We start from the raw sequence: 57,671 nt of genomic DNA, 5'->3' as shown, positions 1-57,671 counted from the left end.
GGCGCTGATTATGGAATATTCTTTCGGGAATATCTACGTTGCCTTTTCGTGGTCGGATTATTTTACAAGTTTCCTGCACCGTTTAGGAATGCATATTCCTGATTATCTTACGTGCAGTTATACCGAAGCTAAAAAAGCTTTTATGAGCGGTTCTGAAAACAAAGAACTTATTAATGCATGGACGAATGCTCCGTTAATCGGAGGTTTAAAATTCATCGTTGATGTTCCGGCTTTGGTCATCAACGGATTGATTACATGGCTTTGTTATGTAGGAGTTAAGGAAAGTAAAAACTTCAATAACGCTTTGGTAATCCTGAAATTAGCGGTGATTGTTTTAGTGATTTTAGTAGGATTTGCTTACATCAATACAGATAACTGGACGCCTTTAAATCCGGAAACTCAGGTTACTTCTTTCATGCCGAATGGTTTTGCAGGCGTAATGAGTGCGGTTTCGGGGGTTTTCTTCGCTTATATCGGGTTTGATGCCTTAAGTGTGCTTTCGGAAGAAACAAAAGATCCTCAGAAAACACTTCCGAAGGGAATGATCATTTCTCTGGTATTGTGTACATTTATTTATATTGCTTTAACGCTGGTTCTTACCGGAATGGTGGATTACAGAAAATTTGACGGTGTTGGAGATCCGCTTTCCTTTATTTTTGAAAAAGGAAACGCCAATGTTGCATGGATGGAACTTGTCGTTTCGTTTGTAGCCATTGTAGCGATTACAACTGTTCTTTTGGTGTTCCAGATGGGACAGCCGAGAATCTGGTACGCCATGAGCCGTGACGGACTGATGCCGCAGAAATTTCAGGAAGTACATCCAAAATATAAAACGCCTTCGTTTGCGACTTTGGTTACGGGAATTGTTGTCGGAATTCCGATTTTATTTACCGATAAATCTTTCATTCTCGATTTCACAAGTATCGGAACCATTTTCGCGTTTGTTTTGGTTTGTGCGGGAGTTTTAATGCTTCCGGCTAAACAAAAGATCAAAGGAAGATTTCATTTGCCTTACGTCAACGGGAAGCTTATCTTTCCTCTTATTTTCATCGGCGGATTAGTGGTTTTCTATTTCTGGCAGCCTGATTTTTTCCATAATTTAATGGACTGGAAAGATCCTAAAGAAGGTGAATTCAGAGCTTCTATTTTCTTCTTTATTCTGGTTAATTTACTGCTTTGTGTATTGGCATTTGTTAAAAATCTTTCACTGATTCCGTTAATCGGTTTAAGCTCTTGTTTATATCTTCTTACAGGAATGAGCCATGACAACTGGTTCTGGTTTGGACTGTGGTTTGCTATAGGTTTGGTAATTTATTTCTGCTACGGATACCGAAACAGCAAATTGGGTAAAGCTTAATTGTATGATGAAATATCTGCTTGTTTTTTCGCTTCTGATATTGGGAGGCTGTAAAAAGACATCTGATCATGAAGGCAACTCCCAAACAAACCGTGCAGAAGTAAAACGGAGTTATAAGGAATGTTTAACAGCAATTCATCAAAAAACAGAAGCAGAGAAAAAGCAGTATTTTTTTAAATTTATCAATAATGATGTTCCTCAATTCTGGGCAAAAACGCCATGGTCTTTTGCAGGAACTTCCAGAGAGCCGAAGAAGGGAAGTATTGCCTGCGGATATTTTGTAACGAATACTTTATCGGATTACGGTTTTGATATCAACAGAACGTATCTTGCGCAGCAGGCTTCTTCTGTAATGATTAAAAAGCTTTGTACAGAGATAAAATATTTCAGCAAAAGACAGGATCTGGAGCATTATATTTTAGGTAAAAATAAAAATCAGGTTTATATTGTTGGACTGGATTTTCATACAGGTTACATTACCCGCGAAAACAAAGATACTTATTTTATTCATTCCAATTACATTAAGAATGAAGGTGTAATAAAGGAACTGACTAAAAATTCACGTGCATTGAATGCTTCTGAAACTTTTATGATTGGAACTTTAAAGTACAAATAATCATGTCTGAAAGAATTAAAACCTTCAAAGAGTTCTATGAGTTTTATCTTACGGAACACAGTAAAACAGGAACCAGAATCTTTCATTTTCTGGGCACATTGCTTGTCTTTTTCGTCATAGGATATGTTATCAGCTCCGGAAAAGAACGGTTTCTCTGGTACGTCCCGATCTTTGGGTACGGATTTGCATGGTTCAGTCATGCAGTGATTGAAAAAAATAGACCTGCAACCTTCAAATATCCGCTTTGGTCGCTGATCTCAGATTTCAGACTTTTTTTCGAACTGCTGATCGGGAAACAGAAGTTTTGGGGAGTTTCAGATAAAAAAACTGCTGAAAAGTAAATTTTAAGATCATTTCACGGCACAGTAATTGCAACCCTGTCCTAAAATTTTATTTATGAAAAATTTCACAACATTTTTAAAAGTAACGTTTTCGGCAATTTTTGTTATGATTCTTACACAATGTACAACTTCTTCCAACGTTGCTGCTGCGAACGAAAAAACATTTATTGTAGGTCCTGAAACCGCAGACTGCACCGGAGTTGCACCCATGAAATGTCTTCAGGTAAAAGAAAACGCTTCAGATTCGTGGACGAATTTTTATACCAATATCGAAGGCTTCACTTATGAACCGGGTTATGAATATGTTTTAAAAGTAAAAACAGAAAAAATAGAAAATCCTCCGGCAGACGGATCTTCCATAAAATATACTTTGGTAAAGCAAATATCTAAAACTAAAAAATAAACAATAAAACCTCCGGAATTTCCGGAGGTTTTGCTTTATCTGTTGCTGTTTGTATTGTGATCGTGATCATTCGGCGGTTTGGGATAATTTCCTTTGGTCATTTCTCCTACGGTATTGGCAGTGGTCATGGCGGCCACAAGATCATTCAGCATTCCGCTTGCTGCGGTGGGAGAATTGGGCAGTAAAACAAGATTGCTTCTGTTGCTTGCTCCTACGGAATGAAGCGTGTCATAATGCTGCGTTACAACAATAAGAGCAGAGGCTTCGTGAGAGTTGATATTAACGTTGTTCAGCATTCTTACAGATTCTTCCAGACCTTTTGCAATTTCTCTTCTCTGGTCTGCAATACCTTGTCCCTGCAGTTTTTTAGATTCTGCTTCGGCTTTTGCCACGGCTACAATTCTTATTCTCTGGGCTTCAGATTCGTATTCTGCGGCTGTTTTTTCTCTTTCGGCAGCGTTGATTCTGTTCATGGCGTGTTTTACCTGCTCATCCGGATCGATATCTGTAACCAGAGCTTTGATGATATCATATCCGTAACTCTGCATGGCTTCCTGAAGTTCTGCTTTTACGGCGATGGCAATATCATCTTTTTTTAAGAAAACATCATCCAGTTTTAATTTCGGAACTTCGGCTCTTACGACATCAAAAACATATGATGTAATCTGGTCGTGCGGACTTTCCAGCCTGTAAAAAGCATCGGCAACTTGAGTTCTGATGACCTGAAACTGTACGGAGATCTTCATTTTCACAAAAACATTATCCAGAGTCTTCGTATCAATCATTACATCCAGTTGCTGGATTCTGAGGTTCATCCTTTTTGCGATCCTGTCCAGATAAGGGATTTTAAGCTGCAAACCTGCATGACGGACGGAGTGAAATTTTCCGAGTCGCTCTACAATGGCCGCAGTTTCCTGTTTCACCGTGAAAAAAGAAGCAAATAAGGTTACCAATCCGATAAAAACAATAATTCCTAAATATGTCATAATTTGATTTTTTTATGGGGTGTAAATTTTTATTTAACTGAAAAACATTTGTCTGTGTTTGTTTAAATATATAAAAAATAATTTAAACGTTACAGCTATAACAATCAGCAGTTGTTATCAACAGGGAAAAAAAATACGCTAAGTTTAAGACGAAAAAAAACTTCAACAATTTTAAATTGAAGAAGTTCCTGATTTTTTAAATCCTGATAGTCGTTTTTGTTTATCTAAAAAGCAATTACACCGTCATTCCGATGTCGATTCCTTTAATTTTACGGTAAAGATCGGTTGCATAATTGTCGGTCATTCCTGAAACAAAATCTATTACTCCCAAAACTTTCTGGTAATCTGTTCCATCGTCGTATACAAACTGTTTAGGTAATAGTTTTAACGCTTTTTTGTCGTAAGATTTTCTTTCATCGTGCGATTTAAGAATAGACGGAATAAAATGATCCAGCAATTCGTACATTACATTATAACCTGCATTTTCAATTTCCACAACGGCTTTATGGTTGTAGATTTTTTCTATCGAGAAAGATTCAATATCCTGTAAAGCATTATTTTCAGATTTATAAATATCCAGAAGACCTTTTTCTAAATTTCCTTCCAGAATGGTATTAAAGTTATTTTTATAAAGCTCAATTGATTTATTGATTAATGCATTGATTACTTTAGCTCTTAAATAAGAAATCTGTTCGTTTTCATTTCCAATGGAATCCAGTTTGTCTTTTACTCGTTTTATGTCGTCTGTTTCAGATTTTACCAATTCAAAAAACAGGTTTTTGCAGTCCGCGGTAGAAACGATTCCCAATCGGTGCGCATCTTCCATGTCGATAATATTGTAACAGATATCATCTGCAGCTTCAACCAGCCAGACAAAAGGATGTCTTTTAAAAATATAAGGTTCTTCGCTTTCTGAAATTAAATTTGTGCCTTTTGCAATTTCAAGGAAAATATCTTTTTCATTCTGAAAGAATCCGAATTTTTTACGGTGAATGATTCCTTTCTTTTTAGCAATCGCTTCACACGGATATTTGGCGATACTTGCCAAAGTGGAAAACGTAAGCTGAATTCCTCCCGCATCTTTTCCCTGCTGTTGCTGCGCAAGAACCCTTATTGCATTGGCGTTTCCTTCAAAATTCACCAGATCCGCCCATTCTTTTTCATTGAATTTCGGTTTTAAATCAGATTCATTTCTTTCAAAATAACTCGCAATCGCATCTTCTCCGGAATGTCCGAAAGCGGGATTTCCGACATCGTGACACAGACACGCTGCTGCAATAACATTTCCTAAATTATGAAGGTAAAAGTTTTTGGAATCTTCAGTAAGATCATTTTTAAATTCGTCATGAATAAACTCACCCATTACACTTCCCAGACTTCTTCCAACGGACGAAACTTCCAGTGAATGCGTTAAACGGTTGTGTACAAAAACACTTCCCGGAAGCGGAAAAACCTGCGTTTTATTCTGCAGTCTGCGAAAAGCCGAAGAGAAAATAATTCTGTCAAAATCCCTCTGAAAATCCGTTCTTGAAGCCTTTGTCTGTGGATTGTTTCCGGTACGCTGATTCGTGAAAATCTGGTTTAAGTTCATCATTTTTCAAAATTACTTCAAATTTTATTTTTTACGAACTAATCGGAAGGATTTTTCTGAAAAATATCGTGTTTCCCGCTTTTGTTTTTCCGTAAAATACCTGTGACATTTTGCAGATTTTCATCGTAATTTTAGGATCATTAACTCCAAAAAACTGAAATCATGTCCGAATTTTTTAAACAAATCCTTGGAAGCACGATTATTACCGGATTTTTCACCGCAGTAATCGCATATTTTTTTCACAAAAGAACAGAAAAATACAATTCCGTTTTGAAAAGGGAATTTGAAGCGTTATCCAAAAAAGATACCGCTTATTTTGAATGGCGAAAAAATACCGTAGAATTGTTAGGACAGGTTTACATTCATCTGAACCGTTTAAAGCTTGCTTTTCAGAACAAATATTCTAAAGTACAGGAATATGACAGATTTTATGAAGATGAAATTATTTTAAAATCCAATCAGCACATCAGAGATCTGCTCATCAATAACGGTCATGCTTTGCCTCCTGAATTACTGGACGAAGCCACAAAACTGATCGAACATTTCGATGTGTGGTTAACGAAATACAATCAAATAAGAATTTTGGATAAAGATTTTAATTCAAAACAAATTTACGTAGGACCGGATGGTTTCCGCTTTCCTGAAAATGCCGAAAGACTGTTCAAAGAAAAATATGTTGAAATGTTTAATGAATTGCATCGGGCTTAATTTTTTTTCATGGCAAAATAATTGTTGTGTACATTTTCAAATTCATATTCTATGCCCGAAGGTCCACCGATTGTTCTGATGAAAGAAGATCTGCAGAAATTTGCAGGCGAAAAAGTAATGGAAGTAAAAGGAAATTCGATTACTGAAACTGCAGAAATTAAAGATCATTTTTTACGCGAAATAAAAACCTTCGGAAAGCAGACGTTTTTAATTTTTGATAAAGCCAATATCCGGATTCATTTGCTGATGTTTGGTTCTTACAGCTTATTTGAAAGAAAAGATCAGGCGCAGAATCTTCGTCTGGGCTTAACCTTTAAGAACGGCGGAATGTATTTTTATACCTGCAATGTAAAAACGGTAAAAGACAAATTCTTAAAAGATATTGATTGGGAAGCCGATATAATGAGTGATCTGTGGAATCCCGAAAAGGCAGAAGAAAGGCTGAAAGCTAATCCTGAAATGATGGTTTGTGATGTTTTGATGGATCAGGATATTTTCGCGGGAGTGGGGAATATTATTAAAAATGAGGCTTTGTTCAGAATTGGAGTTCATCCTGAAACTTTTATTAGAAATTTACCTTCAAAAAAATTAAAGGAACTGATTGCAGAAGCCAGAAATTACAGTTTCGATTTCAAGAAATGGAAAAAAGCGAATGTCCTGAGAAAACATTTTGAAGTGTATCATCAGGAAAAATGCCCAAAATGCGGTCTGGAAATTGTGAAAAAAGAAACCGGAAAAGGGAAAAGAACGAGTTTTTTCTGTGAAAAAGATCAGAAATTGTATTAGATAACTGAAAAATTCCGGTACAGAATTCTTTATAGAAACAGTACCGGAAAAGGGTTTATTTTCTATTAATCGTAACAAACGACAATCTGCCCGGATTTAAAGCAGCAATTGGGGAATGAACAATAGATATAGCCTGAAGGGCAGCCTCCATTACTGGGTGGAATTGCGTAAGGATATTGTCTGGTACACTGGTCTACAGGAGGTAAAACTTTATCTCCTCCCAAGATTTCATTCAATTCTTTTCTTTTTAATTTTTTCAAATTTTTCATGATGGATTTGGTTTGAATTTTCGACTGTAAGTTTCTCTTAGCAGCATTTAATTAAAACCTAAAATTAAAAAATAATTCTTAATAATATGAATTATTTTAAATCATATACTTGTAAAATATAATTGTTGTCGATGTACTTAAATTTTTCCAGTTAAAAATCTGAATTTCTTATTATACTCCATGAATTTCTAAACAATATATATTTTCTCTTGAAAAATGACAATGAATTCTTACTAAATTGTTAAAAAACAGCATTGATTTTTCATTCCAAAAAAACATCTTTTTGTTCTGCTCTAAAAATTTTTATTCAAAAAAAATACTCGAAAATATGCCTTGTAGAGTTTTTATGCTAACATTTATTAATATTCCGGAGGTTAGATATCAAAAATAAGTGAGATATTATTGTCCCCGAAAATGTTATTATGTATTGCATTTTTTCTTTTTTGGATTATCAACTTTTAAATACAAGCTGTGAAATAATTAACAGATCAATAATTTTTTACATATAAATCAAAAAAAGCCTTATTATTTTTTCATTTTTATATTAATTATTTGTAAACTATTTTTATCTAAATCTTAAACAAAAACCATTTAAAACACTGATATACATCATGATTATTTATTTTGGAACATTGTTTGAAAGTCGTAATATTGCAAATGTAAAATTGATAATAAATAGTCAAATAATTAAAAATTAAACAAAATGATCACTTACATCGGAATTGCAACATGTTTAGTAGTATTCGCCTCTTATTTTGCAGCAGCAAGAAGAGAAAGAAACTAATTTAGAAAGTTCTGATCTGGAGAAATTCAGTTCCTGAACAAAAAGACGAAATTATATTGTTATATGTTTTCAATCTGCAAAGATTGACTGCTCTTTTACTCAGTGTGAGTAAAAGGGCACAAAAAACATAGCACAAGATTTTACACTAAGGAAGACAAATTTTAATTTTTATAATAGCCGATAGAAAGTCGAACATTCATTTGTTCGGCTTTTTTGTTGGATAACCTTTATCTTTGCATATAATTTTCGCAAAATGAATCTGTACAATCTTATTATTCAAGACAAAGAAGAAGTTAGCCTTAATGATGTTTTCCTTGATCCCCAAAATAAAGAACAGCTTGTACAGCTTATTAAAGAAAATACATTTTCCAAAGAACTTCTGGAATTTGGACTTCCGGTAAACAACAAAATTCTTCTTCAGGGAAGTTCTGGCTGCGGAAAAACAATGACCGCAAAAGCCGTTGCCAATGCTTTGGGAAAAAGCATCATCATCCTGAATTTAAGCAATATCGTTTCCTCCAGAATCGGGGAAACTTCCCAGAATATTAAAATGATCTTTGATAAAGCGGCAAGAGAAAGATCCGTCCTGTTCCTTGATGAGCTCGACCAGATCGGAAAAGCAAGAGGGAGCGACGATAAAGATGTGGGCGAAATGAGACGTCTCGTAAATACTCTTATTCAGTTGATTGATTATTTTCCGGAAAATGCCCTGCTTTTGTGTGCGACAAACCATCCTGAAATCATTGACACGGCTTTATTAAGACGTTTTCAGCTTAAAGTAGATTATGCACTCCCTTCAAAACAATTTTTAGATGATTTTTATGACGATTTGCTGGTGAAGTTTCCTGAAGATTTGAGACATATTGAGAGGAAATATGATGTTTCTTTTGCTGAGGCCAAAGATCATGCTTTTACGGTGGTGAAAGGGAATTTGATTAAATCATTGGAAGCTAAAACGGAAAAGATATAGTTTGCTAAATGAAATCAGGATTTTTTTCAGTTTTTCTGATGTTTTTGCTTTCGTGCTCTGAAAAATATAGTGGAGAAATTACTTTTAAAAACTGTAAAGTCAACTATCCTTTACATGATGAGGAAAAAGAAAGAAAAATTAATGATGAAGCTGTTACAAATCAATGGGAGTATGAGTCTGCTTTGCGCGAATTAGCACTTTGTTTGTGTGATGAATACGATCGGAAACCTACCAAGGAAATTAAAGATAAGATTATTGAAATCTACAAGTATAGATTCGAATATTATAACAGAAATGATTCTTTTGAGAAAATAAATTTTGATTCTATTTTAATGAATAGGAAAAGAATTTTTGATCCGGCAATGATCATTGATTAATAAGATATTGTTTTATATTTGGAAATTATAAATTTAAATTTCAAATAAAACTTTAACCTTATGAAAACCAAAAGCCTGTTTGTCGCTTTATCTCTATTTACGTTCAGCTCTGTATTTTCTCAAAAAATCTTTAATGCTATTGAAAGTCAGGACATCGAAAAGGTAACAAAATTATTGGAGAAAGGAGAAAATATAAACCAAAAATCAAAAGAAGATGGTTTAACGCCTTTATATTCTGCAGTAGGAACAGGAAACGTAAAACTGGTTGAACTTTTAATAAAAAAAGGCGCCGATGTTAATACGCCTTTAGAAAGCACCGCAACTCCGCTGAATTTTGCTTCTCAGGAAGGATTTGTAAAGATTGTAGAATTACTTCTCAGCAATAAAGCAAATCCAAATTTCCAGGATGTTAACGGGTGGACTGCATTACGTTTTGCCACAAGAAATAACAGATTTGAGGTGGTAAAACTTCTAGTCGAAAATAAAGCTATGGTAGACTCCAGAGCAAAAGATCTTGCAACACCTTTCGCAAGCGCAATCAGTAAAGGCTATTTAAATATCGCGGAATATCTTATAAAAAACGGCGCTGATATTAATAATATCGATGCTGATCATGAAACCCCGATTATGTACTGTGCTCAGGGTGGAAATTTGGAAACGGTAAAATTTCTGCTTCAATATAAGCCTGATTTAACAATTAAAAATAAGGACGGCAAAACAGCTTTGGATATGGCAAAAGAGAAAAATAACGCAGAAATTGTTAAGCTTTTACAGTAAAAAACAATGAAAAAAACAATCCTTATTTTCGCGTATTTTCTTTTAATTTTCAATTCCTGCCAAAATAAATCAGAGGAAGCAAAATCTGCGACAAATGATATTGTTTTTAAAGATAAAGCAGGTCATATGATTACGAAAAGCGAATTAGAAAATACAACAGGAAAAATAGATTATGAAATTATGGATAATAAAAATATTGATCCAACAGCAAGAAAACTGCATACAGAAGCTAGAGAACTCGGGCAGTCAGGAAAGTATGATCTTGCCATTGCGAAACTTAAAGAAGCCATAAAAATTCAACCCGACTGGTCATATCCTATGTATGATCTTGCTTTTACATATCTTTTAAAAGGAGATTTCGATAATGCTTTAAAATTTTATAAAAAAACTGATGATCTTTCACCCAAAGGATTTTTCACTACAAAAACAGCTTTATACACTCTTCAAGGTGAACAGTCGGGAAAATTTCCTAAAGGTCTCTATTTAGCTTATCTGCAAATAGAATGGACGGATGATAAGGAACAGAAATTAGAAATTACCAAAACCCTGACCGAAAAAGTTCCTGATTTTGCTCCTGCATGGAAAGAGCTTGCCAATCTTATGGATAACAAAGCAGAAAAGTTTAACGCTATTGAACAAGGTCTGCTAAAAAATCCTGACGCAGATACCAAAGGAATTCTGGAAATAAATAAGACAATTTTACTAGACCAAAATGGAAAGAAGGAAGAAGCCAAAAACCTTTTAGGACATCTTATTTTTTCATCTGATGCTACCACAGCCAATATTGAGCTTGCAAAATTTACTCTAAACTCAATAACTGAAAAAAAATAGCAGAATGGAATTGATCAGAAAAGAAATCGAAGGAAGACAGATTGAAGTATATACAGAATCGAAAAAATTTATCCTTGCCGGTAAAAAAGGGGATGTTAAAAATACGCTTGAGAATTATGGAGCCGTCGTGAAAAAATTTAATAAAGAGCAGGATGTTTATTTGCTGATCGGTCGGGATTTTTTTGTTTCCGGTAATTACAGTTACATCAACCGCAACTATCTTTTTGAAGATGAGCTGCTGGAAAATCACTTGTCACTCAGCTTTTTCCCCAATCTTAAAAGAGATTTCTATAACATGATCCGAAGTCTGCTTCAGCGTGAAGATCTTTACATCCACTATTTTTCTATCGGAAAACCTCTAAGCAAAGAGGATTTTGAAAAATATGAGAAAAAATTAAAACGGAAAATTCCTTCGGCTGTCAAAGAGTTTTACAGCCTATTCGGTCACATTCAAATTTTATGGGATTATAAGGAACCTTACGTGGACAGAAGAGTAAAAGCAGGCAAAGCTTGGAATTTAGATGCTTACGACAATCATATCGGATCCATTCAGATACTGCCTTTAAAAACGGTTTTATTTGATAAATGGGAAGAGCATTTCGATGTGGATGATGACCTGAAAATATTTGATTTTTATTCGGAGTACAATATGATTGCTTTAGATCTTAATTCTGATGATGATCCAACCATGTATAAAGGAGATAACTATGGCAATTCTTTTACAGACCATTCTACAATGAGCTTTACTGATTATATTTCTTTAACATTAAATCTCCACGGCTTGAGAGAAAGAGGAGGTTATTTTGTACATTTTTTTAGCAATAATCATTCAAAGACCAAATTAGGAAATGCGATTAAAAAATCATCTGAAATACCTTCACGATAAATTTAAAATCTTAGAATTATATCAAAATTTTCATTAAATAATAGCTGAAATTAAACATTTTTAATACTTTAGGGCTCTAAATTTAAAACTAATATACTATGGCAATCAATTTTGCATCAGAAGAAGAGAAAAAGGGTTTCTGGGAACTTTCCAATACCATTCAGGCAGGAAACTACGAAGAAGCTTTAAACCTTTCTAAAAATTTACTCGAAAGATTTCCTGACAATAAAGCGGTCTACCATAACCAGATCGGCGCAATGATCTATCTTTCCAAGAATGATTACTGGGGCGCAACATCGCATTATACCAAAGCTTTAGAATATGGTTTCGACGCGGAAGCCTGTGAAGAAAACATCTGGGAATCGGCTGTAGATTCTTACAAATTTCTTATTGACAGTGAAGAAGGTTTCTGCTCGCTGATGATTAAAGATACGCACGAATTTATTGCCGCCAATGATTTGGTTCAAAAATACGAAAGTCTTTTCCCGAATGGAAAATATGCAGTTGAAGCTAAAGAACTCAATTACATTTTCAGCTTATCAGAAGAACTGCTGGAAAACAATAACTATAATTCTTCGGCATTACAGAAAAACTATTCGGAAAAATATCCGAATGGAAAACAACGCGAAGTGGTGACGGCTTTGTGTGAAATTATTGATAACAATTCTTAGAATTAATTTCGAAAATATATTTCGTTATTGACTGTCATAGAAAAACTATTATAAAGTCAAAAAAAATCCAGCAGTCTTGGTTTGCAGGATATATTCTAAACAAACCAAAAGTATTATAACATAGCAGACAACAGATATGTGATTCATTATCAGAAAGAAAAAAATGGCAAAATCAATAGCAAAAACAAAAACATTATTTAAAAAAGCATTTTATTATAACTGGGATAATGGATTAACCGGCTTAGAAAAAATTGTAAGAGATAGCAATTGTGACAAAGCAACTGCAATTATGATTTTTTGGAGAGGTCATCCAAATTACTATTATAATCATCCAAATGTAGAAAAAATGGAAGATTATGAAAAGGCTGCATTCGATTTTTTGAAATTATTGGAAAAAGATCTGGTCTCGGAAAGATATCCCAAAATCATCTCATTTTCTCCTGAAAAAGAATTTATTCCTGCCACTTTAGGCAACATCCCAAAAGAACTTATTCAGTATGTAGAAGGAACTATACATTATCAGGAAGTGTTATTTCCAAACAAAAATCCTTTTGACGAAGAAATAATGGCTCTCTGTAAAAATTGTGACAATATGATCAAGATGTTTGAATTAGAAAAACGAGGTGCTGATTTCAGTTTAAAAATTAATAACGGTTATTCTTATCCCATTGCAATTGCTTGTGGAAGTGGACAAATAGAAGCTATTAAATATTTTATTGAGAAAGGATATGATCTAAATAAAAAATATAGTAAGAATCCTTTATTCTGGAGCGCTGTTATAAACAAAAAAATTCAGGCAGTTAATTTGATATTAGAAAACGGTGGAAAAATAAATCAAAAAGGAGAATTTGGCAGAACAATTTTACATTTAATTGCGGGTTGGTTTGCCGAAAACCAAGATGGTTTCGACGATGAATTAATGAAAATCCTTAGCTTTTTAATTGAGAAAGGAGCAGATGTAAACGCTAAAGATTCATCTAAAAAAACTCCGCTTGATCTGGCGATTATGTGGAATAATGTAAAATATATAGATTACTTATCTGGTTTTCAGTCTTATTAAATTATAACGAGATTGCTTCGTCGCTTCGCTCCTCGCAATGACATAAAAAATCCCTCTCATCACTGAAAGGGATTTTTCTATATCTAAAAAACTTTTAATTACATATAAGCTTCAATTGGCTCACAGGTACAAACTAAGTTTCTGTCTCCGTAAGCTTCATCCACTCTTGAAACTGTAGCGAAGAATTTGTGGTCTCTTACCCAATCTAAAGGATAAGCTGCTTTTTCTCTGCTATATGGTTTATCCCAAGAATCGGAGATTACCAGTTGTTCTGTGTGAGGCGCGTTTTTCAACACGTTGTTGGCTGCGTCTGCTTCACCGTTTGCAATCTCATCAATTTCATGTTTAATGGCAATTAAAGCTTCTGCAAAACGGTCGATTTCAGATTTGCTTTCAGACTCAGTCGGCTCAATCATTAAAGTTCCTGCAACCGGGAAAGAAACGGTAGGAGCGTGGAAACCATAGTCCATTAATCTTTTCGCTACATCGGCAACTTCAATTCCTAACGATTTGAACTGTCTGAAATCTACGATACATTCGTGGGCAACTCTTCCGTTTTCGTTTGAATATAAAATCGGGAAATGCTCAGCTAAAATTTCTTTTAAATAATTCGCATTCAGAATCGCGTGTTCCGTTGATTTTTTCAGACCTGAATTTCCTAACATTTTGATGTAAGCGTAAGAAATATTCAGAATTAATCCAGAACCGTAAGGTGCTGCAGAAATACCTTCAATCGCATCTTTTGATCCGATTCTGATATTTGCATTGGAAGGTAAGAAAGGAACTAAGTGTTTAGCCACACAAATCGGACCAACTCCGGGACCTCCTCCTCCGTGAGGAATTGCGAACGTTTTGTGTAAGTTTAAGTGACAAACGTCTGCTCCGATGTTTCCGGGACTTGTGTATCCAACCTGAGCATTCATGTTCGCTCCGTCCATATAAACCTGTCCTCCGTGTTCGTGGATCAAAGCTGTAATTTCTTTAATGTTGGCATCGAAGAATCCGTATGTAGACGGATAGGTGATCATTACACAGGAAAGATTTTCAGAATGCTGTTCTGTTTTTGCTTTTAAATCTTCGAAATCGATTTCTCCGTTCTCAAGGTTTTTAACCACAACAATTTTCATTCCTGCCATTGCCGCAGAAGCAGGGTTGGTTCCGTGTGCAGACTGAGGAATTAAAACCACATTTCTGTGACCTTCACCTCTTGAAATGTGATATTCTCTGATCACCATTAATCCTGCGTATTCTCCCTGAGCTCCGGAATTCGGCTGAAGAGAAGTTCCTGCGAAACCTGTAATTTCAGCTAAATCTTTCTCCAGTTCACGGATCATTTCCTGATAACCTCCTGCTTGGTCAACCGGTACAAACGGATGAACAGAACCCCAATTGTCCCATGAAAGCGGTAACATTTGTGTTGCGGCGTTCAGTTTCATCGTACATGAACCTAAAGAAATCATTGAGTGGGTTAATGATAAATCTTTTCTTTCAAGACGCTTGATGTAACGCATCAATTCTGTTTCCGTATGGTATTTGTTGAATACTTCTTCCGTAAGAATTTCGTCTTTTCTTAAATTCTCTTCCGGAATGCTGTATCCTTCTTTAATTTCTAGTTTGAAAGTCTGCTTATCTTTGAACTGGGCAAAAGAAGCCATCAGATAATTTAACTTATCCAATGTTGTACTTTCGTTGATCGCAATACTTACAACCCCTTCTGTGAAGTAGTTTAAGTTTAATTTGTGATCAAGCATCATTCTCATCAGTCTTCCTTTCTCATCTTCATTCATCGTGATTTTTACCGTATCAAAGATCGGTTCTTCCACGATTTCATATCCTAAAGCTTTCAGGCCTCCCTTCAAAGCGTTGGCTTTGAAATGAATCTGATCTGCGATATAATTTAATCCTTTCGGACCGTGATAAACAGCGTACATTCCTGCCATAACAGCCAAAAGAACCTGAGCGGTACAGATGTTTGAAGTCGCTCTTTCTCTTTTGATGTGCTGTTCTCTCGTCTGTAAAGCCATTCTTAAAGCACGTCTTCCGTACACATCCTGGGAAACTCCGATAATTCTTCCCGGAATATCTCTTTTGTAGTCTTCCTTACAAGAGAAAAATGCTGCGTGAGGACCACCGTAACCCAATGGAATACCAAATCTCTGCGTTGTTCCCACTGCACAGTCTGCTCCCATTGAAGCCGGAGATTTTAACTTCACCAAAGCCATCGGATCACAGGCAACAACTACCTGAAGATCTAATTTTTTATAGTCAACGATGTTTTCTGTATAATCTAAAACAATTCCGTTTTTCCCGGGATATTGTAATAAAACTCCGAAGTAAGAACCGTCAAACTCATGCGTTTTGTGATCTCCTTCTACGATTTCGATTTCAAGACCTTCCGCTTTTGTTTTTAATACAGATACTGTCTGAGGAAGCACAAGATCGGAAACAAAGAATTTATTGGCTCCGGCTTTTTTCTGGTCTTTCGTTCTGTTGTTGAAGAACATATGCATTGCTTCTGCAGCAGCCGTAGATTCGTCTAATAATGAAGCATTAGCCAAGGCAAAACCTGTAAGATCACACACCACAGTCTGGAAATTAAGAAGTGCTTCCAGTCTTCCCTGTGCAATTTCCGCCTGATAAGGAGTATATGCTGTGTACCAGCTTGGATTTTCAAAAATATTTCTCTGAATAGCCGATGGCAGCAACGTGTTGTGATATCCGAACCCGATGTAGCTTGTATAATCAGTGTTTTTCGATGCTAATTCCTTTGAATGGATCAGCATTTCGTATTCTGAAAGCGGTTCTGAGATTTCAAGATCTTTTTCTAAACGGATAGAAGAAGGGATGGTTTGAGAGAGAAGCTCCTCGATACTTGAAACGCCAACTTTTTCCAGCATTGCCTGTTTATCGGCTTCATTTAAGGAAATGTGACGGCTCACAAACTGTTCTGTATTCATTTTTATTTATTAGATTTTGTTTGTAAAAAAGATTCGTAAAATTACGCATTTTTAGAAAATTGTACAACTAAATTAAAATCATAAATAAATAATATAAGGTATTTTAACTTATTTAAAATTAAAGCCTTTTTGTTGAGTTATTGAACATAAAATTTGTTAAAAAAAGCAGTTGAGAATAAATTTTACTGCCAGTTAGATTTTCTAAAATTTAAAAATAATCAATATTACAAGTACTTATTTTTAAACTCGCCAGGTTTTATAATTATTTAAATGTTAAATTTTCCAAATCTGTTTACGGAAATTCATAATATTATCAATTAAAAAATCCTCCAAAATTTAAATTTGGAGGATCTATTTATAGTAAGGCAATGTTAATTTATTGAAGGTTAGGCTGTTTTATCAAATCTTCAATCTTCAAAATAACATCATCAATATCAAAAGGTTTTGGGATAAAAATATCCGCTTTGCAGGAGTTTACAACGTTTGCCGCTTTTGCATGGGCGCTGATAATCATTACGGGAATATGAGACGTTGCGGGATTTTCTTTGATCTGGTTGCATAAATCTGTTCCCAAACCATCCGGTAATTTCACATCCATGATAAAAATATCGGGAACTACGGATTGATCTCTGTTGTTAAATGCTTCAGCATTGGCGAAAGAACGTACATCATAATTCTCAAATGACAGGAGTAGCTGCAATGCATCTCTGATGCCTGTCTCATCTTCAACGATAAAAATTGTTTTCATATCCGTTGCATCGCAAAAACAAAGCCAATCTTAAACGAAATCTTAAATTAATGAAAAATTGAAGATCAATTTTATCTGATTCGGAATAAATCGATTATTAATATTCATCGATATAAGTTATTTTCTTAAAGGAATACTTTTTGTAATCTCTGAGAAACAAAACCACAACTTAAAATATATGAAACATTATTTTCTACCCATGTTAACTTTGCTGACGTTGAGCTGCAAAGAAAATAAAACAGAAAAAACAGAGGGCAATACCGCCGTTACCAAAACCGATACGCTGAAGCTTCCTGCACCGGATGAAAAAAACAGCAAGACAAAATTCAGCAACGTATTGGGATGGTCTAAAGGAAAAGCGCCTGTTGCTCCTGAAGGATTTACCGTAACAAGATTTGCGGAAAATATTAAAAGCCCCAGAAATATGATTCAGGCTGAGAATGGAGACGTATTTGTGGTGTTGTCTAATTCTGAACGTACTGTTTCGGAGAAAATTAAAAATGACATCAGTGGTAAGAGTGATGCTGAAGTAGACGGAAAATCTGCCAACCGAATAATCATTTACCGTGATGCCAACAAAGATGGTATTCCGGAATCTTCAACAGTGTTTTTAGCTAATCTTAACCAGCCATATGGAATGCTCATCATTAATGATCAGTTTTATGTTGCCAATACAGACGGATTATGGGTCTATCCTTACAAATTGGGAGATACAAAGATCACTAAGCCAGGGAAAAAGATCGTAAGTCTTCCTGCGGGTGGATATAACAATCACTGGACGAGAAACCTGATCGCCAATAAGGATCAATCCAAAATCTATATTTCCGTAGGTTCGGGAAGCAATGTAGGGGAAAACGGAATGGATAAAGAGGTGAGAAGAGCCAATATTTTAGAAGTAAATCCCGACGGAAACGGTGAGAAAATCTATGCAGCAGGTCTCAGAAATCCTGTCGGGATGAGTTGGAATCCCGTAACCGGAGAACTCTGGACTGTTGTAAATGAGAGAGATGAATTAGGAGACGATTTAGTTCCGGATTATCTTACCAGTGTAAAACAGAATGCTTTTTACGGTTGGCCATATTCTTACTTCGGTAAAAACGAAGATCCCCGAAGAAAAGGAGAAAGACCCGATCTTGTACAGAAAACAATAGTTCCGGATGTACCTTTGGGAAGTCATACTGCATCTTTAGGTTTGACATTTTATACAGGATCACAATTTCCCGAAAAATATAAAAACGGAGCTTTTATCGGACAGCACGGATCTTGGAACCGCTCATCTTTGGTAGGATATCAGGTTGCTTTTGTCCCTTTTAAAAACGGAAAACCTTCCGGTTCATATCAGCCTTTTCTTACAGGTTTTATAGCAAATGAAGCAAAAGGAGATGTTTACGGAAGACCGGTTGGAGTTTTGCAGTTAGCAGATGGATCTTTACTGGTCGCAGATGATGTAGGAGGAATTGTCTGGAGAGTATCTCGTAAAAATTAATGAAATTCAACAGATTATCAGAAAGCAGTCATTCAGGGCTGCTTTTTTATTAACCACATCGTTTTCATAGCAAATAAAAAATAGAGCTTGATCATTCAGGCTCTATTTATTTGATTTAAAAGTTCTTTTACCTTCCGTAAAATATTTTACAATGCTTTGCTGTTAAGATTGGTGTCTGCAACTTTTGTAAGCAGCTCATCACACTTTTTTTCTTCCTCCAAAGTGCTTAAAAGATGCTGAAGACAGTCTTTTTCTTCCAGTACTTTTGCGAAAGCTGCTAAAGTTCCGTATGTGGCAATTTCATAATGCTCAACCTTCTGTGCTGCGGCAATAATTCCGGCATCTCTTACAGCTCCGGGTTCTGTTTCTTCGATAATGCTTTTTCCTTCATCCAGTAAACCCTGCATCGCATCACATTTTTTAGCCTGCGCTTTCTTGCCCAGAGCTTTGAAACATTCTTCCAGTCTTTCCACATGGCCTTCGGTTTCTACCATATGATTTTCTATTGCTTTTTTCAGTTTTGCATGCGTTGCATTTTTCATCATGGTAGGCAACGCTTTCAGTAAAGCTTTTTCTGCCCAGTAAATGTCTTTCAAAGAATCTTCAAAAAGGTCTTTTAGTTCTTTTGCCGCGTTTTTCTTTGCCGGAGTTTTAGAGGTTGCTTTTGTTGAAGTTTTCGAGGTTGCCTTTGTTGGAGTTTTGGCATTTGATTTTGCTGCGTTTTTTGCTGGTGCTGATTTTTTCGCAGGTGTTTTTTTAGTTGCGGTTTTTGTTTCCATAATATAATATTTTAGTGTTTGGTTGCTGGTGAATCTGCAACTATAAGACCAATTTGGCTCAAAACACACAACTGTGGTATGAAAAGATCAGACAAAGATTTTTCTGTTGATGATTTTCAGATATTCCTCTTTTTCCAGCTTTTTCACAGCTCTCACTACTGTTTCCACTCTTAAGGCGGTAATAGCGGCAATTTGCTGTCGGGTTAGCGGAACCTCATAGGAATATTTGGATTGGTCTTCATAAAAACTTTTATGATAATCTAAAACCCCCACAATTCTTGTTTCCGGACGAAGAGACGAATTGTTTTCCAGCATAATATATTTGTAATAAAGTCTTTCGGACAAGAATTTGTTGATGTCTCTTGAAATTTCAGGATTCTCGTCAAGAAGCTTTTCAAAACTTCTTTTTGAAAGTTTTAATACAGTACATTTTTCAAAAGTTACTGCGTTTACAGGATAAGTCTGATCTATAAACAACAAAAGTTCGCATACACTCAGTCCTCTGTCCAGAATGGCAAGAATAAGTTCCCTGCCTTCATCATTGTAATGGTTCAGTTTTATTCTGCCTTCTACAACCTGATAATAATACTTCGGTTTTTCCCCTTCATTAAAAATGGTTTGATGGCGATCGAAAGTTTCTTCTTCTGCGCCATAGTGGAGTAAAAGTTCTTCTGATATTAGCATATATAAGATTTTGTGATGATAATGGTATTGGCGGAAGCGGATTAATTAAATTTAAAAATAAAAAAATCATACCATTATAAAGAATATCACAATTTCTGTTATCTGATTGGGAAAATTATGCTAAGATTCAGACAATTATTTTTTCTATGTGAATGTATAATTACGCACAAAACTTTCAAACAAAATAAAAATGTCTGAAAGTTTCAGTAGTTTTAAAATTTTAGATTGATTATATTTCTGAGTTCCTTTTGTGGGTAACCAAATCCATTACTTTTCCAATATCTTCATTTCTGTATTCCGAGTAGACGTGCGAGTGAAAATCATTCAGTTTTCTGAGCAATTCCAGAAGTTCGGTTTTTTCTTTATTTTCCAGTTTTCCGGCAAGAATTCTCGATGTCATATTAACTTTTTCAACAGAACGGTGGAAATAATCTTCACCTTTTTCGGTGATGTTGAGACGTTTGCTTCTTTTGTCTTCGCTGTCATTCTTTTCTTCGATTAAGCCATATTCCAGAAGACGTTTGATGATTTGAGTTCCCGTCTGTTTCTCGTGTCCGTTTCTTTCAATCAACTGAATTTTAGTCAGATTCGGTTCGTCCTTCAATCGGTAAAGGTAGGTAAATTCTTCATTGGCGAGTTCAGGAAAATCATTCAGTCCCTTTCGGATCAGTTGTTTAGAATATCGTCCCAAAAGCAGAACCTGTTTGCAGATTTCATTTTCTGTGAACGAAACCTTATGCTGTTCATTTTTAAAAAGCTTGGTAGGGCTCTCTTTTCTGTATTTTTTATCATTCAGCCAAAGACGGAAATCCTCGACCGTAGAGTGAGGTTTATAAGCTTCGGAATTTTCAAATTCTTTAACCTGATGCAGCAAATCAATGAAAAAATCAGTATTCATAGTGCAAATTTAATCTAAGTATTTTAAATATTTTTTTATAATCTAATAAAGAGGTTTAAGAATCTAAATCCTCCAACGCTCCAACTCTCCAACCCTAAAACCCCTAAAACTCTCTAACACTAAAGCTTCACACTTCCCATTCCTCCATCAATTCCGAAAACCTGTCCTGTAATCCACGACGATTTATCCGAAACAAGGAAAGCCGTCATTTCCGCAATTTCTTCAGCCGTTCCCACTCTTTGCAACGGATGTCTTTTTGCAGAGGCTTCTCTTTTCTCAGGCGTTGCTAAAAGCTGTGATGCTAAATTCGTGTCCGTTAAAGAAGGAGCAATTGCATTTATCCGTATTTTCTGAGCCGAAAATTCCGCCGCCAGACTTTTCGTAAGACCTTCCACTGCATTTTTACTCGCCGCAATCGAAGCGTGAAAAGGCATTCCCAGTTTTGCCGCAACGGAACTGAAAAGCACAACAGAGGCACTTTCCGACTTTTTAAGATTCGGCAAAAGTTTCTGAATAATTTTAACCGCTCCCAGAACATTGATCTCAAAATCATTCTTAAAATCATCCACAGAAAGTCGGTTAAAAGGTTTTAAATTAATGCTTCCCGGTGCATAAACCAATCCATCCACCACTTCAGGGAAATTAATGTCATCTAAATTTCCCGAAAGAATATCCATTGGATGAAATTCAATATTCGGATGACTCAGTTCGTGATTTTCCGTTCTGGAAATTCCAATGATTTTGTGTTGTTCTGCAAGAATTTTTGCCGTTGCTAATCCGATTCCCTTTCCGCAACCGATGATGACGATATTTTTCATAATTTTTATTTTAATGTTTTGAACACGAAGTTCATACAGTTTTATACTTTGATACACTTCGACAGGCTCAGTGTGACATCTCTAATACTATTCGTTTAATTATCTTTTAATTGTCAGCCTGAGCTTAGTTTATCCTGTCTGACGAAATAAAGTGTCTATTTACAATGCTTTTTTGCTCTTTTGCAAAACTTTATTTCCAAACAATTCTTTTGTGACTTTTGTGGTAAAATTTATCTTTTAGAAATTTTATTATTGCTGATAATTCTCTGTCTGCTGCATTTAAAGCGGTTGATTTCTTCGCTTCTTTTTTTCAGATGTTTCTGGCTCACTCCCGAATTCACTCTTTTTCTCCAAAGCTTAAAACTCGATTCTTTCAGCTCCGAACGCATCAGTTCAATTACTTCCGATTCACTGATTCCAAACTGAAATTGTATCGCTTCAAACGGTGTTCGGTCTTCCCACGCCATTTCGATGATTCTGTCGATTTCTTTTATGTTGAGGTTTTTATTCATTTTTTTTGATTTTTAACGCAAAGTCCGCAAAGATTTTTTCTTTAAAATTTTGAAAATATTTTTTGTTCGCAAAGGCGTTTCACTCAGCAAAGTCTTTTTATAGAATCTTTTTTGCTCTTTTGAAAACTTTTTACCAATCAATTCTTTTGTGTCTTTTGTGGTTAAAATATCATTTCAGATTTTCAATAAATTCCTTCGCCGTTTTAAAATGCTGTTTTCGTTTTTCTTCCGGCATCTTCTCCAGTGTTCTCAGCATCATTCCCAGTCTTGGATTTTTGGCAAAAAAATCTTGATGGTCATTAATAAAGTTCCAGAACAGCGCATCCCATTGTTCCGCCCAGTCACCATCCGGATAATCGCTCATTTTTTTGATATAATTGCTTCCGCTGATGTACGGTTTCGTGCTCATTTTTCCGCCGTCCGAAAAACTGCTCATTCCATACACATTCGGAACCATAACCCAATCGTAAGAATCAATAAACATTTCCATAAACCATTGGTACACTTCATCAGGATCGAACTGAGCAAGATTCATAAAATTGGCAAAGATCATCAGTCTTTCGATGTGATGGGTATAACCTGTTTTCAGGATTTTCTGGAGCGAGCTGTCAATCGGGCGGATTCCTGTTTTGGCGGTGTAAAAAGACTCCGGAAGTTTTTGCTTGTGTTTCCAGTAATTTTTATTCCGCTGATACGTTCCCTGATAAACATAAACCCCGCGAACAAATTCTCTCCAACCCAAAATCTGGCGGACAAAACCTTCCAGAGAATTCACCGGAATATCGTTGTCTTTTGCAAATGAAATCGCTTTTTCCAGCACATTTTCAGGCGTTAACAGCCCGACGTTCATTAACGGAGAAAGCACACTGTGATGAAGAAAATGTTCCTTTTCCACGATGCTGTCCTCATAAACCCCAAATTCCAGAAAGCGGTTTTCAAGAAACTGTTCGAGCCATTGTTCAGCTTCTTTAAAAGTAGTCGGGTAGAGCTGTTCATCCGCAAGCGTTCCGTAATTCTTGGCAAAATGCTTTTCGGTATATTGTTTTGCTTCCTCATAAAATTCATTGTTTTTCGGAAAATGAATTGCGGGCGCTTTTTTATTTTTCGGATATTTTTTCCGGTTTTCGGTGTCGTACGTCCATTTTCCGCCCAAAGGTTTTCCTGCTTTCATCAGAATATTTCGGGTAATTCTCTGCTGCTTATAAAAATCAGTCTGATGATAGCCTTTTTTACCTTCAAAATAATCTTTCAGGTCTTCTTTGCTGTTGATGAAAAGCGGACTATCCAAAATTTCGAGTTCTAATTTCGTTTCCTTTAATCTTTTTTCCAGCCAGTTGTCGCAAACATCCGTTGTTTTTATCGTTGTAAAATTTTCTTTTTCAAGTTTCAGAATTAAATTTCTGATGTCCGAAAATTTCGATGAACTTTCTATATATTCAACTTCAAAACCCACCTTTTTTAATTCATTTTCATAAAATTTCATTGTCGAACGGTGAAACGCAATCTTCTGTTGATGAAAAGAATACTGTTTAAAAAACAGAAATTCCTCTATCAAAAATACAGGCTGACTTTTATCCAGATAATCCGTATCCTCAAAAAGCTGATGCGGAAAAATCAATTGGGCGGTATGTTTTACTGCTTTAGCCATAAACGTCTGAATTTTTGATTGGAATCATACATTTCTGCCTGTTTTTCAGGGTTAAAAGTCCGGTCACGATTATCATTTCCGACTCCGGCGAGATACATCCAGTTGCCGTAATTGCTGTGAACATCATAATCAATAAGCATTTCCTCAAAATAAGCCGCTCCGATTCTCCAGTCCTGTTTCAGGATTTTGCAGAAGTAGGAAGATACATTTTGACGACCGCGATTGCTCATCCAGCCGGTATTTTTAAGTTCAAGCATATTCGCATTCACGAAATCGGAATCCGTTTCTCCATCCTTCCATTTTTGAATCAATGTTTTATTGTTTTCCGCGAAATATTTTTGATGATTAATTCCGCTTTTCCAGAAAATCAAATCTTTATACTGTAAAGAAACATATCTGAAAAAATCCCTCCAAAGCAATTCAAAAATCAACCAATACGTTGAATCATTGGCTCCGAATTCTTCCTCATATTTTTTTATCTCGTGGTAAATGGTTACCGCAGAAAGACTTCCATCCGACAGCCAAGCCGAAAATTTCGAACTGTAATCTGTTCCCACCAAACCGTTTCGGGTTTGCTTGTACTGACTCAGATTCTGCGTTTCCGAGAAATAATGATGCAATCTTTTCAATGCTTCATTTTCTCCACCCGAAAAAGGAAAAGCAGTTCTTTCGTCCGTTTCAAAATCTTCAAAACCGAGCGATTTTAACGAAATGGTATCACTTTTAAAATGAATTTCCGATTTATCGTACATCAAATCTTCCGATTCAAATTCAGGGCGAATCAGCAGATTTTTTTCAATTTTCTGCCGGAACGCGGTAAAAAGCATCGGAATTTTATCCAAAGTCTTAAAAACAAAAAGCGGATGAACCAGAAACTGAGAATACGATTTTTCCCAAATGGCAGCCGGAACCACACTTCGGATTTTTGTATGAAGTTCGGTTTCTTCCTTCGTCCATTCTTCCTGACAGAAAATCTTCACGATTTCAAATTCCTTGGAAATTTCTTTAAAAACGTCTTCCGTTTTGCCGTATTTAACTAAAAAAGGAATCTTCTGTTTCGCTAAATTCTGCTTTAAATTTTCTACACTTTCCAGCAAAAGTTTTGCACGGTATTTTCCGATTTTTCTGAAGCCAAACTGTTTTTGAGCAAAAAATTCAGAGTCAAAAACATACACCGCAAGAAAAGGTAACTCTTCCTGCATCGCTTTGTATAAGGATTCTGAATCTCTCGTTCTCAAATCTTTGGTGAACCAGAGGATGTTGATTTTTTGTTTTTCCGGCATCTTTCGCTGCAATATTTTACTTCGTCCCAGTTTTTTTTCCACTTTTTCCGCCAGTTGAAAGGCAGTCCGCAGACTTCACAGATTTTGGAAGGTAATCCTGAAGGCATATTTTTTATATTAAACTTTAATTCAAATACAATTGTAATGTTAACAGGTCGCTCCTACGGAGCTTCCTTTTTACGGCTTTCTATTTTCTTTTAACAGTACATTCCTACGGAATTTTATAATGCTCCGATAAGAGCTGACTGTTAATAGCTAACATTTTTATAAGATGAGAGCTCCGTAGGAGCGACCTGTTAATGATTCATTTATTCCAACAAAATCGTTTTCAAACCTTTCGGCTCTTTTAATAACCTGTAATTCATCAAAATCTTTTGTGACTTTTGGCTCCGTCGAATCTTCGATTTGCGGTTAAATATCACTTACAATAATTTTTAAAATTATTAATCGCCACGTCTTTCGCTTTCAGATCGTGCATCATATTGTACAATCCGAAAAACGTTCTGTTTAGGTATATAAAATGTCGTGAACCACGGTTGGTATTCATTCCTTTCATATCACTTGCTTTCGCATATTTTTGTCCCAGATCGGCAATTTCCTGAAAGAACGACTCATCCGAAAAGTCAAATTTTTCCTGATTAAACGGTCTCGTAAACAATTCCAGCAATTCGTAGAATAATTTGGCAAAAAACTCTTTTTCCTGTGGCGAATCATCTTCACGCAAAATTTCCAATGTAAACAATTTCTCACGGAAAATCTCAGGATTCTTTAAATTTTCTTCTTTCGCCAGTTCGAAATACGGAATGTAGAAATCTTCCGGAATTTCCTTGATACAGCCAAAATCGATAACCAACAATTCATTGTTTTCCGAAATCAGGAAATTTCCCGGATGCGGGTCGGCGTGAACTTTTTTAAGAATATGCATCTGAAACATATAAAAATCCCAAAGTGTCTGTCCGATTTTATTCAAATCTTCCTGAGGATTCTGTTTTTTAGTAAATTCCGAAAAATGAATTCCCGACATCCAATCCATCGTAATGATTTTCTCACACGAATATTCCGGATAATAATGGGGGAACTTCACATTCGGAAGATGACTGCATTCTTCTGCAAAATGCTGACTGCGTTTCAGTTCCAGATTGTAATCAGTCTCTTCAAACAGTTTGTCTTCCACTTCCTGAAAATAAGATTCCGAACCTTCTTTTTTGATGTTGAACATTTTCATTGCAATCGGTTTTACCATTTTAAGGTCGCTCGAAATACTTTCTCTCACGCCGGGATACTGGATTTTTACCGCAAGTTTTTTACCATCTTTTTTCGCAGTATGAACCTGTCCGATACTCGCAGCATTAACCGATTCGGCGGAAAATTCATCAAAAATATCTTCCGGATTTTTCCCGAAATATTTTCTGAATGTTTTCTTCACCAAAGCACCAGACAAAGGCGGAACCGAAAACTGTGAAAGCGAAAATTTCTCCACATATTCCACCGGAAGAATATTTTTTTCCATACTCAGCATTTGTGCGACTTTCAGAGCAGAACCTTTCAATTCTTTTAACGAATCGTAAATGTCTGCAGCATTGTCTTCGTTCAGAATTTTACGTGCCTCATCTTCATCTTTCGTTATTTTATTTCCGTAATATTTCAGGTAATTGACGCCGACTTTTGCTCCCGCTTTAAGCAGGCTGCTTGTCCGTTCAATTTTTCCTGTAGGAATTTTATCTAATGTTTTCATTTTTAAATCTTATTTTTATGTGTTTGGTAATCAAAGCTCCTATGGGAGCTTTATCTGTGTAGAAAAAGAATTTATTTTCCCATTTTGGAGCACTCCGTAGGAGTGCTATTTTTAATTCATCTTTGAATTTTCAGATTGAACTCCTGCGGAGTTCTCTTCAACACAATTATTCGTAATTTCTACACAGATTCCGCACCTACGGAGCGCACTATTCTCTAGATTATTTTCATTCATTTTCGCAGCCGAATTGCCTCATTCTTTTATCTTTAATTCTTGAATCGGCGAATCTCGCAGCCCGACCTGAACGGAGCTCTTTTTGTAAACTAATGGCTGAGGAATCGAAGTCATTGGTTTGCAAAAAAGCGGGAGTGGAGGGCGGAAATAGCTGCCCAAATAAAAAAAAGCTTTATTTGAAGCCAAAAGCTATTCATCAACTCATTTTAAACTTTTCCTTCCACAGAAATTTTCCAAGGTCGAAAACTTTTCTCAATGGCTCGTTGTCCATCAGTTCAAAACCCGTATCGATGGTTTTTTCGATGAAAATATCCGTCTTTTCAAAATCCGGAGAAGTGTCTTTTTTCCAGAAATCAATGGCAGAAATCAAATGCAGCCAAAGTGCTTCCTGTCTCGATTTTTCGTTGAGTTTTCTTATATCTTCTTTCGCTTTTTCAATCATTTCCCACTCGTTGAAATCGAGCGTATTAACAAATTGTTTGTGCGTTTCCCTAAGATTCTGAAGCGTTTTGATGTTCTGCATCTTATTGCTTCCTAAAATAGATAACACTAACGAACGGTTCATCGTCATATTTTCAAAGAAAATGTAATACACATTCAGGAGCTTTTCTTTAGTTGTCACTTCGCTCGAAGAATTCACTTCCGAAGCGAGTTCCAGAGATTTCGTGAAAAGATGATTCAATATTTCTCTTTCAATCTGCTCAAATCCTGAGAAATAGTGGTAAAACTCTTTCTCCTCAAAATTATTTTCTTTCGCAAAAAGGTAAACATTTTTCGGTTTTTCTCCATGATTCAAAAGATAATCTCCGTATAATTCAAATATTTTTTCCTGCGTGATATTGGCTTGTTCTTGCATAATAGAATTTATTTATTGACAAATTTAGTAAATAAATTTACATTTAATTAAAATAAAGTATAAATTTGTACTATGTAAACCATTTAATTTTTGAATTATGTTGACAATACAGGCACAATCGAGTATACCTACAGATTTTGGAATGTTTACTGTTTATGCATTCTCAGAACACGAAGAAGACTGGAATCCGCACTTGGTTTGGGTAGCAGAAAATACAGATTTCAGCAAAACGGTAAACGTGCGTTTTCATTCGGAATGCATTACAGGTGAGATTTTTCATTCTAAAAAATGTGAATGCGGACAGCAATTAGACGCGGCAATGAAATATATGTCGGAAAACGGAGGAATGATTATTTACCTTCGACAGGAAGGTCGTAATATCGGAATCATCAATAAGTTAAGAGCGTATGCGCTTCAGGAAAAAGGTTTTGATACGGTGGAAGCGAATTTAAAGTTGGGTTTACCCGCAGACGGAAGAAATTTTGATGTGGCAGTTGAAATGCTTAAGATTTTGAATGTGAAAGAAATTAATCTGCTGACCAATAATCCGGATAAACTTAAATCTCTGGAAAACAGCGGAATTATTCTCAATCATAGAGTTCCTTTGGAAATAGAATCTAACGAGGTAAACGAAAGTTATCTTTCAAAAAAGAAAGATTATTTCGGACATCTCTTAGAAAAGGTATAATTTTCTCATTACGCTGAAAATAATTTCCACTCACCAAAATCAATCTTATGAAAAAAATTCTGCTTACCGGCGCTACCGGATACATCGGAAAACGAATGATAAACGTAATCGCTGCACAAGGTTATCAGGTAATCTGCTGCTGTAGAGACAAAAATCGTTTTTCTAAAAGTGTGGATATTGATGATGCCCAGATTGAAGTGGTGGAAGTGGATTTTCTGAAACCCGAAACACTGGAAAATATTCCAAAAGATATTTCCGGAGCGTATTACCTGATGCATTCGATGAGCAACAGCAACGATTACGCAGAAATTGAAAGACAATGCGCCGTTAATTTTTCAAATTATATTGAAAAAACTGATTGCAAACATATCATTTATCTTTCGGGTCTGGCAAATGAAAAAGAATTATCGCAACATTTAAGTTCAAGATTTGAAGTTGAAAAAATCCTGATGAAATGTAAAGTTCCTGCAACGGTTTTAAGGGCAGGAATTATTATTGGTTCAGGAAGTGCATCTTTTGAAATCATCAGAGATCTGGTGGAAAAATTACCGGTGATGGTGGCTCCGAAATGGCTTCACACAAAATGTCAGCCGATAGGAATTGCCAATGTTCTGGATTTTCTGATTTTTACTTTATTTAAAGAACAGGCGTACCACAGAAATTTTGACATTGGCTGTGATAATGTTTTGACTTATAAAGAAATGCTTCTGGAGTTTGCCAAAATCAGAGGATTGAAAAGAAAAATTTTTACGGTTCCTGTAATGACTCCGAAACTGTCTTCGTATTGGCTGTATTTTATTACTTCAACATCGTACAATTTAGCTTCTGCTCTGGTCGGAAGTATGAAGATTGAAGTTATCTGCAGACCGGAAAGCCTTGCGGAAATCAAACAGATTACCGGAGTTCAGCCATTTTCTTATGATACGGCGTTAAGAAGAACTTTGGCTAAAATTCAGGATAATGAAATTGCTTCAAGCTGGAAAGACAGCTTTATTAGCAGCAGAAGCGATTCCAGTCTGAAAGATTATCTCGATGTTCCGAAATACGGCTGCTTCGTGGATTTAAGAACTGAGGAATATGATGACCGTGAAAAATGTCTCCACAGAGTTTTTTCTTTGGGCGGCGCAAACGGATGGTACGGTCAAAGTCTCTGGAAGGTTCGCGGATTTATGGATTTATTGGTTGGCGGACCGGGACTGAGACGCGGAAGAACACATCCAGATAAACTTCACGAAGGTGATGCACTGGATTTCTGGCGTGTTCTGTATGCCAATAAAGAAGAAGGGAAACTTATTCTTTTCGCAGAAATGAAACTTCCCGGAGAAGCATGGTTAATGTTTAAAGTTTATAAAGGAAAACTGTGGCAAAAAGCGGTTTTTCGACCTCATGGATTAACGGGAAGACTCTATTGGTATTCTGTTTTGCCGTTTCACGGAATTATTTTTAAAGGGATGGTAAGAAGACTGGCAGGAAAAATTTCTTGATTTCAAATATATCCGATTATTTTTTAAGAATTGGCAGCACATAAACGTGTTGCCAGTTTTTGTATGACATCTCAGCGGTAAACAATTGAGGATTATATTTTTAAGCAAATTTTAAATATTGCCTTAAACATCATATAGAAAATTTTTATTAATCTTATTTCTATATCACTTTCATAATGCTTAATTTTAAAGCTTTAAACGTTTAAACATTTACTAATACATCATCATAATGGAAAAATACAGTTATGGTATGATCGGACTGGGAGTTATGGGGAGAAATCTCCTGTACAACATCGCCGATCACGGATTTTCTATTGCAGGATTTGATCTTGATCATGAAAAAATAAAAGATTTGGAAGAACAGAAGACTTCCAATATGAATATCAAAGGTATACCTTCTCTGGAAGATTTTGTATCGCAGCTGGAAACACCGCGAAAAATTATTCTGATGGTTCCTGCCGGAAAACCGGTAGATGCGGTATTAGAAAATCTTAAACCGATTCTGAGCGAAGGAGATATCGTAATAGATGCCGGAAATTCTTATTTCAAAGATACCGACCGACGTGTGGCAGATCTGGCTTCCCAAAAGCTTCATTTTATGGGAATGGGAGTTTCCGGAGGCGAAAAAGGAGCGAGAACAGGACCAAGCATTATGCCGGGCGGAGATCAGGAAGCGTTCGGACTTTTACAGCCGATGCTGGAAGCCATTGCAGCCAAAGTAGATGGTGATTCGTGTACAGCCTACATGGGAAAAGGTTCTGCCGGAAATTATGTGAAAATGGTTCACAACGGGATTGAATATGCCATCATGCAGCTCATCAGCGAAGCGTATGATTTGCTGAGAAAAGGAGCAAAGCTTACAAATGATGAGCTTTATGAAGTGTTTAAAGAATGGAATAACGGAGAGATGAATTCTTTCCTGATCGAAATTACAAGAGACATTTTCCAGCAGAAAGATTCTTTAACCGATGGTTATCTTGTTGATCAGATTTTAGATAAAGCCGGTGCAAAAGGAACCGGAAAATGGACTTCCGAACAGGCAATGGAAATCGGCGTTTCAGTTCCGACGATTGATATTGCAGTAACTTCCAGAATTTTATCAGCTTATAAAGACGAAAGAATAAAAGCGTCGCAACTATATTCTCACAGTGAGGTTGTAACTCCTGAGAACAAAGAAATTTTCATTAAAGAAGTGGGAGAGGCGCTGTATTTGTCTACACTAATCAGCTATGCACAAGGTCTGGCTTTACTCGTAAAGGCTTCCGAAGAATATCAGTTTGAAATTCCTCTGAAAGATGTGGTAAAAATCTGGAGAGGAGGATGCATTATCCGTTCGGTTTTACTGGAGAAATTCTACACTGCTTATACAAAAAATCCTCAGCTTTCCAATATTTTGCTTGATGAGGAAATCTCGGCTATCGTAAAAGAAAAAGTTTCATCGCTGAGAAAGACGGCTGCTTTTGCAGTTTCAAACGGTATTTCAAGCTTAGGACTTCAGACGGCTTTAGGTTATTTTGATGCCTATACCACAGAATCTCTTCCGGTGAATCTGATTCAGGCACAGAGAGATTATTTCGGAGCACATACCTACCAGAGAACCGACAGAGAGGGAGTTTTTCACACCAACTGGGAAAGTTTTAATCATTAAAATTCAGAAATGAGCGAAAATAAAGTTTTGCAGCCCACCACAATTATCATTTTTGGCGCAACAGGAGATTTAGCAAAAAGAAAACTTTTTCCTGCATTTTACAACCTGTATATAGATGGAAGAATGCCGAAAGGCTTTAACATCATAGCTTTGGGAAGAGCAGATAATTCCGACGAATATTTTAAAAATTACATCAGAGAAAACCTGAACAGCTTTTCAAGAAAAAAAGTAACTTCAGAAGACTGGGCGGGTTTTCAGGCACACATAACGTATGTTCAGCATCAGCTTGATGAAGAGAGTTCCTATAAAAATCTTAATCAGAAACTGGAAAGTTTTGACAAAGTCTACGGAACAAGAGGAAACAGACTTTTTTACCTTTCAATAGGTCCTAATTTTGTCGCTACCATTTCCAATCATATCAAAAATGCATCGCTTGCTTCAGATCCTAAAAAAGACCGTATTATTATCGAAAAACCTTTCGGACACGATAAACAGTCTGCCATTGAACTGAACAGCCTTTTGGCAGAAGCATTTGAAGAAGAACAGATCTACCGCATTGATCATTATCTGGGAAAGGAAACCGTACAGAATATTCTAGCCTTCAGATTTGGAAACTCTATTTTTGAACCTTTATGGGATAATAAACATATCGAATCTATACAAATTACGGTAGCCGAAGAAGTAGGTGTGGAAACCAGAGGAAGCTTCTATGAACAGACTGGTGCGTTAAGAGACATGATCCAGAATCATCTGTTGCAGATTCTCTGTATGGTGGCAATGGAACCGCCTGCTTCACTGGAATCCGGAGAAATCAGAGATCGTAAAGTAGATGTCCTGAAATCTATCCGAAGAATTCCTGCGGAGAAAGTAGACCATTATGCCGTGAGAGGGCAATATGGAAAAGGAAAGTTAAATGGCGAAAAAGCGAAAGGTTACAGACAGGAAGAAGGGATTGCGCCGGATTCCAATACAGAAACTTTTGCCGCTGTAAAGTTCTATCTGGATAATGAAAGATGGCAAGGTGTTCCGTTTTACGTTCGTACCGGAAAAAAGATGAAGGAAAAGCATTCTTACATCACCATTCAGTTTAAGCCGCTTCCGCATTCTACATTTTCAGAAAGCTCACAGCATTTGTCTGCCAATCGACTGATTATCAATATTCAGCCGTTAATGGATATCAGACTGCAGTTTATGGCAAAAAAACCGGGACTTTCTCTGGTTTTAAAACCTGTAGAAATGATTTTTGATAATTTTGCCTGTCAGGAAGATACGCCGGAAGCTTACGAAACCTTATTGCTGGATGCACTTTTAGGAGATTTAACCCTGTTTATGCGTTCCGATCAGGTGGAAGAAGCATGGGATGTGGTAAAAACCATTCAGGAAGCGTGGGCAAATGAAAAAGATGCCTCTTTCCCGAACTATGAAGCCGGAAGCTGGGGTCCTGAAGAAAGTACTGCTCTGGTAGAAAGACAGGGACATCACTGGGTTTAAAAATAAACTTGTGTTAAACTTAAACTATTTCAGAGTTAACCACAAAAGGCACGATAGACAATTTTAAAGTGAATTTCTATAATAATCAAAGCGCTCATTTTTAAAAACTATTGTGAGCTTTTTCATTTATAATTGTCAGCTTTAAATAAAAGTTTTTTAGGTTAAATAATAGTTTAAAACAGATTTAATATAATAAAGAAAAAAGTAAAAATGAAGATTACCGTATTTAACGATTTAGATACATTATATAAAAAAGCCGCAGACCGTTTTGTAGATTTGGCTGAAAAGTCGATTCAGGATCACGACCGTTTTGTGGTGGCATTAAGTGGAGGTTCTTCTCCAAAAGCTATCTTTAAGCTGTTGGCTTCCGGGGAATATGCAGATAAAATAGAGTGGGGCAAAGTCTTTTTTTTCTGGGTAGACGAAAGATGGGTTCCGCTGAATGACGAGAAAAGCAATGCTAAAATGACATTCGATACCCTTCTCGATCATGTTTCCGTACATAAAGATCACATTTTCCCGATGTATAAAGACGGAGTTTCTGCGGAAGAATTTGCTGCGGAATATGAAAATCAGATCAGAAATGTTCTGGGAAATGACGGAAGTTTTGATTTTATTCTGTTGGGAATGGGAGACGACGGACATACAGCATCACTGTTTCCGGGAGAAAAAGTTCTTTGGGAAAAAGAAAAGTGGGTCGATGCGTATTACCTGAAACCTCAGGAAATGTTCAGAATTACCCTTACAGCTCCCGTCATTAACAACGCTGAAAATATTTTAATCGTCACCTTTGGAGAAAGCAAAAAACAGGCTTTGAATGAAGTTTTAAACGGAGTTTACAATCCCGAACAATATCCGATGCAGCTTATTGACAAAAGAGAAAGCGTAGAATTGTTCACAGACGAAAAAGCAAAAGGATAATCATTAAATTTAAACTTTTTTGAACTCTTTATTTGAACCACAAAAAAGGACAAAAGATTGAGCTGCTGTAGTTAAAGTTAATAAAGATTTTAAAGTTTTTTAAAACAAAAATATTCTTGTTGGAAAATGCAAAGACGCAAGATTTCTATTAGTCTCAAATCTTTAAGGCGCAAGAAAATCAAAGATTTTCAATAAAGAATTGATGTTTAATTTTATCGTAGATAAAATCTTTTTTGGTTAAATTAATAATTGTTTAAATAGGTATTGCATATATTAAGCAGCGACGGCACTTGTGCCGTCGCTGCTTTCTTTAAAACCATAGTATAAATATTTACTTACCCTTTGTGATACGGACAGCCTGATGTCGCAGCCGGAGCATTTAAGGATATATTTTCCGAAGTTTTTGTTCCTTCAAAAAACTGCTCTTCTATAATTTTTCTCTGCTCTTCAGGAATATCCTCCAGTTTTCGAAGCGTGTTCACCTGAATATGCGGCCAGCTTGTCGTTCCGCCGTCATCTCCGAAATGGAATTCAAAAAGAATAATCTGCTCATACTGAAGCTGAAGAATTTCTCTTCCGTTTTCCACAACCGTTTCGATCCACATCCTGAAATTTACCTCTACCGTCGGAACAAAACGGTTTACGAAAGGAACATTTAAAATCCCGCCTTGTGCGCCGGTCTTGTTTTTGGAAGACATCTGAAGAAAAACATAATTCTTAACTTCCTGTCCGCTGAGTGTATCTCTTAATCTCAGATCCGGTCTTACGGAATAAGGATAAAGATCGTGTGCAAGAATTCTCTGCGTGTAAATTTTATTTTCTCCCGGATCATTTTGGTCATTCAGCGTTTCGTGAACCCAAGCCGGAGCGGGCTGATCCAGATTGATAGGATGCGTTTCACTCGCTCCTGCTCCTCCCATCGTTGGCGAAACAGAAAGGAAATCATAATTCCATGCTTTATCGCCTTCCGGAAACTGCGGAGCTCCCTGAACAAGATAATTGGATTGGGAAGGCACGATGTCGCCCAGTAAAGTGATCGTACTTCCGTGAGGAATCACGCCGCTTCGCGAAATAGAATAATCGGGAATAAAATACGGTCCGCGATTACCGGCTCCCGGTTTCAGTTCTTTTGCCGGAATGATCTCATAATATTCCTGATCTTCCTTCAGTTCGCTCATCAGAATATACAGAGGATTTCCGTTTTCATCTTTCACCTGCACCAAAGGCTCGTTTCTGTATTCGCCTTTGTACCCGTAGTTTTTGTAATCTTCCTCATCAAAAGCATGAATTCCGCGGTCTCTTTCTATAGATTCCTTTGTGGCTGCGTGATTGTAGACATCACTCAGCCAGAGATACATCCCATTTTCTTCATGAATAGGCGTGTACAGCAAATCCGGATTATCTTTTTGGGTATTTACACTTTTAATGCTTTGCTCATACTTTATAGCCCCGCAGAAAAGCTCATTTGCCCCGCCACGGTTGCGCACACCTCCCGGAACAAGAGAAAATACCAGTTTTTCAATGTATTCTTCACATTCGAAGCTGAACTTTCCCGGAATTGTTCCCGAATTCGTTCCCGGTGAAGGCATAATCGTGGTATGAACACCGCTTCCGTTCATTGTTCTGTCGATATTTTTATTGTAATCGGCGTTGTAGCTCACCCAGGTTCCGTCCAGAGCCTTTAAAATTCCATAGTCTACATTATCTACAATCTGGTTCAGATTTTTTTCTCTGAAAGGAATCAGCGGATCATCAATCGTGAGTTTGGAATATCCTTTCATAAGCTTTTCCAGAAAACCCTCAGAACTGTCTGCGGATGTTCTCAGAAACAGGCTTTCCTGCTCAATACTTTCTTTTTGTCTTTTCAGCATGGTAATTTCGTTTTTGTAATGGTTAGTTTTTTGATTCTGAAAATGATTCAAACTTCAAAATAGAGGTCTGAATCTTTTCGGAATCATCAGTTTTATGCATCCAAAATTAATGAGTTTAAGAAACAAAAATCTCAGTAGTTTTACTTAATTCTATTGGTTGATCTTGCAATCCCTGATATCTTTTACATCCCTACATTTTACAGTAATCTCAGACATTTCGTAGTAAAATTGAAATTATTTGTGAATTCTTGGAAATTTTTTCATCACTATTAGGCTGGAATCACCATAAAAGCTATATTTGCAGCCTAAATTTTAAAAATAATGAAAGAACTAATTGAAAAAATCAACGCAGAATTTGAAGCTTTCACAACTGAAGCAAACCAACAAGCAGAAAAAGGAAACAAAGCAGCTGGAACAAGAGCTCGTAAAGCAGCTTTGGAACTAAGCAAGCTTTTCAAGGAATTCAGAAAAGTTTCTGTTGAAGAATCAAAAAAATAGTTGTTCCCAAAACCGGCTTTTCAGTCGGTTTTTTTATTTGAATTTTTACAAAGAAATTTAGTTTTTTAAATCATCACTCTTATGTAGTCTTGATTTGTGGATTGTAAATCAAAAGCGAATCTTACATTCACCATTGACTTTTTCACCATTCACAGCTATCATTCACCATCATTAAACCCTTCCGCGTTTTTCCATTTCACCGAATCTCTTTATCTTTAACGAATCAATGATTAATATGAAGATAAACAGATTTCTTGCGTTGCCTGTTATGATGGCAATGACTCAATTTTCTTTGGCTCAGAATGCCGTTCCTCAGGAAAAACTTAATCCCGTTGTTCAGAATTTCGTGAATGAGGTAAACAATAATTCCCAGCTTGAAACGATGGCGTATGAACTTTTGGACGGAATCGGTCCTCGACTGATCGGAACTCCGGAAATGTTTGCTGCCAATGAATGGACGGCAAATAAATTGAAATCATGGGATATTGAAGCCAGTCTGCAACAGTTTGGGACATGGAAAGGATGGCAAAGAGGAATTACCCATGTGGATATGACGTTTCCTCGTATGAAAAGTTTATCGGCAACCCAGTTAGCATGGAGTCCGGCAACGAAAAAAGCGGTGGAAGCAGAAGTTATTATTCTCCCGAAAGTCTCTTCCAAAGCTGAATTTGATCGATGGATTTCTTCTGTGAAGGGAAAAGTTGTTTTGATGGCGCAATACCAGAAAATAGGACGCTCCGACGATCAGATCAAAGAATTTGCTACGCCTGAACTGTATGAAAAGCTTAAAAAAGAGAAAGAACAGGCTTCAAAAGAGTATCAGAATTATATAAAAAGTATTGGCTATAATAGCGAAACGCTTCCCGAAGCTCTGGAAAAAGCAGGAGCGGCAGGAATTGCGATTTCCAACTGGACAGGAATTATGGGAGCCAACAGAATTTTTGAGGCAAAAACGAAGAATATTCCCATGTTCGATATTGAGCTTGAAGATTATGGAATGTTGCACAGAATGGCGGAAAACGGCGCAAAACCCAAGATCAGGATGGAGATGAAGTCAAAAATCCTTCCTGAAACCAAATCGTTCAACACCATCGGAATGATTAAAGGAAAAGAAAAACCTGATGAGTACGTTATTCTTTCTGCGCATCTGGATTCGTGGGACGGAGCGCAAGGCGCTACAGACAACGGAACGGGAGTTTTAACCATGCTGGAAGCGATGAGAATTCTTAAGAAATATTATCCAGATAACAAAAGAACCATTATTGTCGGACTTTGGGGCAGTGAAGAGCAGGGACTGAACGGATCAAGAAGTTTTGTGGCGGATCATCCGGAGATTGTAAAGGGAGTTCAGGCGGTTTTCAATCAGGACAACGGGACGGGTAGAGTAGTGAACATCAGCGGACAGGGTTTTGTACATGCTTACGATTATCTTGGAAAATGGCTGAATGCGGTTCCTAAAAATATTAAAAGCCAGATTAAAACAGATTTTCCGGGAATTCCGGGTGGAGGAGGTTCCGATCATGCTTCTTTCGTAGCAGCGGGAGTTCCGTCGTTCGGACTGGGTTCTTTAAACTGGGGATATTTTGGCTACACTTGGCATACAACAAAAGATACCTACGACAAAATTATTTTTGATGAGGTGAAAAGCAATGTGATTCTAACGGCAACTTTAGCGTACATGGCTTCAGAAGATCCCGAATTTTCGAACCGGGAAAAAAGGGCAATGCCGCTGGACGATAAAGGACAGATTACTAAATGGCCGGAAGTGAGAAAAGCGGTAAGAGATTCTAAAGATTATTAATAAAGTTTAAGTAAAAGTTAGAAAACTCTATAGAGTTTTATCTGTGTAGAAAACATATTCGCAAGGCATTCAGCGTTCCGTAGGAACGCTATCTTTAGAAGATTCATTGAGAATTGCAGATATCAATCCTACGGATTGATTGATAGACTTATTCATATTTCTACACAGATTCTGCTCCTAAAGGAGCAAAACTTTTTTACTTTAAATTTTTAATTGAATATCCGTTAAACAACCTATTACTATGCACTGATATTAAAATCAATTATTTATAACAGGCACTTCGACAAGCTCAGTGTGACACCTCTAATACTAAACGCTTGATTTCTAGCGATGTCAAGCTGAGCCTGTCGAAGCTTTAGGTTAATAAACGGACAATCAAAATTTTTATAATAAAAAAAGCGACTCAATTCATGAGTCACTTTTTATTTATAGAAAACCGGTTATGAAGAAGCTTCCTGATCTCTTCCATTTTTATTTCTTTTACAATATAGGTTTTACAGATCTCGTTGTTGAAATGCATATGAAAATCCATCCGTATGGATTTGTTTGATGATTCATTTTCAGGATGTTCATAATTGATCCAAAAAAAGAAAAGATTTGCCAGACAAAGCAAATTTCTTGCAAATGATTTCAGAATATTGGGATAGTTACCGTAATCATCAATCACTTTTATTTTAAAAATCTTTTTGCCAAGAGTACACCCGAAAAAATGTTCTGTTACTGATCCTAAAACAATTGCACACGGAATTGAAAGAATCACAGCGACAATCAGAGGTTTATGCAATATGAAAACAAAAAGCAGGGTAAAGGGAATCATGTCTATAATTTTGGAACAGAATCTGTCCCTGCGGTTCTTTTCGTAGGTAGTATCATAAGAGATTTCATATTCAAAAAATTCATAGATGCGTCTTCCTTCCGAATCAAAATTTCGGGTTGCCCTTCTTGTTGTCTTATTTTCTTTAAGCTCTGAAATTTTCATCTTACCATGTGTTTCCATTTAAACCTTTTGTGTTATGCTGAACAGAATTTTATTAGTAATGATAAAGGCAAAATCATTTAAAGTTCAGTTATTTTAGATTTTTCGACTCCACTTCGTTTCGCTCAAAATGACAATTTCGTAAATAAAATAACTATCTAAACAGACTTGAATTTAAAACCTTAATCATTCTTACAAAACCATACTCAACTGAATTCTTTTTCTCGATTCATCAATTTCCGTTACTCTTACCTGAACGTGCTGATGCAGTTTTACCACCTCATTCACATCGGAAACGAAGCCGTCTTTTAACTGGGAAATATGAACCAATCCGCTTTCCTTGATTCCCAGATCTACGAAGCAGCCAAAAGCCGTTATATTATTGACGATTCCCGGAAGGATCATTCCTGTTTTTAAATCTTTGATGCTTTTTACATTCGGATCAAATTCAAAAACCTTAGCCGCTTTTCTAGGATCCAGTCCGGGTTTTTCCAGCTCTTTTAAAATATCTTTGATTCCTAAAATTCCGATGTCTCCGGTGATGTAGTTTTCGGGTTTTACTAGTGCGATCTTTTCTTTATTGGCGATCAGTTCATTGGTTTTTATCCCTAAATCTTTTGCCATTTTTTCAACAATTCCGTAGGCTTCGGGATGTACGGCAGAATTATCCAGCGGATTTTTGGCATTATGAATTCTCACAAATGCGGCTGCCTGCTGAAACGCTTTTTCGCCTAATCTCGGAACTTTTTTCAGTTGTTTTCTGTCTTCAAAGGCTCCGTTTTCTGCGCGGTAGTTCACAATGTTTTCTGCCATTTTTTCTCCGATTCCCGAAACATAGCTTAATAAAGATTTACTCGCTGTATTCAGATTGATTCCTACAGAATTTACACATTTCATCACTGTAGAATCCAGTTCGTTTTTTAGCTGAGTCTGATCCACATCATGCTGATATTGTCCGACTCCGATGGATTTAGGATCTATTTTCACCAGTTCTGCCAACGGATCCGCCAGTCTTCTTCCGATGGAAACGGATCCGCGAACCGTCACGTCATAGCTTGGAAATTCTTCACGCGCAATTTTACTTGCAGAGTACACCGAAGCTCCGGCTTCCGAAACAACGAAAACCTGTAAAGGTTTGTCGAATGCAATTTTCTTGATGAAAAACTCGGTTTCGCGGCTTGCGGTTCCGTTTCCGATGGAAATGGCTTCAATGTTATAGGCATTCACCATGGAACGGATTTTTTTCATTGCCATTCCGCTTTCGTTTTGCGGAGCGTGCGGATAAATGGTCTCGTTGTGGAGCAGATCGCCTTTTTCGTCTAAACATACTACTTTGCAGCCGCTTCTGTAACCCGGATCGATTGCAAGAATCCTTTTTTCTCCCAAAGGCGGAGCAAGAAGAAGCTGTGTAAGGTTTTCAGAGAAAATCTCGATGGCTTTTTTATCGGCTTTTTCTTTCGCTTCCTGTAACGTTTCATTGGAAATTGCGGGTTCCAGTAATCTTTTGTAGCTGTCTTTGATCGCCAGTGAAATCTGTTCTGATGTTTCGTTGTTGGATTTGATGATGGCTTTTTCAATAAATTCAATGGCTTCTTCCTTACCGATCCCGATATTGGTTTTCACAAAACCTTCGGATTCGGCTCTCAACATGGCTAAAAGGCGGTGAGAAGGCATTCTGTTCAGGCTTTCTTCCCATTCGAAATACTGCGAGAATTTCTGGGCTTCTTCTTCATCTTTTTTGGCTTTCACTACTTTTGAAGTAATCATTGCTTTTCGCTGAAAGAGGCGGCGCAGATTTTTTCTCACATACATATTTTCGTTGATCCATTCTGCCATGATGTCTCTTGCGCCCTGCAAAGCTTCTTCTTCGGAGGCAACCTGATCGTTCAGGTATTTTGAAGCCAAAAACTGTAGATCCTGAACTTTCCGGCTCATAATCATTTTCGCTAAAGGTTCCAGTCCTTTTTCTTTCGCGGCATCGACTTTGGTTTTCTTCCTTTTTTTGAACGGCAGATAAAGATCTTCAATTTCCTGAATATCAAAACTTTCTTCAATTCTCTGTTTCAGTTCCGGTGTTAAAGCATTTTGTTCTTCAATCGATTTTAAGATGGATTCTTTTCTTTTTACAATTTCTTCAAACTGTTTATTGAGTTTCGAAATCTGTTCAATCTGTGTTTCGTCAAGGTTTCCGGTTTTATCTTTTCGGTAACGGGAAATGAAAGGAATGGTGCAGTCTTCCGCTAGTAGTTCTAAAGTGGCATTGATGCTTTTTTCGGATATGTTGAGGGATTGCTGTATGTATTGTGTTGTGTTCATTTTAAAATTTAAAGGGCTAAAATAATCAAAATGTCTTTTGTAGACCTATTTTAAGTTTAACTACTTTAACTACAAATGCTTTACTGTTTTATTTAAATTTAGCAAAGACCAAGAAAGATATTGTCTGTTTAAGATTTTAAGTTTGTGATGATTAAAATTCAAATAAAGAAAAAATTGACTGTAATAATACAAAATAAGATGAATATGCTTTGCTTGAAGATAAACTTTAAACTTTTTTACCACAAAAGATGCAAAAGATTTAAACACTTTAGTTGTTTAAGTTTAATATCTAAATGGAAAAAGAGCACGTAAGTTTTAAAAAATCAAAGATTTTTTCTCTTTGCAGACTTTTGAAATACTTTACATAGATCCGATAAAGTCTTTTGTCTCTTTTGCGGTTAAATTTAAAATGAATTTAAACAAATTTGATATAAAGATTTTAATTGTATCATGTGTATTTAATAATTCTTATTTTAGCGGAAAGGTCAGTAATGGAAACCCTGAAATTTGATTTCTTGATGTATGATAAGATAAAAATGTGTTATGTTTTCTATTTTTGGCTCCGGAATTTAGAATTCAGAATAAACTTTAAACAATTTAAATAATATGAAAAAACTAAGTGTTATTGCATTGGTTGCAGTAGGATTACTTGCAGCGTCTTGTAACAAAGAAAAATCGGCTGAAAATGCAGCGACTTCTACTGAGCAGAAAGTAGCAGAAAGCAACGGGGAAGTTTTGCCTGTAGATACGGTAGGTTCTGTGGTAAACTGGAAAGCATTCCACAAAGGAGGAATGGCTCCGCGTTGGGGAACTTTAATGGTAAAATCGGGAGATTTGAGCATCGAAAACGGTGGCGTAACGGCAGGAAACTTTGTAATCGATATGAACTCTATTAAAGTAGATCCTGCTTCTGTAACGGAAAAAGATAAAAAACCAGCAGACCTTGAAGCACACCTTAAAAACCCTGATTTCTTCGACACGGCAAAAAATCCGACGGCAGATTTCAAAATTACAAGCGTAGCAGATCTTAAGGAAGCTCCAAAAGATGCGGTAGCAGGAGCTAATAAAACAGTAAGCGGAAACCTTACTTTATCCGGAAAAACAATGAATGTAACGTTCCCTGCAAAAGTGGATGTAACGGAAAATTCAGCGGCAATTCAGGCTAAATTTACGGTGAACAGAGCAGACTGGGGAATTAAATTCGGAACTTCCGAAGCCGATCCTGCAGAATGGATGATCAGCAAAGACATCGAAATCGCTGTAGATGTAAAAGCTAAAAAATAATATTGTTAGATATTTCAGATTTGTAAAGCTGCCTTTTTTGAGGCGGCTTTTTTGTGTTTGGGATTTTCTTGTTCCTTCTAAAATAAAAGAAGGCGAGTTGCCCCGCCTTAAATGTTTTCACAACGGAATAATCCTTATTGTGAATTGCTTTCGGATACAAATGTAGGAAAATACTTTTTAGCTAGTTTACGGTTTTCCGTAAAATTGATATTTTTTGAAAACACAAATGTTAAAAAAATCATAAAATTTAAATTTATTTTATGATTCGTTAAATTTATACTTACATTTGCGATAAGCAAAAATAAAATCGCTAAGCGATTTTATTTGGGGATGTAGCACAGAGGCTATGCAGCGGGCTGATAATTCGTCTACACGGGTTCGATTCCCGTCATCTCCACCACAAATATAGTGATTTGTTTTCAATTTATATTACAAAAAGTATAGATTTAAACGAATCAGCTGTGAATTGCTTTTTTTTGGGAGGCAAGTTGCCTCCCGTTTTTATTTATGGTTTTCCGTAAAATAATTATGGTTTTTCTTTTTACTTTTAAACTATTAAAACCAAAAAACTTATGACTAAAAATATACTTGGATTAGATTTAGGCACCAATTCAATCGGATGGGCTTTAATCAAGCAAGACTTTGAAAACAAACAAGGAGAAATTCTTGGAATGGGAAGCAGGATCATTCCGATGTCACAGGATATTCTGGGCGATTTTGGAAAAGGAAATTCTGTTTCGCAAACTGCAGAACGTACAAAATACAGAAGCGTAAGAAGATTACGTGAACGTTTCTTATTGAGAAGAGAACGACTACACAGGGTTTTAAATCTTTTAAATTTTCTTCCACAACATTATGCTTCACAAATTGATTTTGAAAAAAGGTTTGGAAAGTTTAAAGTGGAAACCGAACCCAAATTGGCTTGGAAAAAAATTGACGGACAGTTTTCATTTCTGTTTCAGACTTCTTTCAATGAAATGCTTGAAGATTTTAGGGTAAACGGACAGGATTTAAAAATTCCTTACGACTGGACAATTTATTATCTCCGAAAAAAAGCACTTTCCCAAAAAATTGAAAAGGAAGAATTGGCTTGGATTCTTTTAAATTTTAATCAGAAACGTGGATATTATCAATTGCGTGGTGAGGAAGAGGAAGAGAACCCTAATAAACTGGTTGAGTTTTATTCCTTAAAAGTTGTAGATGTTGTAGCAGATGAACCTCAAAAAGGAAAATCTGATATTTGGTATTCTTTGATTTTAGAGAATGGATGGATTTACAGACGTTCAAGTAAAATTCCATTATTTGATTGGAAAGATAAAACAAGGGATTTTATTGTAACTACCGATTTGAATGATGATGGAAGCATAAAAAAAGATAAAGACGGAAATGAAAAAAGAAGTTTTCGTGCGCCGGGTGAGAACGATTGGACTTTGGTAAAAAAGAAAACCGAGCAGGAAATCGAGCAATCTCACAAAACCGTTGGAGCATACATTTACCAAGCACTTCTTGATAATCCCAAACAAAAAATAAAGGGAAAATTGGTTCGTACCATTGAAAGAAAATTCTACAAAGAAGAACTCAGACAGATTTTAGAAAAACAAAAGGAATTTCATCAGGAATTACAAAGTGATGATTTATACAATGACTGCGTTCGTGAGTTGTATCGAAACAACGAAGCGCATCAATTGACTTTGAGTAAAAAAGATTTTGTTCATCTTTTGATGGATGATCTTATTTTTTATCAAAGACCTTTGAGAAGCCAGAAATCATCTGTTTCCAACTGTACTTTGGAGTTTAGAAAGTACAAAGATGAAAATGGAGTAGAGCATACACAATATTTAAAAGCCATTCCAAAATCCAATCCGTATTATCAGGAATTCCGCCTTTGGCAATGGATTTACAATTTAAACATCTATAAAAAAGATGATGAAGTAAATGTTACTAAAGATTTTTTAAACATAACTAAAGATTTTGAAAATCTGTTTGAATTTTTAAATGCCAGAAAAGAAGTTGACCAAAAAGCAATACTAAAACATTTTAAGCTCAATGATAAAACGCATCGCTGGAATTTTGTAGAGGATAAAAAATATCCCTGCAACGAAACCAAAACGATGATTTCTTCTCGTTTGGAGAAAGTCGAGAATATTTCTGATGATTTCCTAACAAGGGAAATTGAGCAGAAAATTTGGCATATCATTTATTCTGTCAATGATAAAATAGAGTATGAAAAAGCCTTAAAATCTTTTGCGAGAAAGCATCATCTGGATGAGAGTTCTTTTTTCGAAGCTTTCAGAAAATTTCCTCCATTTAAAAGTGAATATGGTTCTTTTTCGGAAAAAGCAGTTAAGAAGTTGTTGCCTTTAATGCGATTGGGAAAATATTGGAATTACGCCGATATTGATAAATCTTCAAAAGAAAGGATTCAGAAAATTATCAGCGGCGAGTATGATGAAAATATAAAAGATAGGGTAAGAGAAAAATCGGTTCATCTTACATCGGAAAATGATTTTCAGGGTTTACAATTGTGGCTGGCTCAATATATTGTGTATGGAAGGCATTCAGAAGCATCTATGATTGGAAAATGGAATTCTGCTGATGATCTGGAAGAATTTTTAAAGGATTTTAAACAGCACTCACTTCGTAATCCGATTGTAGAACAAGTGATTACAGAAACGCTTCGGGTAGTAAAAGATATTTGGTTGAAATATGGAAACGGAGCAAAAGATTTCTTCAATGAAATTCATATTGAGTTGGGAAGAGAAATGAAACTTCCCGCTGATGATCGAAAAAAACTCACGAATCAAATTACTGAAAACGAAAATACAAATCTTCGTATTAAAGCTTTATTGGCTGAAATGATGAATGATAGTTCGGTAGAAAATGTCCGTCCGTTTTCGCCTATGCAACAGGAAATTCTGAAAATCTATGAAGACGGCGTTTTAAATTCAGGTATTGAGATTGAAGATGAATATTTAAAAATAAGCAAAACCGCACAGCCTTCTCCATCCGATTTGAAAAGATATAAGCTTTGGCTGGAGCAGAAATATAAGTCGCCTTATACGGGGCAAATTATTCCATTAAATAAACTGTTTACACCGGAATATGAAATTGAACACATTATTCCGCAAAGCCGATATTTTGATGACAGTTTTAGTAATAAAATTATTTGTGAATCGGCGGTTAATAAATTAAAGGATAATTACATTGGGCTTGGATTTATTAAACAGTTCGGAGGGACGATTATTGAGCTTGGTTTTGGTAAAAGCGTAAAAGTTTTTGAAACGAAAGAATACGAAGATTTCGTTAAAAAACATTATGCAAATAATCGAAGTAAAAGGAATAAGCTTTTATTAGAAGACATTCCTGAAAAAATGATTGAAAGGCAAATGAATGATACTCGTTATATCAGTAAATACATTTCAGGTATTCTTTCCAATATTGTTCGTGTGGAAGATGGTTCAGATGAAGGAATAAATTCTAAAAACATTGTTCCCGGAAATGGAAAAATTACAACTCAATTAAAACAAGATTGGGGATTGAATGATGTTTGGAATGATTTGATTTTACCACGTTTTGAAAGAATGAACCAACTCACCAATTCAACAGATTTTACTGCCTGGAATGAAAATTATCAGAAATATTTACCCACTGTTCCAATCGAGTTTTCTAAAGGATTTTCAAAGAAAAGAATAGACCACCGCCATCACGCTTTAGATGCTTTGGTAGTTGCCTGTGCTACAAAAGATCACGTGAATTTATTAAATAATCAATCGGCAAAATCGGACACGAAACGTTATGATTTGAAAAAGAAATTGATGAAGTTTGAAAAAGTTGTTTACCATCATACGCAAACAGGGGAAAAAATAGAAAGGGAAGTACCAAAACAATTTTTAAAACCTTGGGAAAACTTTACCGTTGATGCAAAGCATAATCTGGAGTCTATTATTGTAAGTTTTAAGCAAAATCTTCGTGTCATTAATAAAGCTACTAATTACTATGAAAAATATGTAGAGAAAGACGGCACAAAAAATAAGGGTAGAGTAGAACAGACCGGAACAAACTGGGCGATTAGAAAACCAATGCATAAGGATACAGTTTCCGGAAAAGTAGATTTACCTTGGGTAAAAGTACCAAAAGGAAAAATTTTAACAGCAACAAGAAAAAGCCTTGATACTTCATTTGATTTAAAATCAATAGGATCTATTACGGATACAGGGATTCAGAAAATTCTCAGAAATTATCTGGAGTTTAAAGGCAGTCCGGAACTTGCATTTTCTCCGGAAGGAATTGAAGATATGAATAAAAATATTGAGAAGTATAATGATGGAAAACCTCATCAACCGATCAGCAAAGTAAGAGTTTTTGAACTGGGAAGTAAATTTCAGGTAGGACAAACCGGAAATAAAAAAGATAAATATGTAGAAGCCGCAAAAGGTACCAATCTGTTTTTTGCAGTGTACGAAGATAAAAATGGCAAGAGAAGTTATGAAACCATTCCTTTGAATGAAGTGATTGAAAGACAAAAACAAGGTTTATCTGTGGTTGATTTAAAAGGGAGAGAAGATTTCTATTTATGCCCGAATGATTTGGTTTACATTCCTTCTAATGACGAATTAGAAAATATAAATAATATAGATTTTAAAAATATAGCAAAAGAGAAAAATGAAAGAATTTACAAAGTAGTAAGTTTTTCAGGAAGTCAAATTTTCTTTGTAGGGCAAGATATTGCTACATCTATAGTTAATAAGGCGGAACTTTCAACCTTAAATAAAATGGAACGTGCAATGGACGGTTCTATGGTTAAGGAAAATTGTGTAAAATTAAATGTCGACCGTCTAGGAAACATATCAAAAGCATAAAAATGTCAAAAGCAGCATTGAAAAAAGAGCTTCAAAAGCTTACAAAAGAACAGATTATTGAACAGATTTTAGATTTGTATGAAAAGAATAAGGCTGTAAAAGAATTTTATCAATTCTACCTCAATCCTACTAATGAGAAAGAATTGGCAGATAAATACAAAAGGCTTATCAGGAAAGAGTTTAACGTAGAGAATCCGATGCGGAGTACAGAAAAGTTTTCTGTTGCAAAACGCGCCATCTCCGACTTCAAAAATCTCCAGCCCTCGCCGGAATATTTAGCAGATGTCATGCTTTATCTGCCGGAAAGTGCCTGTGAACTTACGTCTTTGTATGGTGATTTTTCCGAGCAGTTTTATAACGGAACCTTTAATAATTTTAAAGCAGCACTGGAATTTTTAAAGAGAAATAATCTTTTACAATCTTTTAAAACAAGAGCTGAACAATGTGTGAAATGGTCAGAATATTGTGGCTACGGTTTCGCTGATGATATGGAGTATATTTTTAATGAATATTATCGTTAAATAATTCAAATTTAAAACCATGATCACCCGCTCCATCTACATCGGCAATCCCGCTTACCTTAAGCTCAAAGACGAGCAGTTGAAAATCCTCTGTCCGGAAACCAAAAAGGAAAAGGGGAGTGTTCCTGTGGAAGATTTGGGGTTGTTGATGCTGGATCATTATCAGATTACCATTTCACACCATCTGATTCAGAAAATGATGGGAAATAATGTTGTGGTGGTGAGTTGCGATGCTCATCATTTACCGCACGGAATAATGCTTCCGCTGTACGGGCATACCGAACATTCCGACCGGGTAAAAGATCAGTTGGAAGCCAGTGAACCGCTGAAAAAACAGCTTTGGAAACAAACAGTGGAATGCAAGATCGAAAACCAGAAAAATGTCCTGATGAAACTGGGGAATTACTACGAACCGATGATTGAATATCAGAGAAATGTAAAATCCGGTGATATAACGAATATGGAAGGGATTGCGGCGCAGCATTACTGGAAATACCTCATCAGTCTGGACTTTTTGAGACAGCGTTTTGGAGATTCACCCAATCAGTTTTTTAATTTTGGATATGCCGTGCTTAGAAGCATTGTGGCAAGAGCCATTGTAGAAACCGGACTGTTGCCTGTTCTCGGCATTTTTCATAAAAATAAATACAATCCGTATTGCCTTGCCGATGATTTAATGGAACCTTATCGTCCGTTTGTTGATCTGCTTGTGATGCAATGGCTGAAGATCCATCCGGATACCGAAGAACTGACGAAAGAATTTAAAGCGCATATTCTCCAGATTGCGACCAAAGATGTGCGTATCGATGACAAAACAAGACCGTTGCTGGTTGCAGTAAAAATGACTACATCATCTCTTTACAAATGCTACACAGGAGAAAAACGGGTGATTTCCTATCCGGAATTGATGTAATTTTTTTATGGCAGCTTTATCCGCCTGGAGTTTATCCTGAGCGGAGTCGAAGGATAAAAATCTGCAAAAAGAGCTCCACTCAGTTCGGGCTGCGAACGTTACGATAAACAAACAATAGTCACCAAAAATGAACGCCGAAAGGTTTAATGCATACCGAATTATGTGGGTTTTAGTATTATATGACCTCCCAACCGAAACGAAAGCAAACATGAAAGATGCGAACCGTTTTCGGAAAGCACTGATTGATGACGGATTTACCTTATTTCAGTTTTCGATGTATGTACGACACTGTCCGAGCCGCGAAAACGCGGAAGTTCATATCAAAAGAGTAAAATTTATGCTTCCTAAAGCCGGAAAGGTTGCTATTATGTGCATTACCGATAAACAATTTGGAGACATCGAAATCTTTTTTGCCAGAAATAAAGAAGAACCTCCACCAACCTTCCAACAACTCGAATTGTTCTGAATTTTAAATCCTGAAAACAAAAATAATCTACTGAAAACCAGTAGATTATTTTTTGAGGTTGTCCTTCATCACGAAGATAATAATTTTTGAAAGCAATTCACAACGTCTTGCGAGTAGTAATGCAGTTCTTAGACGTTGTCCTTCATCACGAAGATAATAATTTTTGAAAGCAATTCACAACAAACAATGAAAGTTCACTGGAATAAAGACCGTTGTCCTTCATCACGAAGATAATAATTTTTGAAAGCAATTCACAACTCTATTAATGTATAAATTAAAATGTCAATCGTTGTCCTTCATCACGAAGATAATAATTTTTGAAAGCAATTCACAACAAAAGATATACCAGTTTACGTAAAGCCGTAGTTGTCCTTCATCACGAAGATAATAATTTTTGAAAGCAATTCACAACGCTAACGGATATGTGCATTACGGTGATGCTGTTGTCCTTCATCACGAAGATAATAATTTTTGAAAGCAATTCACAACTAGCAAAGGAATAGGAAAGTCGTTTTTAACGTTGTCCTTCATCACGAAGATAATAATTTTTGAAAGCAATTCACAACACAATAAATATAAGTTTTAACTATGAACAAGTTGTCCTTCATCACGAAGATAATAATTTTTGAAAGCAATTCACAACAACAGCAGTATTTGAAGATAAATTACTTCTGTTGTCCTTCATCACGAAGATAATAATTTTTGAAAGCAATTCACAACTTATTCAAAGTGACACTCAAAATAAACTACGTTGTCCTTCATCACGAAGATAATAATTTTTGAAAGCAATTCACAACCAATCAATCAATTAAAATTAACAATTATGTGTTGTCCTTCATCACGAAGATAATAATTTTTGAAAGCAATTCACAACCACCAGGTAGAACAACCTTGCAAGACAAAGGTTGTCCTTCATCACGAAGATAATAATTTTTGAAAGCAATTCACAACATTAGGGTTTTGCTCATAAAAGCGAATAAGTTGTCCTTCATCACGAAGATAATAATTTTTGAAAGCAATTCACAACTAACACTCTTAATGAGTTTCATCTTATTAAGTTGTCCTTCATCACGAAGATAATAATTTTTGAAAGCAATTCACAACATATGCAAGATGAGGGTTTATACCCGCGGCGTTGTCCTTCATCACGAAGATAATAATTTTTGAAAGCAATTCACAACTAAGCGCATACGCAAAAGACAGTGGAAGATGTTGTCCTTCATCACGAAGATAATAATTTTTGAAAGCAATTCACAACCGTTCCCGGTGAAAGCGATAAATTCTATGGGTTGTCCTTCATCACGAAGATAATAATTTTTGAAAGCAATTCACAACTCTGCGAGTTGTATTACAGTTCTTAGATTAGTTGTCCTTCATCACGAAGATAATAATTTTTGAAAGCAATTCACAACGATTCTGAATGTAAAACACTCTCATATATTGTTGTCCTTCATCACGAAGATAATAATTTTTGAAAGCAATTCACAACTATCTTGTCCTAATGAATTTGTATATGTACGTTGTCCTTCATCACGAAGATAATAATTTTTGAAAGCAATTCACAACTGCATTACCTACAGAGCCATCAGCTCTATGGTTGTCCTTCATCACGAAGATAATAATTTTTGAAAGCAATTCACAACATTCTTACTATTCCTTATCTAATCTTTATAGTTGTCCTTCATCACGAAGATAATAATTTTTGAAAGCAATTCACAACAAAGACAAAGGTATTGATAATCCTACAATCGTTGTCCTTCATCACGAAGATAATAATTTTTGAAAGCAATTCACAACTACGCCAGAGATAATAGAATATTACGAAAAGTTGTCCTTCATCACGAAGATAATAATTTTTGAAAGCAATTCACAACAAAGGATATTCGCTTGATGAAATTGATAACGTTGTCCTTCATCACGAAGATAATAATTTTTGAAAGCAATTCACAACTGTCCCCGGTGAGGTTGATAAATTCTTCGGGTTGTCCTTCATCACGAAGATAATAATTTTTGAAAGCAATTCACAACTTTCCAAAGTTCTGGCAGATTATATTTTTTGTTGTCCTTCATCACGAAGATAATAATTTTTGAAAGCAATTCACAACTACACCTGAGATAATAGAATATTACGAAAAGTTGTCCTTCATCACGAAGATAATAATTTTTGAAAGCAATTCACAACTTCCACGTAGATCCTACTCGGATGCTATGGGTTGTCCTTCATCACGAAGATAATAATTTTTGAAAGCAATTCACAACAAAAATGCTATTGTCTTATAAGCGCGAACAGTTGTCCTTCATCACGAAGATAATAATTTTTGAAAGCAATTCACAACAGAATTCTATACAAAATCGCAAAACCATGTGTTGTCCTTCATCACGAAGATAATAATTTTTGAAAGCAATTCACAACACAATAGAACTCTTCAGCGTTCTGAATATAGTTGTCCTTCATCACGAAGATAATAATTTTTGAAAGCAATTCACAACAAAAGTGATATACTACATCCTACGGCTCATGTTGTCCTTCATCACGAAGATAATAATTTTTGAAAGCAATTCACAACACGCAACTGCAAACAAAAACGCTCTTGCGAGTTGTCCTTCATCACGAAGATAATAATTTTTGAAAGCAATTCACAACTGATTGTTCGCTTAATGTTATCCAAGTACAGTTGTCCTTCATCACGAAGATAATAATTTTTGAAAGCAATTCACAACAGCCTCTTCCACGTTATTATAAAGAATTGAGTTGTCCTTCATCACGAAGATAATAATTTTTGAAAGCAATTCACAACTGCGCTTCCTGTCGTATTTGAATAACTGAAGTTGTCCTTCATCACGAAGATAATAATTTTTGAAAGCAATTCACAACAAGTTGCATATTGCTTTTGTGCTAGATTGTGTTGTCCTTCATCACGAAGATAATAATTTTTGAAAGCAATTCACAACAAACTCAAATCATTCCGGGCAGAAACATATGTTGTCCTTCATCACGAAGATAATAATTTTTGAAAGCAATTCACAACGAAATGTCGCTCATAAAGTTTTAAGAGAAAGTTGTCCTTCATCACGAAGATAATAATTTTTGAAAGCAATTCACAACATTTTTGAAGTGGTTAAAATATTTTGATTAGTTGTCCTTCATCACGAAGATAATAATTTTTGAAAGCAATTCACAACCCAAAGATCTGTCAATTCCTGATCTATTTCGTTGTCCTTCATCACGAAGATAATAATTTTTGAAAGCAATTCACAACTGTTGCTGAGAAGTCCTTTTGCAGCAAAGGGTTGTCCTTCATCACGAAGATAATAATTTTTGAAAGCAATTCACAACGGCGAAAAGTTAATTGAAAAAATTTCCTGAGTTGTCCTTCATCACGAAGATAATAATTTTTGAAAGCAATTCACAACGTACCTCAAAGGTCTAAAAAAAAAATCAAAGTTGTCCTTCATCACGAAGATAATAATTTTTGAAAGCAATTCACAACTAAAGGTGTTGCCTCGACGTTATTATTCAAGTTGTCCTTCATCACGAAGATAATAATTTTTGAAAGCAATTCACAACAAAAGTGATATACTACATCCTACGGCTCATGTTGTCCTTCATCACGAAGATAATAATTTTTGAAAGCAATTCACAACACGCAACTGCAAACAAAAACGCTCTTGCGAGTTGTCCTTCATCACGAAGATAATAATTTTTGAAAGCAATTCACAACTGATTGTTCGCTTAATGTTATCCAAGTACAGTTGTCCTTCATCACGAAGATAATAATTTTTGAAAGCAATTCACAACACGTTTTCTGATTTTCAAAATGCACTCCATGTTGTCCTTCATCACGAAGATAATAATTTTTGAAAGCAATTCACAACAAATCTGTACATACATCAACATTGGCGTTCGTTGTCCTTCATCACGAAGATAATAATTTTTGAAAGCAATTCACAACGGATATCAGCACGAAAAAAAATAGTTGTAAGTTGTCCTTCATCACGAAGATAATAATTTTTGAAAGCAATTCACAACTTTCTTCGTCACCTCCTAACCAGCATTCACGTTGTCCTTCATCACGAAGATAATAATTTTTGAAAGCAATTCACAACTTCTTTTGGTTGGGTACTCCCTTCGGTTCTGTTGTCCTTCATCACGAAGATAATAATTTTTGAAATCCGCAGCAGGAAGAGCGTAGGCGGATTCAACGAAGAACATTTGATTAAGCTATGGCTGAGTCAAAGCAATTCACATTCAACTTTTGCTGTCTCAAAAGATAATAATTTTTGAAATCCGCTGCAGAAAAGGCATAGGCGGATTCGACGAAAAGCATTTGATTAAGCTAAGGCTGAGTCAAAGCAATTCACATTCAACTTTTGCTGTCTCAAAAGATAATAATTTTTGAAATCCGCTGCAGGAAAAGCGTGGGCGGATTCGACGAAAAGCGTTTGATTAAGCTATGGCTGAGTCAAAGCAATTCACATTCAACTTTTGCTGTCCCAAAGATGATGGTTTTGAAATCCGTTGCAGGAAAGGCGTAGGCGGATTCGACGAAAAGCTTTTGATTAAGCTAGGCTGAGTCAAAGCAATTCACATTCAACTTTTACTGTCCCAAGGATAATAATTTTTGAAATCCGCAGCAGGAAAAACATAGGCGGATTCGACGAAAAGCTTTTGATTAAGCTATGGCTGAGTCAAAGCAATTCATATAAACTCATCTTGTCTCAAAGATAATAATTTATGAAATCCGCTGCAGGAAAAGCGTGGGCGGATTCGACGAAAAGCGTTTGATTAAGCTAGGGCTGAGTCAAAGCAATTCACATTCAACTTTTGCTGTCCCAAAGATGATGGTTTTGAAATCCGCTGCAGAAAAGGCATAGGCGGATTCGACGAAAAGCGTTTGATTAAGCTATGGCTGAGTCAAAGCGATTCATATAAACTCATCTTGTCTCAAAGATAATAATTTTTGAAATCCGCTGCAGGAAAAGCGTGGGCGGATTCGACGAAAAGCATTTGATTAAGCTAGGGCTGAGTCAAAGCAATTCACATTCAACTTTTGCTGTCTCAAAAGATAATAATTTTTGAAATCCGCTGCAGAAAAGGCATAGGCGGATTCGACGAAAAGCGTTTGATTAAGCTATGGCTGAGTCAAAGCAATTCATATAAACTCATCTTGTCTCAAAGATAATAATTTTTGAAATCCGCTGCAGGAAAAGCGTAGGTGGATTCGACGAAAAAGGTGGAGTAGACTTAGCAGAGTCAAGGTAGTTTACTTACATAAATAAAAATAGCCACAACCGAAATATAATCGGCTATGGCTAAAAAATATTTTAGTAAAAACGAAATTAAATTCCGTCGATGATTTCATTTAAAACCGTACTTGGTCTCATGGCAGCATACGTTTTGTACGTATCTGTTTTATAGTAACCGTCAATATCCTGAGGTTTTCCCTGCGCACCAATTAATTCTGCGTTGATCACTTCTTCGTTTTCCTTCATCGCCTCTGCAATCGGAGCAAATTGTGCCGCTAATTCTGCATCAGCAGTCTGGTTTGCTAAAGCTTCAGCCCAGTACATTGCCAGATAGAAGTGGGAACCTCTGTTATCGATTTGACCTACTTTTCTTGCAGGAGACTTGTCGGTAGCTAAGAATTTAGCATTAGCTTCATCCAGTGCATCCGCTAACACCTGAGATTTTGTATTCCTCTGAGTTTGCGCCAAATGCTCTAAAGAAGCCTGTAAAGCAAGAAATTCACCTAAAGAATCCCATCTTAAATAACCTTCTTCGATGAACTGCTCAACGTGTTTAGGAGCAGAACCTCCCGCACCGGTTTCAAAAAGACCACCTCCGTTCATTAATGGAACAATAGAAAGCATTTTAGCAGAAGTTCCAAGTTCAAGAATAGGGAAAAGGTCAGTTAAATAATCTCTCAATACGTTTCCGGATACAGAAATGGTATCTTTTCCTTCTCTTGCTCTTTTTAATGTTTCCGTCATGGCGTCTTTTACATCCATGATTCTGATGTCTAATCCGTTGGTGTCGTGATCGGCTAAGTATTTTTCAACTTTTTTGATGATTTCTCTGTCGTGTGCTCTTCCTTTATCTAACCAGAAAATAGCCGGAGTATCAGATAATCTGGATCTGTTTACTGCTAATTTCACCCAGTCCTGAATCGGAGCATCTTTCGTCTGGCACATTCTGAAAATATCTCCTTTTTCTACTTTCTGAGAAAGAAGAACGTTTCCGTTTTCGTCCTGAACTTCAATGGTTCCTTCTGCAGAAGCTTGGAATGTTTTGTCGTGAGATCCGTATTCTTCAGCTTTTTGAGCCATCAAACCAACATTCGGAACAGAACCCATTGTAGTAGGATCTAATTTCCCATGTGCTTTCATATCATCAATAACAGACTGATAGAAACCTGCGTAAGAACGGTCCGGAATAATACAAACCGTATCTTCTTCTTTTCCGTCTTTGTTCCACATTTTTCCGCCGCCTCTTACCAGAGCAGCCATAGAAGCATCAACGATGATATCGGAAGGAACGTGGAAATTGGTAATCCCTTTGTCTGAATTTACCATAGCCACTCTCGGTCCGTTTGCCAGAGCCGCTTCAATATCTGCTTTAATATCCGCTTCCTGAGCATTTCCTTTTATTTTTTCGAAAAGATCAGCAAGACCGTTATTAGGATTAACATCTAAAGATTTGAAGGTTTCTGCATATTTCGTGAAAACCTCTTTGAAGAACGTTTCTACAATCGCTCCGAAAATAATCGGATCAGAGATCTTCATCATGGTTGCTTTAAGGTGTGCCGAAAGAAGCACGTTTCTGTTTTTAGCCTCTTCAATCGCTTCCTGTACGAAAGCTTTTAAAGCATTGAGATTCATTACAGAAGAATCAATTACTTCTCCTGCCTGAAGGTTGGCGAAATCTTTCAATTGCGTTTCAGAACCGTCGTTTCCTTTGAAAACGATCTTAAATTTTGTAGCATTTTCTACCGTTGTTGAGGTTTCTGTTCCATAGAAATCTCCTCCGTTCATGTGCGCAACGTCTGTTTTGCTGTCAGAAGCCCAGTCGCCCATTCTGTGAGGGTTTGCTTTTGCATAGTTTTTAACGGCTTTTGGAGCACGTCTGTCAGAATTTCCTTCTCTTAATACAGGGTTTACGGCACTTCCTAAAACTTTGGCATATTTTGCTTTAATTGCTTTCTCTTCATCATTTTTAGGCTCAGCAGGATAATTAGGCACTGCAAAACCTTTAGACTGCAATTCTGCAATTGCTTCATCCAATTGAGGAGCAGAAGCTGAAATATTCGGTAACTTGATAATGTTGGCATCCGGTTGAGTCGCTAACTGACCCAATTCAGCCAAAGCATCACCGATCTTTTGATCATCCTTCAAAAATTCCGGGAAGTTGGCTAAAATTCTTCCTGCCAAAGAAATATCCGGAACGGCGATCTCGATGTTTGCAGATTTTGTAAAAGCTTTCACAATCGGTAAAAACGAGTGTGTAGCCAACATAGGAGCCTCATCCGTAAGCGTGTAATAGATTTTTGATTTGTCTGACATTATACTGTAATTTATTATTTGATTTTTTAAGACTCACAAATTTAGTGATTATGATTGTTTTATTTAAACATTTGCATAAAAAAAAGAGGCAAGAGCCTCTTTAAATTTTAATTAGATGACGAACTTGTAATATATCCGCTGGAAGCACTTCCTCCCAATTGTCCGCTCCATGTATTCGTTTTAGAATTGAAGACATAAGTTTTACTATCAGAAGAGTTATAAATTGCAAAATCACCATTAGAAGCAGTAATATATCCGCTGGAAGCACTTCCTCCCAATTGTCCGCTCCATGTATTCGTTTTAGAATTGAAGACATAAGTTTT

General features: G+C 36.1%; 46 protein-coding genes, 1 tRNA gene and 1 CRISPR repeat array (1 of these 48 running past the window's edge). Of the genes, 27 read left to right on the top strand and 20 right to left on the bottom strand.

Annotated features, from left to right (window positions below):
- The 4 genes in view from H6W52_RS00240 to H6W52_RS00225 are tightly spaced (at most 55 nt apart) and all read left to right on the top strand, a layout consistent with a single transcriptional unit that may run on beyond the window.
- Positions 1-1,357, top strand: partial view of an APC family permease gene (locus tag H6W52_RS00240; protein ID WP_116098828.1) — the 3' portion only. The gene continues 314 nt to the left of window position 1, outside the view; 1,357 of the gene's 1,671 nt are visible here — the last part of the coding sequence; its start codon lies off the left edge, out of view; the stop codon is at positions 1,355-1,357.
- Positions 1,358-1,361: 4 nt separating this feature from the next.
- On the top strand, positions 1,362-1,973 hold the full coding sequence (locus tag H6W52_RS00235) for a hypothetical protein (RefSeq protein WP_123891982.1): 612 nt from the start codon (positions 1,362-1,364) through the stop codon (positions 1,971-1,973).
- Positions 1,974-1,975: 2 nt separating this feature from the next.
- Positions 1,976-2,314, top strand: coding sequence for a DUF962 domain-containing protein (locus H6W52_RS00230; RefSeq protein WP_087710749.1), 339 nt, complete (start codon positions 1,976-1,978; stop codon positions 2,312-2,314).
- Between the two features lie 55 nt (positions 2,315-2,369).
- Positions 2,370-2,717, top strand: coding sequence for a DUF4377 domain-containing protein (locus H6W52_RS00225; protein ID WP_087710746.1), 348 nt, complete (start codon positions 2,370-2,372; stop codon positions 2,715-2,717).
- A gap of 35 nt (positions 2,718-2,752) precedes the next feature.
- Here H6W52_RS00225 and H6W52_RS00220 read toward each other — a convergent pair whose 3' ends face one another.
- Together H6W52_RS00220 and H6W52_RS00215 are read right to left on the bottom strand one after the other, a co-directional pair.
- Positions 2,753-3,703, bottom strand: coding sequence for an SPFH domain-containing protein (locus H6W52_RS00220; RefSeq protein ID WP_116098826.1), 951 nt, complete (start codon positions 3,701-3,703; stop codon positions 2,753-2,755).
- A 235-nt stretch (positions 3,704-3,938) separates the two neighbouring features.
- Positions 3,939-5,294: a deoxyguanosinetriphosphate triphosphohydrolase gene (locus H6W52_RS00215; protein ID WP_108409885.1), complete on the bottom strand. Its 1,356-nt coding sequence runs from the start codon at positions 5,292-5,294 to the stop codon at positions 3,939-3,941.
- A gap of 162 nt (positions 5,295-5,456) precedes the next feature.
- On the opposite strand from H6W52_RS00215, the gene H6W52_RS00210 reads away from it, so the two are divergent.
- The gene (locus tag H6W52_RS00210; protein WP_116098825.1) at positions 5,457-6,002 is read left to right on the top strand and encodes a hypothetical protein; all 546 of its coding nucleotides are present in this window, start codon (positions 5,457-5,459) and stop codon (positions 6,000-6,002) included.
- A gap of 51 nt (positions 6,003-6,053) precedes the next feature.
- A complete protein-coding gene (locus tag H6W52_RS00205; protein WP_116098824.1) occupies positions 6,054-6,788 on the top strand; it encodes an endonuclease in 735 nt (244 codons plus the stop codon).
- Between the two features lie 65 nt (positions 6,789-6,853).
- Here H6W52_RS00205 and H6W52_RS00200 read toward each other — a convergent pair whose 3' ends face one another.
- Complete coding sequence (locus H6W52_RS00200) at positions 6,854-7,057, bottom strand: hypothetical protein (RefSeq protein WP_116098823.1); 204 nt, start codon at positions 7,055-7,057, stop codon at positions 6,854-6,856.
- Between the two features lie 1,013 nt (positions 7,058-8,070).
- Between H6W52_RS00200 and H6W52_RS00195 the strand changes: the two genes are divergently transcribed.
- The 7 genes from H6W52_RS00195 to H6W52_RS00165 all read left to right on the top strand — a co-directional run bounded on the left by H6W52_RS00195 (position 8,071) and on the right by H6W52_RS00165 (position 13,413).
- Positions 8,071-8,811 carry an AAA family ATPase gene (locus tag H6W52_RS00195; RefSeq protein WP_262511420.1) on the top strand — a complete coding sequence of 247 codons (741 nt, stop codon included), beginning with the start codon at positions 8,071-8,073 and terminating at the stop codon, positions 8,809-8,811.
- An 8-nt stretch (positions 8,812-8,819) separates the two neighbouring features.
- Positions 8,820-9,188, top strand: coding sequence for a hypothetical protein (locus H6W52_RS00190; protein ID WP_116098821.1), 369 nt, complete (start codon positions 8,820-8,822; stop codon positions 9,186-9,188).
- Positions 9,189-9,248: 60 nt separating this feature from the next.
- The gene (locus H6W52_RS00185; protein ID WP_116098820.1) at positions 9,249-9,965 is read left to right on the top strand and encodes an ankyrin repeat domain-containing protein; all 717 of its coding nucleotides are present in this window, start codon (positions 9,249-9,251) and stop codon (positions 9,963-9,965) included.
- A 6-nt stretch (positions 9,966-9,971) separates the two neighbouring features.
- Positions 9,972-10,796 carry a tetratricopeptide repeat protein gene (locus H6W52_RS00180; protein WP_116098819.1) on the top strand — a complete coding sequence of 275 codons (825 nt, stop codon included), beginning with the start codon at positions 9,972-9,974 and terminating at the stop codon, positions 10,794-10,796.
- Positions 10,797-10,800: 4 nt separating this feature from the next.
- Positions 10,801-11,682 (top strand): SMI1/KNR4 family protein, encoded by an 882-nt coding sequence (locus H6W52_RS00175; protein ID WP_116098818.1) that lies wholly within the window; start codon positions 10,801-10,803, stop codon positions 11,680-11,682.
- 98 nt (positions 11,683-11,780) lie between these two features.
- On the top strand, positions 11,781-12,353 hold the full coding sequence (locus H6W52_RS00170; protein ID WP_116098817.1) for a hypothetical protein: 573 nt from the start codon (positions 11,781-11,783) through the stop codon (positions 12,351-12,353).
- 163 nt (positions 12,354-12,516) lie between these two features.
- Positions 12,517-13,413, top strand: coding sequence for a DUF4274 domain-containing protein (locus tag H6W52_RS00165; RefSeq protein WP_116098816.1), 897 nt, complete (start codon positions 12,517-12,519; stop codon positions 13,411-13,413).
- Between the two features lie 98 nt (positions 13,414-13,511).
- On the opposite strand, the gene gcvP is transcribed toward H6W52_RS00165, so the two are convergent.
- Both gcvP and H6W52_RS00155 read right to left on the bottom strand, forming a co-directional pair.
- Entirely contained in the window at positions 13,512-16,370 is a 2,859-nt protein-coding gene (gene gcvP / locus H6W52_RS00160; RefSeq protein ID WP_116098815.1) for an aminomethyl-transferring glycine dehydrogenase, read from the bottom strand.
- 376 nt (positions 16,371-16,746) lie between these two features.
- Complete coding sequence (locus H6W52_RS00155; protein ID WP_116098814.1) at positions 16,747-17,118, bottom strand: response regulator; 372 nt, start codon at positions 17,116-17,118, stop codon at positions 16,747-16,749.
- Between the two features lie 178 nt (positions 17,119-17,296).
- Between H6W52_RS00155 and H6W52_RS00150 the strand changes: the two genes are divergently transcribed.
- On the top strand, positions 17,297-18,604 hold the full coding sequence (locus H6W52_RS00150; protein ID WP_116098813.1) for a PQQ-dependent sugar dehydrogenase: 1,308 nt from the start codon (positions 17,297-17,299) through the stop codon (positions 18,602-18,604).
- 146 nt (positions 18,605-18,750) lie between these two features.
- Here H6W52_RS00150 and H6W52_RS00145 read toward each other — a convergent pair whose 3' ends face one another.
- The 10 genes from H6W52_RS00145 to H6W52_RS00100 form a co-directional block, all read right to left on the bottom strand.
- Positions 18,751-19,383: a ferritin-like domain-containing protein gene (locus H6W52_RS00145; protein WP_116098812.1), complete on the bottom strand. Its 633-nt coding sequence runs from the start codon at positions 19,381-19,383 to the stop codon at positions 18,751-18,753.
- An 87-nt stretch (positions 19,384-19,470) separates the two neighbouring features.
- The gene (locus H6W52_RS00140; protein ID WP_116098811.1) at positions 19,471-20,067 is read right to left on the bottom strand and encodes a Crp/Fnr family transcriptional regulator; all 597 of its coding nucleotides are present in this window, start codon (positions 20,065-20,067) and stop codon (positions 19,471-19,473) included.
- A 229-nt stretch (positions 20,068-20,296) separates the two neighbouring features.
- Complete coding sequence (locus H6W52_RS00135) at positions 20,297-20,965, bottom strand: MarR family winged helix-turn-helix transcriptional regulator (RefSeq protein WP_116098810.1); 669 nt, start codon at positions 20,963-20,965, stop codon at positions 20,297-20,299.
- Between the two features lie 119 nt (positions 20,966-21,084).
- The gene (locus tag H6W52_RS00130) at positions 21,085-21,783 is read right to left on the bottom strand and encodes an SDR family NAD(P)-dependent oxidoreductase (protein ID WP_116098809.1); all 699 of its coding nucleotides are present in this window, start codon (positions 21,781-21,783) and stop codon (positions 21,085-21,087) included.
- A gap of 230 nt (positions 21,784-22,013) precedes the next feature.
- Complete coding sequence (locus H6W52_RS00125) at positions 22,014-22,295, bottom strand: TIGR03643 family protein (RefSeq protein ID WP_087710706.1); 282 nt, start codon at positions 22,293-22,295, stop codon at positions 22,014-22,016.
- A 169-nt stretch (positions 22,296-22,464) separates the two neighbouring features.
- Positions 22,465-23,943 (bottom strand): cryptochrome/photolyase family protein, encoded by a 1,479-nt coding sequence (locus H6W52_RS00120; RefSeq protein ID WP_116098808.1) that lies wholly within the window; start codon positions 23,941-23,943, stop codon positions 22,465-22,467.
- Complete coding sequence (locus tag H6W52_RS00115; protein WP_116098847.1) at positions 23,928-25,226, bottom strand: DASH family cryptochrome; 1,299 nt, start codon at positions 25,224-25,226, stop codon at positions 23,928-23,930. Before H6W52_RS00115 ends, H6W52_RS00120 begins: the two co-directional genes overlap by 16 nt.
- Positions 25,178-25,333: a DUF2256 domain-containing protein gene (locus H6W52_RS00110; RefSeq protein WP_082423549.1), complete on the bottom strand. Its 156-nt coding sequence runs from the start codon at positions 25,331-25,333 to the stop codon at positions 25,178-25,180. Before H6W52_RS00110 ends, H6W52_RS00115 begins: the two co-directional genes overlap by 49 nt.
- A 311-nt stretch (positions 25,334-25,644) precedes the next feature.
- Positions 25,645-26,961, bottom strand: a complete 1,317-nt coding sequence (locus H6W52_RS00105; RefSeq protein ID WP_116098807.1) for an ABC1 kinase family protein — start codon at positions 26,959-26,961, stop codon at positions 25,645-25,647.
- Between the two features lie 430 nt (positions 26,962-27,391).
- Positions 27,392-28,051: a TetR family transcriptional regulator C-terminal domain-containing protein gene (locus H6W52_RS00100; RefSeq protein ID WP_116098806.1), complete on the bottom strand. Its 660-nt coding sequence runs from the start codon at positions 28,049-28,051 to the stop codon at positions 27,392-27,394.
- A 97-nt stretch (positions 28,052-28,148) separates the two neighbouring features.
- On the opposite strand from H6W52_RS00100, the gene ribA reads away from it, so the two are divergent.
- The 5 genes from ribA to pgl all read left to right on the top strand — a co-directional run bounded on the left by ribA (position 28,149) and on the right by pgl (position 34,283).
- Positions 28,149-28,739: a GTP cyclohydrolase II gene (gene ribA, locus H6W52_RS00095; protein WP_116098805.1), complete on the top strand. Its 591-nt coding sequence runs from the start codon at positions 28,149-28,151 to the stop codon at positions 28,737-28,739.
- Between the two features lie 47 nt (positions 28,740-28,786).
- Positions 28,787-30,223 carry an SDR family oxidoreductase gene (locus H6W52_RS00090; RefSeq protein ID WP_116098804.1) on the top strand — a complete coding sequence of 479 codons (1,437 nt, stop codon included), beginning with the start codon at positions 28,787-28,789 and terminating at the stop codon, positions 30,221-30,223.
- A gap of 229 nt (positions 30,224-30,452) precedes the next feature.
- Positions 30,453-31,871 (top strand): NADP-dependent phosphogluconate dehydrogenase, encoded by a 1,419-nt coding sequence (gene gndA / locus H6W52_RS00085; RefSeq protein ID WP_116098803.1) that lies wholly within the window; start codon positions 30,453-30,455, stop codon positions 31,869-31,871.
- A gap of 9 nt (positions 31,872-31,880) precedes the next feature.
- Positions 31,881-33,362 (top strand): glucose-6-phosphate dehydrogenase, encoded by a 1,482-nt coding sequence (zwf, locus tag H6W52_RS00080; RefSeq protein ID WP_116098802.1) that lies wholly within the window; start codon positions 31,881-31,883, stop codon positions 33,360-33,362.
- A 210-nt stretch (positions 33,363-33,572) separates the two neighbouring features.
- Entirely contained in the window at positions 33,573-34,283 is a 711-nt protein-coding gene (gene pgl / locus H6W52_RS00075; protein WP_116098801.1) for a 6-phosphogluconolactonase, read from the top strand.
- A gap of 335 nt (positions 34,284-34,618) precedes the next feature.
- Here pgl and H6W52_RS00070 read toward each other — a convergent pair whose 3' ends face one another.
- Positions 34,619-36,154, bottom strand: a complete 1,536-nt coding sequence (locus tag H6W52_RS00070; RefSeq protein WP_116098846.1) for a peroxidase, FMP-type — start codon at positions 36,152-36,154, stop codon at positions 34,619-34,621.
- A 321-nt stretch (positions 36,155-36,475) separates the two neighbouring features.
- On the opposite strand from H6W52_RS00070, the gene H6W52_RS00065 reads away from it, so the two are divergent.
- Positions 36,476-36,652 (top strand): histone H1, encoded by a 177-nt coding sequence (locus H6W52_RS00065; RefSeq protein ID WP_076394683.1) that lies wholly within the window; start codon positions 36,476-36,478, stop codon positions 36,650-36,652.
- A 235-nt stretch (positions 36,653-36,887) separates the two neighbouring features.
- The gene (locus tag H6W52_RS00060) at positions 36,888-38,453 is read left to right on the top strand and encodes a M20/M25/M40 family metallo-hydrolase (RefSeq protein ID WP_116098845.1); all 1,566 of its coding nucleotides are present in this window, start codon (positions 36,888-36,890) and stop codon (positions 38,451-38,453) included.
- A gap of 415 nt (positions 38,454-38,868) precedes the next feature.
- On the opposite strand, the gene H6W52_RS00055 is transcribed toward H6W52_RS00060, so the two are convergent.
- Positions 38,869-39,450 (bottom strand): RDD family protein, encoded by a 582-nt coding sequence (locus tag H6W52_RS00055; RefSeq protein WP_116098800.1) that lies wholly within the window; start codon positions 39,448-39,450, stop codon positions 38,869-38,871.
- A gap of 171 nt (positions 39,451-39,621) precedes the next feature.
- The gene (locus H6W52_RS00050; RefSeq protein WP_116098799.1) at positions 39,622-41,745 is read right to left on the bottom strand and encodes a Tex family protein; all 2,124 of its coding nucleotides are present in this window, start codon (positions 41,743-41,745) and stop codon (positions 39,622-39,624) included.
- 606 nt (positions 41,746-42,351) lie between these two features.
- Here H6W52_RS00050 and H6W52_RS00045 point away from each other — a divergent pair.
- The 6 genes from H6W52_RS00045 (at position 42,352) to cas2 (ending at position 49,788) form a co-directional block, all read left to right on the top strand.
- Positions 42,352-43,029, top strand: a complete 678-nt coding sequence (locus H6W52_RS00045) for a YceI family protein (RefSeq protein ID WP_116098798.1) — start codon at positions 42,352-42,354, stop codon at positions 43,027-43,029.
- 326 nt (positions 43,030-43,355) lie between these two features.
- Positions 43,356-43,429: transfer RNA gene (locus H6W52_RS00040), tRNA-Ile, on the top strand.
- Between the two features lie 172 nt (positions 43,430-43,601).
- Positions 43,602-47,888, top strand: a complete 4,287-nt coding sequence (cas9, locus tag H6W52_RS00035) for a type II CRISPR RNA-guided endonuclease Cas9 (RefSeq protein ID WP_116098797.1) — start codon at positions 43,602-43,604, stop codon at positions 47,886-47,888.
- 2 nt (positions 47,889-47,890) lie between these two features.
- A complete protein-coding gene (locus tag H6W52_RS00030) occupies positions 47,891-48,409 on the top strand; it encodes a DUF6155 family protein (RefSeq protein ID WP_116098796.1) in 519 nt (172 codons plus the stop codon).
- 19 nt (positions 48,410-48,428) lie between these two features.
- Positions 48,429-49,322, top strand: coding sequence for a type II CRISPR-associated endonuclease Cas1 (gene cas1, locus H6W52_RS00025; RefSeq protein ID WP_116098795.1), 894 nt, complete (start codon positions 48,429-48,431; stop codon positions 49,320-49,322).
- A gap of 127 nt (positions 49,323-49,449) precedes the next feature.
- Complete coding sequence (gene cas2, locus H6W52_RS00020) at positions 49,450-49,788, top strand: CRISPR-associated endonuclease Cas2 (RefSeq protein WP_007842732.1); 339 nt, start codon at positions 49,450-49,452, stop codon at positions 49,786-49,788.
- Between the two features lie 57 nt (positions 49,789-49,845).
- Positions 49,846-53,895: a CRISPR direct-repeat array (repeat unit 47 nt; unit sequence GTTGTCCTTCATCACGAAGATAATAATTTTTGAAAGCAATTCACAAC).
- 1,233 nt (positions 53,896-55,128) lie between these two features.
- Here cas2 and H6W52_RS00010 read toward each other — a convergent pair.
- Together H6W52_RS00010 and H6W52_RS00005 are read right to left on the bottom strand one after the other, a co-directional pair.
- Positions 55,129-57,348, bottom strand: coding sequence for an NADP-dependent isocitrate dehydrogenase (locus H6W52_RS00010; RefSeq protein ID WP_116100160.1), 2,220 nt, complete (start codon positions 57,346-57,348; stop codon positions 55,129-55,131).
- Positions 57,349-57,455: 107 nt separating this feature from the next.
- The coding region (locus H6W52_RS00005) for a hypothetical protein (RefSeq protein ID WP_185216365.1) at positions 57,456-57,671 on the bottom strand (216 nt) is incomplete at its 5' end.

This window comes from Chryseobacterium sp. C2(2020) (assembly GCF_014218915.1).
GTDB classification, from domain to species: Bacteria; Bacteroidota; Bacteroidia; order Flavobacteriales; family Weeksellaceae; genus Chryseobacterium; species Chryseobacterium mucoviscidosis.
The sequence above is the reverse complement of the archived record's forward strand: the minus strand, read 5'-3'. Positions and strand labels throughout refer to the sequence as shown.

What these genes read in the sequence shown, in the direction of transcription:
- H6W52_RS00230 (WP_087710749.1), top strand. Translation starts at nt 1,976, where the DNA reads ATGTCTGAAAGAATTAAAACCTTCAAAGAGTTCTATGAGTTTTATCTT.
- H6W52_RS00120 (WP_116098808.1), bottom strand. Translation starts at nt 23,943, where the DNA reads ATGGCTAAAGCAGTAAAACATACCGCCCAATTGATTTTTCCGCATCAG.
- gndA (WP_116098803.1), top strand. Translation starts at nt 30,453, where the DNA reads ATGGAAAAATACAGTTATGGTATGATCGGACTGGGAGTTATGGGGAGA.
- H6W52_RS00190 (WP_116098821.1), top strand. Translation starts at nt 8,820, where the DNA reads ATGAAATCAGGATTTTTTTCAGTTTTTCTGATGTTTTTGCTTTCGTGC.
- H6W52_RS00125 (WP_087710706.1), bottom strand. Translation starts at nt 22,295, where the DNA reads ATGAATAAAAACCTCAACATAAAAGAAATCGACAGAATCATCGAAATG.
- H6W52_RS00175 (WP_116098818.1), top strand. Translation starts at nt 10,801, where the DNA reads ATGGAATTGATCAGAAAAGAAATCGAAGGAAGACAGATTGAAGTATAT.
- H6W52_RS00235 (WP_123891982.1), top strand. Translation starts at nt 1,362, where the DNA reads ATGATGAAATATCTGCTTGTTTTTTCGCTTCTGATATTGGGAGGCTGT.
- cas1 (WP_116098795.1), top strand. Translation starts at nt 48,429, where the DNA reads ATGATCACCCGCTCCATCTACATCGGCAATCCCGCTTACCTTAAGCTC.
- H6W52_RS00010 (WP_116100160.1), bottom strand. Translation starts at nt 57,348, where the DNA reads ATGTCAGACAAATCAAAAATCTATTACACGCTTACGGATGAGGCTCCT.
- H6W52_RS00225 (WP_087710746.1), top strand. Translation starts at nt 2,370, where the DNA reads ATGAAAAATTTCACAACATTTTTAAAAGTAACGTTTTCGGCAATTTTT.
- H6W52_RS00205 (WP_116098824.1), top strand. Translation starts at nt 6,054, where the DNA reads ATGCCCGAAGGTCCACCGATTGTTCTGATGAAAGAAGATCTGCAGAAA.
- H6W52_RS00070 (WP_116098846.1), bottom strand. Translation starts at nt 36,154, where the DNA reads ATGCTGAAAAGACAAAAAGAAAGTATTGAGCAGGAAAGCCTGTTTCTG.
- H6W52_RS00050 (WP_116098799.1), bottom strand. Translation starts at nt 41,745, where the DNA reads ATGAACACAACACAATACATACAGCAATCCCTCAACATATCCGAAAAA.
- H6W52_RS00135 (WP_116098810.1), bottom strand. Translation starts at nt 20,965, where the DNA reads ATGAATACTGATTTTTTCATTGATTTGCTGCATCAGGTTAAAGAATTT.
- zwf (WP_116098802.1), top strand. Translation starts at nt 31,881, where the DNA reads ATGAGCGAAAATAAAGTTTTGCAGCCCACCACAATTATCATTTTTGGC.
- H6W52_RS00105 (WP_116098807.1), bottom strand. Translation starts at nt 26,961, where the DNA reads ATGAAAACATTAGATAAAATTCCTACAGGAAAAATTGAACGGACAAGC.
- cas2 (WP_007842732.1), top strand. Translation starts at nt 49,450, where the DNA reads ATGAACGCCGAAAGGTTTAATGCATACCGAATTATGTGGGTTTTAGTA.
- H6W52_RS00210 (WP_116098825.1), top strand. Translation starts at nt 5,457, where the DNA reads ATGTCCGAATTTTTTAAACAAATCCTTGGAAGCACGATTATTACCGGA.
- H6W52_RS00100 (WP_116098806.1), bottom strand. Translation starts at nt 28,051, where the DNA reads ATGCAAGAACAAGCCAATATCACGCAGGAAAAAATATTTGAATTATAC.
- H6W52_RS00110 (WP_082423549.1), bottom strand. Translation starts at nt 25,333, where the DNA reads ATGCCTTCAGGATTACCTTCCAAAATCTGTGAAGTCTGCGGACTGCCT.
- H6W52_RS00215 (WP_108409885.1), bottom strand. Translation starts at nt 5,294, where the DNA reads ATGAACTTAAACCAGATTTTCACGAATCAGCGTACCGGAAACAATCCA.
- gcvP (WP_116098815.1), bottom strand. Translation starts at nt 16,370, where the DNA reads ATGAATACAGAACAGTTTGTGAGCCGTCACATTTCCTTAAATGAAGCC.
- H6W52_RS00060 (WP_116098845.1), top strand. Translation starts at nt 36,888, where the DNA reads ATGAAGATAAACAGATTTCTTGCGTTGCCTGTTATGATGGCAATGACT.
- H6W52_RS00200 (WP_116098823.1), bottom strand. Translation starts at nt 7,057, where the DNA reads ATGAAAAATTTGAAAAAATTAAAAAGAAAAGAATTGAATGAAATCTTG.
- H6W52_RS00145 (WP_116098812.1), bottom strand. Translation starts at nt 19,383, where the DNA reads ATGGAAACAAAAACCGCAACTAAAAAAACACCTGCGAAAAAATCAGCA.
- H6W52_RS00150 (WP_116098813.1), top strand. Translation starts at nt 17,297, where the DNA reads ATGAAACATTATTTTCTACCCATGTTAACTTTGCTGACGTTGAGCTGC.
- H6W52_RS00180 (WP_116098819.1), top strand. Translation starts at nt 9,972, where the DNA reads ATGAAAAAAACAATCCTTATTTTCGCGTATTTTCTTTTAATTTTCAAT.
- H6W52_RS00055 (WP_116098800.1), bottom strand. Translation starts at nt 39,450, where the DNA reads ATGGAAACACATGGTAAGATGAAAATTTCAGAGCTTAAAGAAAATAAG.
- H6W52_RS00185 (WP_116098820.1), top strand. Translation starts at nt 9,249, where the DNA reads ATGAAAACCAAAAGCCTGTTTGTCGCTTTATCTCTATTTACGTTCAGC.
- H6W52_RS00165 (WP_116098816.1), top strand. Translation starts at nt 12,517, where the DNA reads ATGGCAAAATCAATAGCAAAAACAAAAACATTATTTAAAAAAGCATTT.
- ribA (WP_116098805.1), top strand. Translation starts at nt 28,149, where the DNA reads ATGTTGACAATACAGGCACAATCGAGTATACCTACAGATTTTGGAATG.
- H6W52_RS00030 (WP_116098796.1), top strand. Translation starts at nt 47,891, where the DNA reads ATGTCAAAAGCAGCATTGAAAAAAGAGCTTCAAAAGCTTACAAAAGAA.
- H6W52_RS00115 (WP_116098847.1), bottom strand. Translation starts at nt 25,226, where the DNA reads ATGCCGGAAAAACAAAAAATCAACATCCTCTGGTTCACCAAAGATTTG.
- H6W52_RS00065 (WP_076394683.1), top strand. Translation starts at nt 36,476, where the DNA reads ATGAAAGAACTAATTGAAAAAATCAACGCAGAATTTGAAGCTTTCACA.
- H6W52_RS00090 (WP_116098804.1), top strand. Translation starts at nt 28,787, where the DNA reads ATGAAAAAAATTCTGCTTACCGGCGCTACCGGATACATCGGAAAACGA.
- H6W52_RS00170 (WP_116098817.1), top strand. Translation starts at nt 11,781, where the DNA reads ATGGCAATCAATTTTGCATCAGAAGAAGAGAAAAAGGGTTTCTGGGAA.
- H6W52_RS00140 (WP_116098811.1), bottom strand. Translation starts at nt 20,067, where the DNA reads ATGCTAATATCAGAAGAACTTTTACTCCACTATGGCGCAGAAGAAGAA.
- H6W52_RS00220 (WP_116098826.1), bottom strand. Translation starts at nt 3,703, where the DNA reads ATGACATATTTAGGAATTATTGTTTTTATCGGATTGGTAACCTTATTT.
- H6W52_RS00045 (WP_116098798.1), top strand. Translation starts at nt 42,352, where the DNA reads ATGAAAAAACTAAGTGTTATTGCATTGGTTGCAGTAGGATTACTTGCA.
- cas9 (WP_116098797.1), top strand. Translation starts at nt 43,602, where the DNA reads ATGACTAAAAATATACTTGGATTAGATTTAGGCACCAATTCAATCGGA.
- pgl (WP_116098801.1), top strand. Translation starts at nt 33,573, where the DNA reads ATGAAGATTACCGTATTTAACGATTTAGATACATTATATAAAAAAGCC.
- H6W52_RS00155 (WP_116098814.1), bottom strand. Translation starts at nt 17,118, where the DNA reads ATGAAAACAATTTTTATCGTTGAAGATGAGACAGGCATCAGAGATGCA.
- H6W52_RS00130 (WP_116098809.1), bottom strand. Translation starts at nt 21,783, where the DNA reads ATGAAAAATATCGTCATCATCGGTTGCGGAAAGGGAATCGGATTAGCA.